Raw genomic sequence first — 56907 nt, 5'->3', positions numbered from 1 at the left:
CAGGAAGGCGAGCGCCAGCATCTTGGTGGTCGGATGGTTTGCCACGAAACGCGCGACGGGTCCCGAGGACACGTACATGATGACGACCGCGATGATGACGGCGGCGATCATGATCTCGAGATCCTGGGCCATGCCGATCGCGGTGATGATCGAGTCCAGCGAGAACACGAGATCGATGACGATGATCTGCAGAATCACCCAGAAGAACTTGTTGGCGCCGCCGCCCTGCGACCCCTCCTCCCCCTCACGCGCCTCGACCTCGGCATGGATCTCGTGCGTGGCCTTGGCGATCAGGAACAGGCCGCCGGCGATCAGGATGATGTCGCGCCAGGAGAAGCCGAGGCCACCGATCGTAAACACCGGCTGCGTCAGCCCGATCAGCCAGACCAGCACGCTGAGCAGCAGGATGCGGAAGATCAAGGCCAACGCCAGCCCGATCTGGCGGGCGCGTGTCGCCTGCGGCTGCGGGATGCGCGAGGTGATCACCGACAGGAAGATGACGTTGTCGATGCCGAGAACGATCTCGAGGGCGGTCAGGGTGAGCAGCGCGGCCCACGCTTCGGGACTGGTCAGAAGGTCGATCATGCTTTCAAGGATCTCAACAGGCGGATCGCGGAGTCGCTCGCGACGATGTAGAGGGCGATCGCGCACAACAGCGTCGTTACGATCGGGCCCACGGCGAAGTTGTTTCCCAGCACGTCGATGACCAGGACGCCCCAGAGCGCGACCAGCGGCAGCGTCAGCCAGCGCAGCCGCTCGACGCGCACCGGGTGGATGACATGGAACGGGACGAAGGTCAGCGCGATCAGGACCGCGAGACCCAAGGTCGCCAACGATGGCGAGGGATGCAGCAGGAACAGGTAGAATGCCGCGATGTTCCAGAGTCCCGGAAACCCGCGAAAATGATTGTCGTCGCTCTTCATGCGGCGATCGGCGAAATACAGTGCGCCGGTGACGGCGATGCCGACGCCGATGACCGGCGCGGCGAGCGGCAGCAGCATCCCGCTGGCGGTGATGGCGTAGGCCGGCACGAACACATAGGTCGTGAAATCCACCACGAGATCGAGCACGTCGCCCGACCAGTCCGGCTGTACATGGACGACGTCGAGCCGGCGCGCCAGCGGCCCGTCGACGCCGTCGATGATGAGCGCGACGCCGAGCCACCAGAACATCGCAGTCCAATGCTCGCGCACGGCCTCGAGCATCGCGAGCAGCGCGACACCGGCACCGAGCGCGGTGAAGACGTGCACCGAGAACGCCGCGGCACGATGCGCGGGCGTTGCGGCCACCCTGCTCTCTGGTCTCAACTGATCCATGCGGCGCCAGTGCTATCAGGAATCTGAGCCAATTGCATATCCGCCGTTGCGGCCATGCGCCGCGCAGGCTCACGCAATACTCTTGAAAAAGCCCTGCAGGAACGTCAAATGTTCCCGGATGAGCAACACAGACGCCAGCTTTGATGTCATCGTCGTCGGCGGCGGACCCGCCGGGCTCGCCGCCGCGATTGCATTGTCGCAGACCGGGGCGCGGACGGCGCTCGTGGCCCGCAAGGCTCCATATGCCGACAACCGCACCACCGCCCTGCTCGGCGGCTCGGTCGATTTCCTCGACGAGATCGGCGTCTGGTCATCGTGTCGTGACCGCGCCGCCGGCCTGAAGGCGATGCGGCTGGTCGACGATACCGGCCGGCTGATCCGAGCCCCGGAGGTGCGCTTCGTCGCCGACGAGATCGGTCTCGACGTGTTCGGCTACAACATCGCCAATGCCGTCCTGGTCGAGGCGCTGGAACAACGCGCCGGCGAGATCGACGGCCTGGTGCGGATCGCCGAGGATGCGGACAGCGTGCGCAGCGATGCCGATGCGGTGACCGTCACCAGCGCATCGGGCCGCGTGCTGACGGCGCGGCTCGTGGTCGGCGCCGATGGCCGGCATTCGCTGTGCCGCGAGGCCGCCGGCATCGGCGTGAGCCGGCGCACGCTGCAGCAGTCGGCGCTGACCTTCAACATCACCCATGCGCGGCCGCATCACAACGTGTCGACGGAATTCCACACGCCGCAGGGACCCTGCGTGTTCGTGCCGCTGCCGGGCGACCGCTCCAGCGTCGTCTGGGTCGCAGCCCCGAAGGAGGCCGACCGGCTGTTCGCGCTCGACGACGATGCCCTGTCCGCCGCCGCCGAGCGGCAGTCGCATTCGATCTTCGGACGCGTTCGCGTCGAGCCGGGCCGCCATGTGTTTCCGCTCGCGATCGAGCGGCCCCTGCGCTACGCGCAAAACCGCATCGCCCTGGTCGGCGAGGCCGCGCATGTGGTGCCGCCGATCGGTGCGCAGGGACTGAACCTCGGCCTGCGCGACGGCATCGACATCGCCGATGTCGTGCGCAAGGCCAATGCGGCCGGCGAGGATATCGGTGCGCCGCAGGTGCTCGCGCGCTACGGTGCGGCGCGCCGCGCCGACATCCTGAGCCGCACCTTCGCCATCGACGTCGCCAACCGCTCGCTGCTCAGCGATCTCCTGCCGATGCAGTCGCTGCGCGCCGTCGGCATGCACCTGATGAGTGGCATCGGTCCGCTGCGGCGGCTCGCGATGCGCGAGGGTCTGGCGCCGTCATGGAGAGCCACGCGCAGGGCCGGTTGACCACCGTCAGGGAAACACCAGCCGGCCAGTCTGGATCAGCCACATCACGCTGGTCAGGGTGATCACCGAGGCGAAGGTGCCGATCAGCACCGCCGATGAGGCCGGCTCGATCCAGCTGTCATTCTGGCGCGCGATCACGAACACATTGAGCGCCGGCGGCAGCGCCGCCATCAGCACCGCAGTCGCCGCCCAAGGCTGTGCGAACGGCCCGAACAGCAGCATCAGCCCGAACGACAGCAGCGGGTGAACGACGAGCTTCACCACGGTCAGGATCGGCACCTCCCAGGGCAGCCGCTCGAACGGGCGCAGCGCCACGGTCACGCCGAGCGCGAACAGCGCCGTCGGCGCAGCGGCGTTCTGCAGGAACTGCAGGGTGCGGTCGAGCACGGTCGGCGGATGCAGCTGAAACGCCGCCGCCAGGATGCCGGCTGCCGTCGCCATGATCAGCGGGTTCTGCAGGATCTGGCGCAGCACCGTGCGCAGCGCGTGCGCCACCGAGGCGTGATCGCGCTCGGTCAGCTCGACGAGCAGCGGCACGATCGAGAACAGGAAGATGCTGTCGCAGCAGAAGATCAGCGCGGTCGGCGCCGCCGCCTTGGTCCCGAGCACGGCCAGCGCCAGCCCAGGCCCCATATAGCCGATGTTGCCGTAGCCGCCCGCGAGCCCGGCCATGGTCGCCTCGCGTAGCGACAGCCGCCCGATGGCCTTGCCGAGCACGAGCGCCAGGGCGAAGGTGAGCATGGTGGCGAGCGTCGTTGCAACCAGGAAGGGAGGGTTGCTCAGCTCCGTGAACGGCGTGCGCGCGATGAGGTTGAACATCAAAGCGGGCAGCGAGACGTAGAGCAGGAAGAAGTTCATCCAGGCGAGCCCGGCTTCGGGCAGCCTCCTCCACTTACCGCAGGCGAAGCCTATGAAAACGACGCCGAAATAAGGCAGGGCCAGATTGAGAATGTCGAACATGGGCTCGGAAGATGACCCCCTGAGGGGGCCTGGGAAGGGCCTGGAATGCGGGGGCGTCGCGGCTTGACGCGAATCGGATTGGTCTAGATCAAATCCGCCCGCGGGGCACTAGCATCGCTCCCCATCCTGGTCTATTCGACTGGGATGATCAAAGCGCGAACTGCCAAGTTTCAGATCGGCCAGATCGTCCGGCATCGGGTGTTCTCGTTCCGGGGCGTGATTTTTGACATCGATCCGGAGTTCAACAACACCGAGGAATGGTGGTTGTCGATTCCCGAGGAGGTCCGTCCGCACAAGGACCAGCCATTCTATCACCTGCTGGCCGAGAACGCGGAATCCGAATACGTCGCCTATGTCTCCGAGCAGAACCTGGTTCCCGACGAGTCCGGCGAGCCGATCCGCCATTCCCAGGTTGCGGAGATCTTCATCAAGGACAAGTCGGGCGGCTATCGTCCGCGCAATTCGCTGATGAACTGACCTATCGACCGGAGGGTTTCAACCCAGCGCTGGTTCCGGCGCGCAAGTTCCCCTCACATCATCAGTTCGCAGAACGAAAAAGGCGCTCCGAATGGAGCGCCCTTGATTTTGCGGTATGGACCCGACCGGCGTTACTGCTTCGCCTGCGGCTGGCCTGGCTGGGTCTGCTCGAGCTTCTTGCGCTGCTCCTCGGCGCGCTTCTGCAGCTCTTCCTGCAGCTTCTTCTGGGTCTCCTCGAACTGCTTCGGGTCGGTCGGCGGGCCATCATAGGCTTTGGCGAAGCTGCTGTTGCCTTCCTGCAGCGGCAGCGGCAGCGTCAGCGCGGTGCCGTTCGAGTTGATCGCCTGGACAAACAGGGTCTGGCCCTTCTTCAGGTTGTTCACGAACTCAGGCGTGGCTTCGTAGTCCGACATGCAGCCGTTCTGGAAGCAGATGACGTATTTGCCTTCCATGAACTGGTTGTTGTCGATGACGATGCGGGTTCCGGGCTGGAGCTGCATGCCGAGCGGCAGGGTCACACGCAGGATCTTCTTCGGCTCGCCTTCGGGCTCGATGATGACGGCTGCAACCACAGGCTGACCGGATTCGATGCGGCCGTCCTTGCCGATGAAGCAGACCTGCTTGGCGTTGGCATCCTGCCCCTTCAGGCAGAACTTGGTCCACGGCGCATAGATCAGCTGCGGCATCTCCTGCTGAGCCTGGGCCTGAGGCTGGCCGCCGGCGGGAGGAGTGGCAGGGGCCTGGGCGGCCGGAGCGGGAGCCTTGGGAGCGGCAGCCGGAGCCTTCGCCTTCGGCGCTTGAGCCTGCGCAACCGAAGGAGCGAAGGAAACGGCCAGCGCGGTGACCGCGAGCAGCGCGACAAGCCGCCCACGCGGCCCAACCGACGAGGCCAAGTCACGGAAATTCATTGCGGAAAACCCTTTCTGAACGGCAGCGCCCGAGACCGCCAAAGGCGCCACACCAAGCCGTTGAAGCGGCTGTCTCCTCAGGAAATGAGGCGGTTAAGTGACAGGCGTTGCCGCCTTCACTCAATCGCCCGCCTTCTTAACGCGGTGCGCGGAAGAATCAATGCCGCGAGACCATGTCGAAGCCGCGGTCTAGCGCTGGCGAGCGTGTGGTAAAAGCCCCTTGTGACCTGTTCCGAATCAAATGCTTGCGCCCCGATCCTGATGCTGCAGCGCATGTTCAGCGCGGCCGTGCGATGTGTCGCCGTCATCCTGGCATTGTTGCCCGAGGTCTACACTCCCATGGCGAAAGCGGCAGAAACTGCGGCGATCGCCATGCATGGTCACCCGGCCTTGCCCGCCGACTTCGACCACATGGCGTACGCGAATCCCGACGCGCCCAAGGGCGGTCGTCTGGTCTGGGGACTGCTCGGCACCTTCGATAGCCTGAACCCGTTCATCGTCCGCGGCATCGCAGTGCAGCAAATCCGCAGCTATGTGGTCGAGAGCCTGCTCACCCGCGGCAATGACGAGCCGTTCACGCTGTATGGCCTGCTGGCGAAAACCGTCGAGACCGACGAGAACAGGACCTATGTCACCTTCCGGATCGACCCGCGCGCCCGTTTCTCCGACGGCAGCCGGGTGCGCGCCGAGGACGTGGCGTTCTCCTTTGCGCTGCTGCGTGATCACGGCCGCCCCAACCACCGGCAATACTACGGCAAGGTCGCCAGGGTCGACGTGCTTGATCCGCTGACCATCCGGTTCGATTTCGGCGGCGCCGAGGACCGCGAGTTGCCGCTGATCCTCGGCCTGATGCCGATTTTGGCGAAGCACGCGACCGACCTGGCGAGCTTCGAGGACACGACGATGACCGCGCCGCTCGGGTCGGGCCCGTATCGTGTCACCGCGGTGCAGCCGGGATCCAGTGTCACCCTCACCCGCAATCCGGACTATTGGGGACGCGACCTGCCGGTCAACCGCGGATTGTGGAACTTCGACGAGGTCCGGCTCGATTACTACCGCGAGTCCAATGGACAGTTCGAAGCCTTCAAGCGCGGGCTGTACGACTTCCGCGTCGAGACCGAACCGCTGCGCTGGCACGACGGCTACGACTTCCCGGCCGCGCGCAATGGCGAGGTCATCCGCGACAGCTTCACCTCGGGGATGCCGCAGCCCTCGCAGTTCCTGGTGTTCAACACGCGGCGGCCGGTGTTCGCCGACGTGAAGGTGCGCCGTGCGCTGACGCTGCTGTTCGATTTCGAATGGATCAACCGCAACTACTTCTTCGGGCTGTACCGCCGCAGCGGTGGCTATTTCGCCGGATCCGAGCTTTCGGCCTATGGACGTCCAGCCGATGCGGCCGAGCTCGATCTGTTGAAGCCGTACGCCGCGCAGATCCCCCCCGATATCATGGACGGCAGCTACCGCCTGCCGATCACCGACGGGTCCGGCCGCGACCGCGCAACGCTGAAGGCGGCGCTCGATCTGCTTGGCGAGGCCGGCTATGGCTTCGACGGGACGGTCTTGCGGTATCGGACGACGCGGGCCCCCCTCGCCTTCGAGATCCTGGTCACGACGCGCGACCAGGAGCGTATTGCGCTGGCTTACGCCGGCAGTCTCAAGCGGGCCGGCATCAATGCGTCCGTCAGGGTCGTCGATCCCGTGCAGTTCGACCAGCGCCGCCTGAGCTTCGAGTTCGACATGATCCAGAACCGCTGGGACCAGTCGCTGTCTCCCGGCAACGAGCAGGCGTTCTATTGGGGCAGCGAGGCCGCCGACCGCACCGGAACCCGCAACTACATGGGCGCCAAGGACCCGGCGATCGACGCCATGATCGCGGCGCTGTTGCGCGCCCGCGACAGGCCGGAATTTATCTCGACGGTTCGCGCATTGGACCGTACCCTGATGGCGGGGTTCTACGCTATTCCAGTGCTCAATGCCGCCGAGGAATGGATCGCGCGGTGGAATCGTATAGAACGGCCAGAGAGGACGGCTTTGACGGGAGCGCTCCCGGAGAGCTGGTGGCAGCGGCCGGAGCCGGCACGGAAGTGACCAATCGGGGCAATTGGTCGTGGCCGGGTCCGTGAAAGTACGGGGCAACAGGTGAATCAGGCCAATACGTCGCCGACGCTCGACGCGTTGTTTCAACGCATCCTGGCGCGCAAGCCGGATACGGTTGCGCTGGTCGATCCGATCAACAAGCAGCGCGTCACCGGGCGACCGCCGATGCGCCTGACCTATGCCGAAGCCGATCGCGTGATCTCGGCGTTGGCCGCGCACTTCGTCGACGCCGGCCTGCCGGCTCATTCGGTGATCGCGGTCCAACTGCCCAACACGATCGAGTTCGTGCTGACGGTACTGGCCGCGCATCGTGCCGGCCTCGTGGTCGCCGTGTTCCCGCTGCTGTGGCGTCAGTCGGAGCTCGTGGCGGCGCTGAACCGCACCAGCGCGCGCGCCATCGTCACGATGTCGAAGATCGACGGCGTGATTCACTCCGATCTCGCGATGAATGCGGCGGCGGAGGCGTTCTCGATCCGCCACGTCTGCGGCTTCGGCTCCGACCTGCCCGAGGGGATGTATTCGCTGGACCAGTCGATCGCAAAACCCTCGCGCTCGACGCGCGGGCTCATGCCGGACGGCCGCAAGGCCGCGATCGTCTCCTTCGACGTGACCGCCGACGGCTTCCGCGCCGTGCCGCGCACCCATTTGAGCCTGATCGCCGGTGGGCTCGCCGTCTCGCTCGAGAGCGATCTGCCGCAGGGCGTGAACATGATGTCGGCCTTCCTGCCGTCGTCATTCGCCGGCCTCGCCGCCTCGGTCGTGACATGGCTGTTGTCCGGCGGCACCCTTGCGCTGCACCACCCGTTCGACGCCGACGCGCTGGAACAGCAGCTCGCGGAGCTGGCCTGCGATACGCTGGTCGCCCCGGCTCAACTCGCCTTGCGTCTCGACGAGGGCAATCTGGCCGCGCGGCTGCCGAACCTGCGCTATGTGCTCGGCCTGTGGCGCGCGCCCGAGCAGGTGGCGTCGAGCGCATCGTGGAAGACGCGCGACATCGAGATGACCGACGTCTATCTGTTCGGCGAAGCCGGACTGTTCGCCGTGCGCCGCACCGCGGCCGATGGCAGTCCCGGGCCGGTCAAGCCGGGCCGCCAGGGCGCGCCGCGCGAACAGCCGGGCTCGTCGATCGCCGGCGAGATCCTGGTGACGCCGAAGGGCACGCTCGGGCTGCGTGGGCCCATGGTCGTGTTGGCCGCCTACGCGCCGCCGCAACCGCCGAGCGACTCGCTGATGCCGGCAGCGCCGCGCGACTACGTCGACACCGAATACGCCGTGCGCCTCGACCGCGCCCAGGACACGATCTCGATCACGGCGCCGCCGGCCGGCGTGATGGCCGTTGGCGGCTACCGCTTCCTCGCCCAGGATCTGCACGAATGGTCGAGGCGGCTGGGCCAGGGCGCGCTGCTGACCGCTCTGCCCGACCGTCTCAGCGGTCACCGCCTCGCGGGCCGCGCGATGGACAATGCGCGCGCGCGGGAAGCGCTTGCCGAGCTGGGACTCAATCCGCTGATGGTCGAGGCCTTCCGCGACCGCGCCGGCTCGGGCGGCTGATCCTGCCGTCCGGACAGCTACGGAACCGTCATGTTTGGAACAGTGTTGACGCTGCGTTAACGGGAGGGACCCTAGGATCGCGATGTAACGTCAGCGTATCCTGAGTTCCCTGGATGTCCCCACAAGGCCCGCTTCTCATCGTCTCCTCGTCCACGCGGCCTTCGCTGAGTGCGGCCCTCGCGGTGGCGCAAATTCTCCCCTCCGTCGAGACGCGCTGGGCTGATGCGATCAGCATGATGTCCAAGGTTCAGCCGGCCGCGGTCGTTGCCGTCGTCGAGGATGCTGATGCAACCGAGCTTGCGGCGTTCTCGCGTCATGTCGGCGCGCGCAAGCCGTACGTGCCGCTGATCGCCATCGCACCCGGTGGCGCTGTCCTGCCCGACCACGCCATTCCCTTGCATGGCAGCGACAATCACGAGCGGCTGCTGGCGCGGCTGCGCGCGGCGTTGCGCGTCCGCACGCTGCACACCACCGTGCTGCGCCGTCTCAATGAGAAGAAAGCACCCGACGCCACATTGCCGGAAACAGATCCGCTCGATGACGCGACCGTGCTGCTGCTCGGCCGCGGCAGCTCCCTGCCCGGCCTGTCGGTCGCGCTCGGCGAACGCATGGCGGTCGTCGGCGCGCTGAGCATCGAAGCCGCCGCCAAACATCTGTCGAGCCGCGACATCGACGGCATCGTGCTCGGCGAAGGGTTTTCGCCGCGCGTGGTCGATGCGTTCCTCGCGGTGCTCGCCGAGGACACCCGCTTCCGCAACCTTGCCGTCGTCGTCACTGCCAACCAGCCGGCGCCGCTGCAGGAACTCGCCAATCTCGAGATCATCGCCGGCGCTCCCGCGCACATCGCGGCCAGCGCGCTGCCCTTGATCCGCCAGCACGCCTTCGAAGCGCGCCTCAACCGCACGCTGCGCGCCATCGAAGCCGGCGGCATGCTCGACCCGCAGACCGGCCTGCTCACCCGTAACGCTTTTGCGCGCGACTTTGCCACCGCCGTCAGTCAGACCCAGAAGAGCGGCGGCAGCCTGGCGGTGGCCCGCTTCGCCTTCGATCCGGTCAATCCGCGCGCCCAGTATGACGGCGCCCGCATCATCAGCCGCCTGATGCGGCGGATGGATTTCGGCACCCACGAGGACAACGGCTCCGTCGTCGTCGTGTTCGCCGAGACGGATCTGCGCTCGGCCCACGCCATCGCCCGCCGCCTCTCCAGTGTGATGCGCCACACCTCGCACGGCAAACGCGACACGCGCACGGAGCCTTCGGTCACCGTCGCCGCGCTGCAGCCGGGCGACACCGCGCGCACCTTGCTGGCCCGCGTCTACGGCGAGGCGCAACGCGCGGCTTCATAGAACGATGTTGCCTGCGTCACGGGCGTCATTGCGAGTGACCTGCCACCGAAGTTTCATCCAGGAGCATTTAGAGTCCTGTTGGGTTTTACGCCGAGTGGCGCGGGTGCAGCAACGGGCGATTGGCGGAGCTGGTGGGGGTTGCGCATCCGATCGCCCGTTGCGGTGAGGTTGGCCGCATAGGCCGCAAACTCCTAGGGGCAGGTCACTACAACAAAGCATATAACGTCAGATCTGAGCCCTTCGTCTGGACCAAGAAAAAGGCCCGGCAACGCCGCTTCAAAGACCGCCGTATCACCGAGCTATGATTCCGGGTACCAGGTCCGCTTGCGCACGCCAGTTGAAACGGTCTCGTGTGCACGCACATGGGTGCAGATCGTGATAACGAGCGCAAGCCGGCTGCACTGCCAGTCAGCGCCGAGCGCGGAGCTAGTGGGTGACGTCACGTTGACCGACAATAATGCCGCTACGCTGGCAAACATCACGCACGCCGCGATCAGCACCGCTCCCTTGTGGGTCCTTGGGTGGGAAATCATGGCCTTGGCTCCTGTACGATGGCCGGAAGAAGAAAGGGCAGGCTCCACAGTCCTTGTGAACTAATTCACGACCTGACCCACAGTTTTCGCTGGTGGCCCGAAGGCGTGCGCGATTGCTGGCGCTGGATCAGCGCCGCAGCCGGACTCGCGCACCGGAGCAAACAGCATCTTTGTTCGGCCACCTCGTCGGCCCGAGGCGGGCGGCGTGGACGGAATGTCAACGCCGAGCGCCTTGGCTGTCTTGAGATTGACGACCAGCTCAAACCTGGTTGTCTGCTCGACGGGCTTCGCGTCCGGCTGCTGCCTCGGCTTGATCTTGATCAAGTTCAGCAGCGTCGCCGCCACGATCATCACCAGGACGCCGCCAACACTGAGCGCGATCTGCATCGTCAGCCCCTCCGAGATGCCGAGCAGCGCCAGGCGGCTGGCGAACGTCAGCAGAACGCCGAGGCAGTAGATTGGCAGCGAGTTCTGGCCACAGAGAACGGCGCCGCGCATCACCGCCGTCGTCAGCCCTCGCCAATTGCGAGGCACTAACCATACCACCAAAACCGCAAGGGCCAAGAAATGCAGCAGTCGCAATGGATCGAGATTAGATTTGTCCATCGGGTAAAGCAGCGTCAGCAGCGCCTGCGGGACCAGCGCTTCCAGCGGTTTGATGCTCCAGCTCAATGCGATGATGAGGCTGAACACCAGATAGAGAGCGGCAGCCACAAGCGCGGTGCGTGAGGTCACCCATGGCCGGGCTCTCTTGTCTTCGATCATCCACCACACGCCAAGCACGACCAGCAGCTGCCAAGCCAGCGGATTGAAGGCCCAGTGGCCGTTCGGCCATGCCGGGATGGTCCATCCGAAGACGTGCACCAGTGCGTAAAGCAACAGCGACGCGCCGAGCGTTGCGTTCGGCGCTCGCAGCAGCAGCCACAGCAGCGGCGCGAACAAAAGGTGATAAAGCACGAAGAGCGGCAAGACGTCGGTGTTGACGGGGCAGTATTGCAGGATCGCCGCGTGCGCGAGCGTCACGCCCGGCTGTTCCAACAGAATGCGCGTATTGCTCTCGTCGGCAAGATGGCCGCCGCCTGCGAGGTGAACCATGATGGCGCAGGCGAGCGTGAGCAGCAGAAATGCGACATAAATATCCCAGCTTCGCCACAGCGTCCGGCCGATCACGCCGGTCCACCCCCCGCAGCGCCATGCCTTGCCGTAGGCCAACGCGCAGGTTACGCCCGACACGAACATGAACACTTCCGCGGCATCGCTGAAGCCGTAGTTCCGCAGTGTCAGCCAGCTCCCGATGTTGTTGGGGACATGATCAAGAAAGATGCACCAGAGCGCGATGCCGCGGCAGGCATCAATGCGCAAATCGCGGCCGTAGCCTTTCAGCTCCGGCAACGCGCCTACCGATGGCTTCAGGTCGGCAGTTCGATCATGCATCTGATTGCCCCGTCCGGCGTACGAGCACGCTTCAAGAGGGACCGAATTTGACAGAAAGTCACCGCCGCGCTGCCGGATCGTGACAACGCCGCAATCTAGATTTGCTTCACGCCGACCCCGGCCACCAAAGCTATTACGATAATGATCATATGGCGGCTGGCGGCGCTTGGTAGAACCTGCTGGCGCGTGAGGCTGTCCGTTTGACGATCATCGTTCAAACGGCAGAGCGCGTAAATCAGCCGGAGGTCCACAGAGAGAGGTTCCTAGGTCCTATGATCAAGGTACCGTACAGATCTCGGCATCAATCACCTTTGCCTACAGGCGAAGGAGACCCTGAGTCCCACGACTTTCGTGGTCCGTACTCGCGCTCCTACCGTGCGGTGACTACAATTACACCACACAACGGCATTCGGCTCCTACCTTGAGTGCCCGGCGGCGAACCGCTGGTTGGGCCAAGGATGATGGTGGATAGACGGTATCGAGAGCCAGTCTTCCGCCAGCTTCTTCCTCGCCAAAGACCCGAAGGTGGGTGTATGTTTTTTGAGTTGGATCTCCGTGCAATGGGATGACGGAGAGCTTTTATGAAAGTTCTTATTGTCGACGACCATGCATTAATCCGCGAGGCGTTGCACGCTGTCGTGAAACAACTGAAGCGAGACTCCGTCATTTTTGAAGCTTCGAACGGCCGTGAGGCAGTGCACATAGTCGAGGAACATCCTGACATCAGCCTCATTTTGCTTGATATCAATTTGCCTGATCGAGATGGCTTCTCTGTCCTCCGCGAACTGCGTGACCGCTATGCGACCATTGCTATCGTCATTCTCTCGTCCTCGGATGATCAAGATACAGTCAAGCGTGCCTTCAAACTTGGCGCTCTGGGTTTCATCCCGAAAACTACCGAACGTGAGGTCATGCTCAACGCCATCAAGTTAGTGTTCTCTGGCGGCATTTACATTCCCTCGGAGATACTTGAGGAACCAACGTCTCCGCGGCCTGCAAATAAGCTAGCGACGCGGGACTCTCCCAAGGGTCTCGGGTTGACCGATCGGCAGATTGAAGTGCTTGCGCTCCTGATGAAGGGAAAAAGCAACAAGATCATTGCCAAGACCCTCGATATGGCCGTGCCGACCGTGAAGAACCACATCACGGTCGTTCTCAAGGCACTCAATGTAACGAGTCGCACCGAGGCAGTAATAGAAGTAGGAAAAATGGGCTGGGACTTGTCGCCGAAATCTGATTCATAACGCCGCCCCGGTGTCTCTCCTATCGCCTTGATCCCTCAAGAACTCGTGCATGACAGCGCGGAGCCGCATTGGGTCGACAGGTTTGTGCAGCAAAATGTACCCTCTGTCCTTAGCGTCACGTAATGGTTCGGGTGCCGTATCGCCGCTGGTGAGGATAGCTGGAATTGACGAGCCAAACGCCGCACTAATTTGTTCAATTGCTCGGATACCGGTCTTTCCGCTGGCAAGATGATAGTCCGAGATTATAAGATCGAGGCGTTGTTGGCGCTCAGCCAGTCGGATGAGCGCAGCTTCGTCGGATCCGGCGGTAAGGACGGAGTATCCCCATTTGCCAAGCAATCCGCCCGTCTCCTCTCGCACAATTGGAGCATCGGCAATAACAAGAATTACCTTACCTTCGACCGCTGCGGGGCGAGGTGAGTCGACGGGCTCAGTGGACCTGACGCATTTATCGGCCATCGGAATCAGGATTGAGAATCGCGAACCTCGGCCCACAGTCGAAGCTAAGTCGACTTGATGGTTGAGAAGTACGCGAAGCCTGTCGACAATAGCCAGGCCGAGCCCCAGGCCGCCGTACCGGTTCCGTTCTGGGCCGGGTAGTTGAAAAAACTCGCCAAAGATATTCTGCTTCTGATCCTCAGGAATGCCGGGACCGCTATCCCATACTTCGATACGCAACATTTCACCGCGCCGACGACATCCGACGATGATCCCGCCCCGTGACGTATAGCGCACAGCATTGGATACCAGATTGAGCAGTATGCGTTCGAGCAGCATGGCGTCGCTCCGCACCCAGGCGTCACTTCGCCGAACGCGTAGACGCAAGCCTTTTTCTCGCGTTGCCTGATCAAACGTAGTCTCAATTGTTTGCAACAGGCGCGCGATCGGGAATTCGGTAATTTTGGGTGTAAGGATTCCAGCATCGAGCCTGGAAATATCCAGGAGCGAGTTGAACATTTCATCCATTTCTTTGCGCGTTGCATCGATCCGCTCGATCGTCTTTGTCCTTTCCCCCGATTTGAGCGGCGTGCGCAGCTGTGCAACGAACAGGCCTAGTGCATGTAATGGCTGCCGCAAATCATGGCTTGCCATGGCAAGAAAGCGCGATTTGGCTGCATTGGCGAGCTCCAGCTCTTGCGTACGCTCAGCGACCTTCCGTTCGAGTTCCATCTGCGCGTGGCGCAGACTTTCCTCCGCTTTCTTGCGCACCTCGACGTCGGCGCTCAGTAGCAAGCTTGGAACGGCAATACTGATCAAAAACATCAATACCAGCAGGAATGAAACGTTGAGATCCACGGTCGTGAAGGGGCCGCCGCCCGTGAGCGTCCCCCAAATCGTGATCCCCGCAAGCACCAGCGCAACCGTTGCGGTGTCACGTGGACCGCAGCGCAGCGCCGCCCACAACATTGGCAGGATCGCGAGAAAACCCAGTGGATTTCGGCTCGGCGTTTGCTCGATCAGGGGGCTGAAAGCAATGAGTCCAACAGCCGCCGCTGTTGCGAGGACGCCGACCGTCTCCAAGAATTCCTTGCGGTTGAAAGCATGGTAGGGGCTTGATGCCCAAAGCACGATAACGGGGGCAATGACCAGCGCGCCGGTCACATCTCCCAGCCACCATGTGACCCAGGCGTTTGCGAAATTCGTCCGTTCGATGTACCCGGCGGTTGCCAGGCTGGACAGTCCAATGCTGGCGCTGATCGGTGTCGCGATCACGAGGCAAATCAGGGTAAACTTCGCGACAGAATATGGCGTCGAAAACGTATTACATCCGCTCGACCATCGATTGATTAGGTAAGCGCCAACAACCGCTTCAAGAGAGTTACCGGTCGCAATCGCAATCGCGGTGGCAACCGAGCCGGCGGTCGTCGCATTGGCGATCACCGCCGCCGTGAAAATTGCGGGCCAAGTCCGATATCCCCACAACAGCACCGCCGCCAGCGCGACACCTGTCGGTGGCCAAATTGGCGTTGCACTGGGATGAATAGAGGCGAGAGCAAGGCCACCTTTTGCCAGGGCGAAATAGATCAGTCCAATTGCGACCAGACCGCCGGCATAGCTAATGCCTCGGCGGAAATTTATCTCCGGCGATAGTGATCGTGGATCGGACATCGTCGATGCCTGAACTAGGCAGTTGGATCGCCCCCCACAACTGACCTTTGATCTTCTTGAAGATCTGCGAAACTGATCTCGTTGATAAAAATCTGTGAAACATTAATCCTCTTTAGGGACTCGTGCGACCATCTCAAGGTTGCACACGCGTTCGAGCCGGACTTAGCTAGCGCTCGCATGATGCCGATACCGGCGAGCATCGCAGGCCCGCCCTGTTCTGCAACTGACCTGCCACCGAAGTTTCATCCGGTAGGATTTAGAGTCCTGTTTGACGCCGAGTGGCGCGGGTGCAGCAACGGGCGATTGGCGGAGCTGGTCGGGGTTGCGCCGCCGATCGCCCGTTGCGGGGAGGTTGGCGGCTGAAGAATGGCGGCGGCCTTGCCGTCGCGCGCTTCGCCTTCGATCACTTCGACCCCCGCGCCCAATATGACGGCGGGCGCATCATCAGCCGGCTGATGCGCCGGATGGATTTCGGGACCCACGAGGACAACGGCTCGGTCGTGGTCGTGTTCGCCGAGACCGATCTGCGTTCGGCCATGCGATCGTGCGGCGGCTGTCGAGCCGTGATGCGCCATACCTCGCATGGCAAGCGCAACGCGCGCATGGAGACGGCGGTGACCGTCGCCGCGCTGTAGCAGGGCGACACCGCACGCACGCTGCTGGCCCGGGTCTATGGCGAGCCGCAGCGCGCGGCGTCGTGAAGCCCACTAGTAAGCCTGCCTCAGGCAAGCACTTCAATTCCGATGAGCCGCCCATCCGCATCGAGATCCAGGATTATGTCGGCGCCAACGTATGAAAGAAGGTCAGACAATGGTACTTGCCTGGCAGAGCACCCCTTCGTTCCTGACCCGGGATGCTCAGGCAACATCAGATACGCCACGTTCGGATCGTCTGCACTAACGCGAAGTGCGATGTTACGTTGCGTCATCGACATCTCCCAAGCAGGCGCATCAATGTCCGTAAGGTGGGTACACGCGCATGCACGATCTCGCCATATGTGAGCGCAAGACGGCGCCGTGCCCGCGATCCCAAGAAATTAGCCGAGCGTACCATAAATTGTAAGGGATCGCTTCCAGCAAGTCCAAGACACGGCGTGTGCGCGTGGCTCGCATATCCTGACTTCGGTCGTCAGATCTCATCGGCTTGGCCACGATCTCAACCGAACACTGGCATCTTCAGATCGCGCATTTGCCCCACTCGTCTGATGCTATCACCCTTCGTTCGGGGGCGTCTGACGAAGCGAAGGATGGCGCGATGCAGAACAGACAATCTCGCGATCAGACCGACTGGATCAGCGTGATCGCGATCGTCTCAGTCTTCACGATCGCCAGCCTTGCGTTGCATTTCGGCTGGATGCTTCGCTAACGCTCCATTCCGCTACGCCGCCTTCTTCTTCTCCGCGAGCTCCGCCAGCTCCTTCAGAATATCCGTGGTCCCGGCCAGCCGCTCTTCCGGAGTCTCCCAGACCTGCAGGAACACGACCTTCATGTCCGGGCGCACCTTGGCGGCCTGGCCGTGGCGCTTGATGAAGGCGACGAGGCGCTCCGGATAGGCAAAACTGTTGTCGCGGAAGGCGATGACGGCGCCCTTCGGGCCGGCATCGACCTTCTCGACATTGGCGCGGCGGCAGTAGTTCTTGATCGCGGCGACCTTGAACAGATAGCGCGTCTCGTCCGGCAGCTTGCCGAAGCGGTCGCGCAGCTCGGCGGCGAAATTCTCGATCTCCTCGTCGGTCTCGAGATCGGCGAGCCGGCGGTACAGCGACAGCCGCACGGAGAGGTCGGAGACGTAGTCCTCGGGGATCAGCACGGGCATGCCGATCGTGATCTGCGGCGACCAGCGGTCGACCGTCGGCTCGGTGATGCCGGCCTTGAGGTTCTCGATCGCCTCCTCCAGCATCGACTGATAGAGCTCGAAGCCGACCTCCCTGATGTGGCCGGACTGTTCGTCGCCCAGCAGATTGCCGGCGCCGCGGATGTCGAGGTCGTGGCTGGCGAGCTGGAAGCCGGCCCCCAGCGTCTCCAGCGACTGCAGCACGCCCAGGCGCTTTTCGGCCAGTGGGCTGATCTTGTGCGTCGACGGCAGGGTGAACAGCGCATAAGCGCGCAGCTTGGAGCGGCCGACGCGGCCGCGCAGCTGATAGAGCTGGGCAAGGCCGAACATGTCGGCACGGTGTACGATCAGCGTGTTGGCGCGGGGAATGTCGAGGCCGGATTCGACGATCGTGGTCGACAGCAGGATGTCGAACTTGCCGTCGTAGAACGCCCCGATGATGTCCTCGATCACGGTCGGCGCCATCTGGCCGTGCGCGACGGCGACCTTCATCTCCGGCACGGTCTTGTCGAGGAACTCCTTGACCTCGGCGAGATCGTCGATGCGCGGCACCACGTAGAACGCCTGGCCACCGCGATAGCGCTCGCGTAAGAGCGCCTCGCGGATCATCACGGGATCATGCGGCGCGACGAAGGTGCGAACGGCGAGACGATCGACTGGCGGCGAGGCGATGATCGACAACTCGCGCACACCGGTGAGTGCGAGCTGCAAGGTGCGCGGGATCGGCGTTGCCGACAGGGTCAGCACATGCACCTCGGCGCGCAGCTGCTTGAGCCGCTCCTTGTGGCTGACGCCGAAATGCTGCTCCTCGTCGACGATGACGAGGCCGAGATCGCGGAACTTGATCGCCTTGCCGAGCAGCGCGTGGGTGCCGACGACGATGTCGACCGAGCCGTCGGCGAGGCCCTTCTTGACCTGATTGAGCTCCTTGGTGCTGACCAGCCGCGACGCCTGTGCGACGTTGACCGGAAAGCCCTTGAAGCGCTCAGCGAAAGTCTTTGCATGCTGGCGCGCGAGCAGCGTGGTCGGCACGACGACTGCGACCTGCTTGCCGTCGAGCGCGACCGCGAACGCGGCCCGCAACGCCACCTCGGTCTTGCCGAAACCGACGTCGCCGCAGACCAGCCGGTCCATCGGCCGTCCCGCTTCGAGATCGGCGAGCGTCGCCTGGATCGCGGCGAGCTGGTCCTCGGTCTCGTCATAGGGGAAGCGCGCGCAGAACTCGTCATAGAGGCCGGCCTGCACCGGCAGCTTCGGCGCCTCGTGCAGCATGCGTTCGGCGGCGATCTTGATCAGCTCGCCGGCCATCTCGCGGATTCGGTTCTTGAGCTTGGCCTTGCGTGTTTGCCAGCCGGAGCCGCCGAGCTTGTCGAGCTCGACATTGGTCTGGTCGGAACCGTAGCGCGACAACAGCTCGATGTTCTCGACCGGCAGATACAGCTTCGTTTCGCCGGCGTAGCGCAGCTCGAGACAGTCATGCGGCGCGCCGGCGACCTCGAGCGTCTGCAGCCCGACGAAGCGGCCGATGCCGTGATCGACATGAACGACGATGTCGCCGATCGCGAGGCTCGTCACCTCCGAGATGAAATTGTCGAGCTTGCGGCTCGCCCGGCGCGGCCGCACCAGGCGGTCGCCGAGAATGTCCTGCTCGGAGATGACCGCGATCTGATCGGTCTCGAAGCCGGTCTCGAGACCGAGCACCGCGAGCGTGGTCTCGTTGCGCGGCGTCGCCTGCACCACGCGCCAGGTGTTGACGCTGGTGACATGGATCAGCTTGTGATCCTTCAGCATGCTCGCCATGCGGTCGCGCGAGCCTTCGCTCCACAGCGCGATCACGACCTTCTTGCGCACCGATTGCAGCGCTTGCACGTGCGCCACCACGGCCTCGAATACGTTGACGGCGGAATCGTTGCGCTCGGGCGCGAAGTTGCGGCCCTGTCGCGCGCCGATGTCGACGACGTTGGCGCTCTCCGGCACCGCGAACGGAGTGACACGCGCCAGCGGGACGGCGGCGAGCCGCTCGGCCCATTCGGAGGACGTCAGATAGAGGCGGTCGACCGTCAGCGGCTTGTAGATCGCCCCGCCGCCGGGATGCTCCATCGCCTCGCGGCGCGCGTCGTAATAATCGATGATCTGCTTGAAGCGCTCGCGCGCGGCATCCTCGCCCTGCGGCTCGATCACGATGGGTGTGTTCGGCAGATAGTCGAACAAGGTCTCCATCTTGTCGTGGAACAGCGGCAGCCAGTGCTCCATGCCCGGATAGCGGCGGCCTTCGCTGACGGCCTCGTACAGCGCATCGTCGCGCTCCGGCGCGCCGAACTCGGCGACATAGCCCATGCGGAAGCGGCGGATGGTGTCGGTGACGAGCTGGAATTCGGAAACGGGCACGAGGTCGAGCGAGCGCATGTCGAGCAGGGTGCGCTGGGTCTCGGCGTCGAAGGTGCGGATCGATTCCAGGCTATCGCCGAAAAAGTCGAAGCGCACGGGCTGGTCGAGGCCGGCCGGGAACAGGTCGAGGATGCCGCCACGCACGGCATATTCGCCGCTTTCGCGGACGGTCGACGAGCGGTGGTAGCCATTGTGCTCGAGCCAGGCGATCACCGAATCCATCGGCACGACATGGCCCGGAGCGACCGACAGCGCCTGCCCCGCCATGGTGTCGCGCGAGGGGACGCGCTGCACGATGGCGTTGACGGTGGTCAGCACGATCAGCGGCTTGTCGCTGCCGGCGAGGCGCGACAGCCGTGCCAGCGTGGTCACGCGCTGGGCGAGGATGCCGCCATGTGGCGAGACGCGGTCATAGGGCTGGCAGTCCCAGGCCGGGAACTGCATCACCGGCAGATCCGGCGCGAAGAAGTCGAGCGCTCGCGCCAGCTGCTGCATCCGGTTGCCGTCGCGGCAGACCACGGCGAGGCTCACCGCCGGCGGCTTCGGCTTGGCCGCGGTGGCGCGCGCGAGGTCGGAGACGACGAGGCCTTCGGCGCCCTCCGCGACGTTGGCGAGCGTGAGCGCGCGCCCCGGCGCGAGGTGCTCGGCGGGCGACTTGACCGGGCTCTTCATCAATCGGCGCCCACCGCGCGGAACGCCTTGATGCGCTCGAACAGCGCCGGAGTCTGCTCCGGCGGCAGCGGCCGGGCGCCGGTGACCGCGGCATAGAAGTCCGGGTCGGGGACTTCGAGCAGTTGCTCGAGCTCGGCCAGCTCGCCTTCGCTGAGGGCGCCGATCTCGGCGTCGGCAAAGCGGCCGAGGATCAGATCCATCTCGCGGGTGCCGCGATGCCAGCAGCGGAACAGGAGCCGCTTGCGGCGGTCGTCAAGGCCTTGGCTCGATCGGGTCGTTCCGGTCATCGCGACATCCTGCTGTTCAACGCCAAAAGCCCGGACGGTGCCGGGCGCGGTTGATATAGCGGTGCACAGCGCCCCTGTCAGCCCCTCCCGGGCTGCAGAACCGGCATGCCCGGCACCTCGAACCTGAGAAAAAGACGTGGATGTCTCGGCATTCGCGGCTATTCCGGCTCCCAAACCGCTTTAAGTGTTCGCTCCATGCGCCCCAGCATCCTCAATCCTCTGTTTGCGCCGGTCACGACCCTGTCGGGGGTCGGACCGAAGCAGGACAAGCTGCTGCGCTACCTGCTCGGCTGCACCGAGACGCCGCGGCTGGTCGACCTGCTGCTGCATCTGCCGGCCAGCGTGATCGACCGCCGCAACCGGCCGAAGGTCCGCGACGTCGAGGTCGGAACCGTGGTGACGCTCGAAGTCACGGTCGACCGCCACCGTCCCTCGCGCAACGCGCGCGCGCCATACCTCGTTTACGCCAGCGACGAGACCGGTGACGTCGTGCTGACGTTCTTCCGGCCCAAGGGCGACTACATCGAGAAGATGCTTCCGGTCGGCGCCAAGCGCTACGTCTCCGGCACCGTGCAGATGTATGACGGCGTGCCGCAGATCGTGCATCCCGACCGCATCCTGGACGAGGCCGGCTTCGCCAAGCTCTCGGGCATCGATCCGGTCTATCCGCTGACCGAAGGCTTGGCGCTCGGCTCGCTGCGGCGGGCGATCGCTGTGGCGCTGACCAAGCTGCCTGAGCTGCCGGAATGGATCAGTCCGGAGGTGCTCCGACGCTGCAACTTCCCCTCGCTGAAGGAGGCGCTGACGCGGGTGCACGTCCCGCAGGAGCTGACCGACATCCTGCCTGAGAACCCGTTCTGGTCCCGCCTGGCCTTCGACGAGCTGCTCGCCGGCCAATTGGCACTGGCCCTGGTGCGGGCGCAGCTGCGCCGGCCCGCGGGCAACCGCCATGCCGGCGACGGCCGGCTGCGCCGCAAGATCATCGACGCCCTGCCCTATGCGCTGACGAACTCGCAAGCCGAGGCGATGGCCGCGATTGCCGCCGATCTCGAAAAGCCGGTGCGGATGCTGCGGCTGCTGCAGGGCGACGTCGGCTCCGGCAAGACGGTGGTAGCGCTGCTGGCGGCGGCCGCCGTCGCCGAGGCCGGCAAGCAGGCGGCCCTGATGGCGCCGACCGAGATTCTGGCGCGCCAGCATGCCAAGACCATCGCGCCGCTCGCCGTTCGCGCCGGCATGAACGTGGTCATCCTGACCGGACGCGAGAAGGGCAAGGAACGCCGCGACATCCTCGCCCGGCTCGAAGCCGGTGAGATCGACATCCTTATCGGCACGCACGCGCTGATCCAGGACGACGTGGTCTTCAAGTCGCTGGCGCTCGCCATCGTCGACGAGCAGCATCGCTTCGGTGTGCGCGAGCGGCTGGCGCTGACCTCGAAGGGCGAGGCCGTCGACGTGCTGGTTCTGTCGGCGACGCCGATCCCGCGCACCCTCGTGCTGACCTATTTCGGCGACATGGACATTTCCGAGCTGCGCGAGAAGCCGGCCGGTCGGCAGCCGATCGACACCCGCGCGGTGGCCGACACCAGGCTCGGCGAGGTCGTCGACGCCGTCGGCCGCGCGCTCGATGCCGGCAAGCTGGTGTACTGGATCTGCCCGCTGGTCGAGGAATCCGAGGCCGAGGGCATCGATCATCTCACCAACGCGACGGATCGCTTCGAGAGCCTGCGCGAGCGCTTCGGCGACAAGGTCGGCCTCGTCCACGGCAAGATGAAGGGCAGCGAGAAGGACGACGTCATGGGGCGGTTCGCGGCCCATGAGCTGCGCCTGCTGGTTGCGACCACCGTGGTCGAGGTCGGCGTCGACGTGCCGGCGGCCAGCATCATGGTGATCGAGAACGCCGAGCGCTTCGGCCTGGCGCAGTTGCACCAGCTGCGCGGCAGGATCGGCCGCGGCTCGGAAGCCTCGACCTGCATCCTGCTCTATCACGAACCGCTCGGGCCGATGTCGAAGGCCCGCCTCGCCGTGATCCGAGAGACCACAGACGGGTTCCGCATCGCCGAGGAGGATCTCAAGCTGCGTGGCGAAGGCGACGTGCTCGGTATCCGCCAGAGCGGCCTGCCCGGCTACCGCATCGCGCGGCCCGAGGTGCATGCCCAACTGATCACCCAGGCGCGCGACGAGGCGCTGCGGATACTCAAGGAAGACCCGAAGCTGAAGGGCCCGCGCAGCGATGCGCTGCGCTGCCTGCTGTATCTCTACGAACGCGACGAGGCGATCCCGCTGCTGACGGCGGGTTGATCAGCAGAAGGTGCATCAACAAACTCCCCTGTCGTCCCGGCCTTGAGCCTGGACCCATACCCCCAGCGAGCAGTTTGAGGCAGGATGGCGATTGGCTTTTTCGCACCTCACAACCGCCGCGGAGTATGGGTCCGGGTCTGCGCCACGATGGGCTATCGCGCGTCGTGGCTCGCACGGGACGACGAGCTGAAATCGTCTACTTCGTTTTGCAACTCTCGGCGAACGCCACCAGCTGCGCGGCCTCGATGCCCTCGCCCTGCACGTCCGCCGCAATGTGCTCGAACAGCCGCGCAAACCCTTCGTAGATCAGCGCGGCCGGATGGCCATCACCCAGGAAGCCCGCGATCTCGCGCATTTCGGCGACCCAGCGATAGGCCTTCGGCAACATGTCCGGCAGTGCGTTGGCGAGACGGGCCTGGACGTGCGGCAGGCTCAGCGCCAGCTCGTCGCGCAGCGCGTCGGCTGCGCCGGCGCGGGTGGCGGCCAGCACCATCGCGGCGCCGAGCCCCGTCAGTCCCTTGTTGATGCCGGCATAGGACATCTTCAGCGCCGAAGCCGCGCCGATCGGCCCTTCGATCCGGCGCAGATCGAGCCCGAGTTCGCCCAGCGCGGCGACATCGGCCGCCGCCTCGCCGCTCACATAGAAGGCCGGTCCCTTCGTGCCGGGCTTCGGCGGCAGACCGATGATGGCGGCGTCGACCAGGCGCGCGCCCGACGACAGCACGATGTCCTCGATGGTCCGGATGGTCTCGACGTTGACGGCGTTGCAGTCGACGATGATGGGCTTCTTCGAATTCCGGTTGATGACCGTCGCGAGCTGCTCCGCCAGCGCCACAGCCTCGCCCGGCGGCACGATCGACAGGATGATGTCGGCATTGGCGATCTCGGCGTCGCTGGCGCCGACCATGCCGGATGCGGCCGCCCTCGCCCGCGTCGCCGCGCTGCGCTCCTCGAGCGACGTCAGGACCTTGCAGCCGTGCTCCACGAGACGGGCGGCGATGGCGCTGCCCATGGCGCCGGGCGCGATGACGGCAATGCTGGGAGGCATGATGACGCTCCGATTCCAACGATGGTCTCGAAGACTATGCGCACCCCATGACAAAATTGAAGGCACGAAAACGAAGGGCAGCCCTTCCGGGCTGCCCTCGCCTTGGCCGCAACGTCAACGCTCCCCTCAGAGCCCCCGAGAACGCTGACCGCCGCGGCAGACCTCAGAACGCGATCTTCAAGCCTCCGCTGCCGAAGAAATCGTCGCCACCCGTGCGTCCGATCGTGCGCGACACGTTCACCGTCAGCGCCACATGGCTCCAGAACGGCGCCACGACGCCGGCGCTCACCCGGCCGTAGACGTTATGCGACGTGCCGTTCGGAACCGTCCAGTTGTTGACGATGACGGGCGCCGAGGTCGCGTTGTACTGAATCAGGCGGCCGTTGCCGATGATGTCGTCATCGAGCGTCAGGTTCAGGTACGGATTGATGACGTTGCCCTGCACCTGGAACGGGGTGCGCAGCTGCACGCCGACGCTGCCGATCAGGGTCTCGGCGGTCTGCGAGCCGACCGCGAGCGTGAGCGCAGGATCGCCGGTCTCAGTGAAGCCGTCGACGCGGGCGCGGGCATAGGTCAGCCCGCCGATCGGGCCGAGCTTCGCCGTGCCTGCATCGAACAGGTAACCGGCTTTGCCGGCCGCGACGAAGGTGGTGCCGCCGGGATTGGAGGTGATGGTGTCGACCACGCCCGGCCGCGTGTTGCGATAGTCCTGATGGCCGATCGTCGCCAGGCCCTCGGCAAACAGGCTGCTGCTGGCCCAGGCGCCGTAGAGGCCGAACTGATAGGAGTTGGCATCCGTGGTGCCGGCGTTGTTGAACAGCCTCGCCTTTGGATTGGAATAGTCGAAGGCGGTACCGATCATGCTGTTCGCCGACAGCCGGTACTCGACGCCAACGGTGCCGCCGATGCTGTCGAGATTGAAGCCGTTCGAGGCGGCGCTGCCCTGGCGGTCGCTGACGCCACCATTGCCCTGCATGTAGAATGACCATGGACTGACCGGCGCGAGCGGCGGCGCCTTGGTGTAGGGCGGGCGGCCCATTGCCCCATAGGCGTTCATCGTCGACGGAGCAAAGCCCGCGGTCTCGCGGAACATGTCGAGCTTGCCGAACAGGGTCGAGGCGAAGCCCATCGCGGTGATCGACCCCACCTCGCCTTGCGGCGCGAAGGTCAGCGGCGCGTTGAGGCGGTTGACGATGTACTGCCCCAGCACCTCGAAGCCGTGTGACGTCAGGTGCACGCCATCGACGTAGAACAGATACTGGTTCTGCAGCGCAGGATTGCCGATGCAGGCGATCGGACAGGCGCCGACATTGGTGAAGCCATAGCGCGACGGATTGGCCTGGATCAGCGTGCCGATCAGTCCGGTGTCGACGTACTCGACACGCACGCCCGAGCGCGCGACGCCAGCGAGCGACTGCTGCATGAGGCTGTTGTAGGTCGTGCTGTAGGCCTTGCCGGCCGGGGCATTGGCGTTGCCAACGGCCTCCGGCAAGGTGCTGACATCGCCGGCCGTGAAAACGATACTGCGCGCGCCGTCCCCGACCAGCGCGTTGATGCCGGCCATGGCCTGCTGGGCCGTGACGGCCGCGGCCGTCGGCGCGCCAGCGAGCGAGCCGCCGGCGCGGTAATAGGCCCGCGCATCGTTGCCGCCGACCGAGATCTCGACCAGGTCTGTCGACGAGATCCTGCCGGAGAAGCCCGTCAGTCCGCTCCATTCCTGGAAGAAGCCGGGAATGCCCGGCGCCACCACGTTGGTATCGCCCGCCATGGCGCCGCCGATCGCGTAGTTGAGCTGGGGAATGCCGAGCAGCGCCGAGGTCGTGTCGACGAAATTCGTGCCGCCGCTGAAGCGACCGGTGGGATAGAGCGGCAGCTTGCCGGCGCCGCCGGTGAAGGTCCAGAGATTGCCCGTGTCGGCGTAGCTGTCGCCAAAAGCCTGAATGCGCGTATAGGTGGTCTGGGCTGCTGCCGGCGCGGTCAGTTGCAGGGACGCCGCGGACAGCGCGACCGCGCACAACAATGTCGTCCTACTCACAGGCATCCTACGCGCCTCCCCAACGCCCTACTTTTGTTTGCCCGATGTTTCCATGGTGACCATTCGAAACACCACCGCCCATTGGTTGTAGGAACGACGACATCCGTGGCTGTGCTTTCCCCGCATCATCATGCAGTGCAAAGCGCCGCGATGCGCACGTTTGCCCGCTGGGCGGACCGGACCGCCACCGATCATGTTCACGAAGGCTGCTGACAGAATCTGGCAGAGGGCTCGGCTAGTCGTGTGGCTGAAGCGCCGCAGCCGGCGCCGCCACCGGAGAGACGACGATGCCCGACTTCAATTTCCTGATCCTCTATGTCGACAACCCGCCGAGGAGCGCGGCCTTCTATGCGGATCTGCTCGGCCGGCCCGCGATCGAACAATCGCCGACGTTTGCCATGCTGCCGCTGCGCGAGGGCGTCATGCTGGGCTTGTGGTCGCGGCACACGGTCGAGCCGCCAGCGACGGGCGCCGCAGGCTTCGGCGAGGTCGCGTTCGCGGTCGGCGATGCCGGCGAGGTCCAGCGGCTGCACGACGACTGGAAGGCGCGCGGACTTTCGATCGCGCAGGCGCCGACACGGATGGATTTCGGAACCACGTTCGTCACGCTCGATCCGGACGGGCATCGCCTGCGCGTGTTCGTTCCGCAGGATGCGGCCTAGCTCTTCCGCAGTGGCTGGCCTTTCGCGCCAGTCGGCCTTTCAGCCTAGTCCGCCTTGGCCGGCTCGGGCTCGCGGTGCGGCGCTGGCTGCGCGGGTGTGTTGGCGAGGCGCGCGGCGTTGGCCATGTTGGCCAGCGCCGCGACTTTTTTCTGCTGGTCCGATCCCGGCTGCACCACGCCGCAGGACATGATCAGCGTCGCCGCGTCCTCGGCGCTCATGTCGACCTCGATGATCTTGCTCCGCGGCAGATAGAAGAAGAAGCCGGTGGTGGGGTTCGGTGCGCACGGCAAGAACACCGAGATCTGCTCGTCGTCACCGGGCAGCCGGCTCGAAATCTCCGCGCTCGGCGGCTGCGAGATCAGGACGATCGACCACATGCCGGGCGAGGGAAACTCGACCAGGCCGACACGGCGCAGGCTCGAGCCCTTGCCCGAGAACAGCGTCTCGAACACCTGCTTGAGGCCGCGATAGATCGCCCGCACCGCCGGGATGCGGCCGAGCAGCCGCTCGCCGAGGTCGACCAGGGTGCGGCCGATCAGGTTGGCCGTCAGGAAGCCGAGCAGCGTCAGCCCGATCACGGCTACGATCAGGCCGGAGCCGGGCACGCCGAACGGCAGATAGGTCTCCGGACGATACACCAGCGGCACGAACGGCCGGACCAGCCCGTCCACCCAGGTCACGAACCACCAGGTGATGTAGAGCGTGATGGCGACGGGACCGGCGACGACGAGGCCGGTCAGGAAATAGTTGCGAAACCGGAACATCAGCCCATGATGGGGCGTCTCGGCCGGAGCATCGGCCAAGGGATCGGTCTCAGGCGGCAGGTCGTCGCGGGAACTCATGCGAACTTCCGGGTCGGATCAAATCTCACCTAGGGGTCTTAGCAGATTTTTGAAGGGCGAAGGCCCTCTTTCCGACACATGCGCGCTTTGCCGCTGACCTGTGGCCCGGCAGCCGGGCACCAAGTCAACGCGCAAGGCGTCGATTTCAATCCCTACTGCGGCGAGGAGCCACTCAAAAGGGCAAACGCGCTGCCCTAGGCGCTACGCAGCGGCAGGGCCAGGCCGACCGCCACGAAGATGCCGCCGCAGACCTGGTTGAAGCGCCGCCCGACCCGGGCGAGCCATGGACGAACCTGGGCCGCCGCGCTGGCGATGGCGACCTCGGTCAGGAACTCGGTCGCCGTATAGGTGACGGCCACGATGCCGAACTGTACCACAAGGCTGCGCTCGGGGTCGATGAACTGCGGCAACAGGGCGCTGAAGAACAGCAGGCATTTGGGATTGGTGGCCGCGGTCAGGAAACCCTGGCGAAACAGCACCTGCCCGCTCGCAACGGCGGGCTCACTGCCGGCATCGACCGCCACCGGCGGCGATCGCCACAGCTTGATGCCGAGCCAGGCGAGATACAGCCCGCCCACCCACTTCAGGACGACCAGCCAGGCGATGGAGGATTGCACCAGCGCGCCGATGCCGAACATGCAGAGCGCGATGATGAGGACGAAGCCGATCAGGCCGCCGGCGATCGTGAACAGCGTCCTGCGCCCGCCATGCAGCGCCCCATGGGTGAGAGCCAGCAGGCCGCTCGGGCCGGGCGTGAGCGAGATACCGATGCTCATGAGCAGGAACAGCAGCCAAGTGTCGAAAGCCATCGTGATCCCCGTGATGGAGCGGACCGCCGAGCTCCGTCGGGGACATCGCCTGAAACTGATGTCGGATTGCGGATCAGATGGCAAGCACGGCCGAGTTTGCACGCTCGTGCCCCCCGTAAGGTGTGGGCGCGAAAAAAAACGGTGTCGTCCCGGACAAGCCCGGCAACGCGATAGCGTTGGCGGGCGCAGATCCGGCAACTGTTATGTTGATGGAGTGATCGCATAAGGTTTTCGGTCGCGCATCATGGCATTCAGGATGGTTAGAAGCTTCCTGGCGACGGCGATGAGGGCGAGCTTGGCGGGTTTACCGGCTTGGCGCAGACGGTTGTAAAAGATCTTGAAGCGATCGGCGCGGCGGACGGCGTTGAGGGCGGCCATGTAGAGGGCGTCGCGGACACGCTTCCGGCCGCCGCCGATCTTGCGCTTGCCACGATACGCCCCGCTATCGCGATTGAAGGGAGCCAGGCCCGCAAGAGCGGCTACCTCCTTTGGCCCGAGATGGCCGAGTTCCGGCATCTGGGTGATGAGTTGCATGCAGGCGACGGGTCCCACACCGGGCACGGAGCGCATCAGCTGTGCCTGCTCCGCAAGCACCGGCTCGGCTTTGATGAGCGCGTTGATCTCGGCCTCGATCTCGACGATCTCGTCATTGAGGACCTCGATCAGGCGGCTGATGCGTTCGGCCATGGCGCGGTCCTCGGCCTCGCTGCGGCGGTTCTTTTCCTGGGCGCGCATGGCAACCAGTTGATCCCGCCGTTTTGCAAGCCTGGCGAGGGCGCTTTGGGCAGGCGTCATGGCCTGCTCGGTGGCTGGCTGCATGGCGCGCCCAAAGGCTGCCAGCGTTCGCGCGTCGATCGGATCGGTCTTGGCGAGTTGGCCGCTGGCGCGGGCGAAATCGCGAGCTCGAGCCGGGTTGATCCGCGCAAAGCGGATGCCCGCCCGACGCAGGGCCTCGCGCAGTTCGAGGTCGTAGACACCCGTGGCCTCAAAGACCACCAGAACATCGCATCCCCAACGCGCCACCAGCTGTGTGATGGCCTGTGGCCCGTTGGCGATGCGCTCCGGCGCCCCCACGGCTTCATCAAAAATATCGAGATAGGGTTTGCAAACGTCGATTCCGACGCAACGAAAAGGTACGATCACGGTGCCTGTCCCTGTGATGCGAGGTCTGTTGGCGCAGCCTCGTGCAACTGTTCAGGTTGATAAATGGAACGGGCGGGAGACCGAGCCGGCTCACGGCGTCTAGCGCCAAGGACCCAACGGCTTCCCGCCCACCATCATCATGGCAGACTTTCCAGACACAGGGACCCATAATCCCGAGAGGTCGTTTGAGACAGGCTGGAGCCGCCGGCGCTGCGAACCATTAAGCACTGTGGCTATGGATCCCGGCGTTCGCCGGGATGACAGCGAATGTGAAGATGCCGCGTCGCAACTTACGCCGAACTGGTTCTCAAGGCGATGCGAGAGCATCAGCCAAGAGAAACCCGCTGCTACTCCACCGTGACCGACTTGGCGAGATTGCGCGGCTGGTCGACGTCCGTCCCCATCACCACGGCGGTGTGATAGGCCAGGAGCTGGACCGGGATGGCGTAGACGATCGGCGTGAACGTCGCGGCCATGTCCGGCATGATGATCGTGACCAGCGAGTCCACGGTCGCCTCCTCGGCGCCCTTGGCATCGGTCATCAGGATGATCTTGCCGCCGCGCGCGGCGACCTCCTGCATGTTCGACACCGTCTTCTCGAACACGCGATCATAGGGCGCAATGACGACGACCGGCATGGTCTCGTCGATCAGCGCGATCGGGCCATGCTTGAGCTCACCGGCGGCATAGCCCTCGGCATGGATGTAGGAGATCTCCTTCAGCTTCAGCGCGCCTTCCAGCGCCAGCGGATAGGAGGTGCCGCGGCCGAGATACAGCACGTCCTTCGACTTGGCGATCTCGCGCGCGAGCTTCTCGATCTGCGGCTCGACCGTCAGCGCCGCCGCAATCAGCCGCGGCACCTCGACGAGGCCGTGCACCAGCTTGGCCTCGTCGGCCTCAGAGAGCTCGCCGCGGCCGCGGCCGGCGGCAATCGCCAGCGCCGCCAGCACCATCAGCTGGCAGGTGAAGGCCTTGGTCGAGGCGACGCCGATCTCGGGGCCCGCAAGCGTCGGCATCACGATCTCGCTCTCGCGCGCGATCGTCGAGGTCGGGACGTTGACGACGGAGAGCGTATGGACGCCCTGCGACTTGGCGTAGCGCAGCGCCGCCAGGGTGTCGGCGGTCTCGCCGGATTGCGAGATGAAGATGGCAAGATCGCCCTTGCGCAGCGGCGCCTCGCGGTAGCGGAACTCGGAGGCGACGTCGAGCTCGACCGGCACCCGCGCGAAGCGCTCGAACCAGTATTTGGCGACGAAGCCGGCGTAGCTTGCGGTGCCGCAGGCGGTGATCGAGATGCGCTGGATATCTTTGAAGTCGAACGGCAGCCGCGCCGGCAGCATCACGCGCTCGGTGCCCATGTCGACGTAGCGTGCCAAGGTGTGGCCGACGACCTCCGGCTGCTCGTGGATTTCCTTGGCCATGAAATGGCGATAGTTGGCCTTGTCGACCAGGAACGACGACGCGCCGGATTTCAGCACCTCGCGCTTCACCACCGCGCCCGTTGCATCGTGGATGATGCCGGCGTCGCGGGTGATCTCGACCCAGTCGCCGTCATCGAGATAGCTGATCGTATCGGTGAACGGCGCCAGCGCGATCGCGTCCGAGCCCAGGAACATCTCGCCGTCGCCATAGCCCATCGCCAGCGGCGAGCCCTTGCGGGCGCCGATCAGGAGATTGCCGTGGCCCTTGAACAGGAAGGCCAGCGCGAATGCGCCCTTCAACTGCGGCAGCGACGCAGCCACGGCCTGTTGCGGCGTGTGGCCCTTCAGCAGATAGGAATTGACCAGATGGACGACGGTCTCGGTGTCGGTCTCGGATGCGAACTTGGCGCCCTGCTTTTCGAGCTCGGCCCGTAGTTCGCGAAAATTCTCGATGATGCCGTTATGCACCACGGCAACGTTGTCAGTCGCATGCGGATGCGCGTTGCTCTCGGTCGGTTTGCCGTGGGTGGCCCAGCGGGTGTGACCGATGCCGGCGTGTCCCTTCAGCGGCTGCTGCTCGAGCCGCTTCTCGAGGTTCTTCAGCTTGCCCTCGGCGCGCCGCCGGTCCAGATGATCGCCCTCGAGCGTGGCGACGCCCGCGGAATCGTAGCCGCGATATTCGAGACGTTTCAGGGAATCGACGAGATGCGCAGCAACCGGCCCGCGTCCCAGGATCCCGATGATTCCGCACATCAGCGCCAGTCCCCAAATCGTCGAGAGAGATTCAAAAGCGTGGCATTGTCTTAACGAAAACGGCGCGCTTTCAGGATTCAATAATTATTGCGGATTGCGACAGGGTTAAGTGAGAGCCCTAACCGAGGGCCTGCAGGCAACTCCGGTTCGATGCGGAGGTCCAGTTCGGAGCGCACTTAACGCCAGGTCAACGCTTTTGCGCAGAGACTGTCGCGTCGGAGAGGACGCCATGACCTATAGCCGCCGCCCAACTGATCCCAAGGGCACCAGCCCGCTGAGCCTGTCGCATCCGACGTCCGGGAGCCATCTGGCGCACTGGCCGCCGCCGACCTTGAGCAACGAGCTCAAGCCGATGCCTATCAAGCACCGTACGAACGAGCCGGTCAAGCACGCCACCCGCCGCGGCTGGCGTTTGACACGTGCGATGTTCGCCGAGTTCCAGGACGACGAAAGCTGATGTTTCAGCTCACTTCTTGTGGCGTTGCTTGGCATTCCGAAAGCGCGCCGCGGCGCCTTCGCGCGTCGTCTGAGGACTGCGCTCCAGCGCCAGCGCATCGTCGGGCACGTCGCGCGTGATCACCGAGCCTGAGCCGATATAGGCGCGGGCGCCGATGTTGATCGGCGCCACCAGCGAGGTGTTGGTGCCGATGAAGGCGCCCTCGCCGATGTTCGTCTTGTGCTTGTTGAAGCCGTCATAGTTGCAGGTGATGGTGCCGGCACCGATGTTGGAATTGGCGCCGACATGGGCGTCGCCGATATAGGACAGGTGATTGACCTTCACGCCCGCCTCCAGCACTGCGGCCTTGGCCTCGACGAAATTGCCGATCTTGGCGCCTTCGCCGAGCGACGTACCGGGCCGCAGCCGCGCGAACGGCCCGAGCAGGCTGTTGCGGCCGAGCTTGGATTGCACGATGTGCGAGAACGAATGCACCACCGCGCCGTCGCCGATCGACACGCCGGGGCCGATCACGACGAACGGCTCGATGGTCACGTCCTTGCCGAACGTCGTATCCGCGGCGAGATAGACGGTCTCCGGCGCGATCAGCGTCACGCCCGCATCCATCGCCGCGCGGCGCAACCGGGTCTGCATCACGGCCTCGGCCTCGGCGAGCTGCGCCTTGGTGTTGATGCCGCGCACTTCGTCTTCAGACGTCTCGATCACGACCGCGTCGAGCCCCTGCTCGCGCGCGATCGCCACCGCGTCAACGAGATAATACTCGCCCTTGCTGTTGGCGTTGCCGATCCGGTCGAGGATCGCGAGCGCGCAACGGCCGTCCATCGCCATCACCCCGGCATTGCACAGCGTGATCGCCCGCTCCGCTTCGCTCGCATCGGCCTGTTCGCGGATCGCGACCAGCTTCGATCCGTCGAGCAGCAGGCGACCGTAGCCGGTCGGATCGGCGGCGCGAAAGCCGAGCACGGCGAGCGCTGCGCCCTGCGCCAGCGCCGCCCGCAGCCGCGCGAACGTCTCGGCCGTGATCAGCGGCGTGTCGCCGAATGCGACCAGCAGATCGTCTGCGCCGCGCGCGATCGCCTGCCGCGCCGCCAGCACCGCATGCGCCGTCCCCAGCCGGTCGTGCTGGACGAAGATATCCGCATCCGCGCGCAGGCGCCTGGCTTCCTTCTCGACCGCGTCGTGCCCCGGCCCCACCACCACCGCGATGCTGGCGCCATCCCCGTGCGGCGCCGCCGCCAGGACGTGCGCGAGCAGTGATTCGCCGGCGATGGGATGCAACACCTTGGGCACGCTCGTGCGCATCCGGGTGCCCTCGCCTGCCGCAAGCACGATGGTCAGACTGGATCGAGCGGTCATGAAACACCTGGGATGAAGGGAGCGCATAGGTCGCGCTGTCATAATGCGTTTTCTGCGCGGGGCAAGCCGCACCGGCTCAAGCCCCTGGTGGTTTTCCTGTTAATGTTCGCTTCGTGATTCGATTAAGGCAGGTTCATGGCTAGGGACTCCCGCAAATCCGCCGGCACGAATGGAGCTGAGAAGACGGGCGCAACTCTGTCCGGACTGTTTGCTGACGAGAACGAGTTCGATCGCCGCGCGCTGTGGCGGCTCGGCTGGTGGGGGGCTGGCGCCGTCGGCGCCGTCGGCCTGGCCGTTTTCACCAATCAGGCTGCACAGGGATGGCGGCAGGACCGTGTTTCCGCGGCCGATCTGTCGCGCCAGGCGCAACTGCTGCAGTCGCTGGCCCGTGAGACCCAGGGCGAGGCGCGCCAGCTCGGCGCGGCCATCGAGACGCTCAACACCGATCGCGACCGGCTGTACGCGCGCGTGACGGTGCTCGAGCAGGGATTGGACTCGGTGACCGGCGCGCTGGCCAAGCAGAGCGCCCAGGCGACCGCGAATCCCGCCCCCGGCAGCAAGGCGCCCCCCGCGCCACAGATCGCTGCCGTCGAGTCCCAGGCCCCGGTGGCGGCCCCGTCGGGTTCCCCGCCACCCGGCCCCTTGCCCGCATATGCGAACGCGTCGCCGTTCATGCCGGTTCCCAACGGGGCGGCCGGAACCAGTCCGGCTCAGCCGAGTACCCCGCCGGCTGCCGCGAGCGCCGACAAGACGAAACAGGAGCAGGCCAAGCCGATGTCGGCCGGGCTATCGGGGGCTTCGTCACCGCCCGTCTCTTCCGCCCCTTCGCCGACACCGTCAGCCTCGTCCGCATCGCCGGCTGCGACCGGTTCCAAGCCGACTGGTGGTGCCTCGGACCCGGCCGGCAAGCCGGCCGAGACCGACAAGCTCGCAAGAGCCGAACCCGCAGAGGCCGCCGGCGCCAAGGGCAGTGACAGCACCGACGCCGCGGTCACGGCGGTCCAGAAGACCGAATTCGCCGTCGATCTCGGCGGAGCCAACTCGCTCGGCGGCCTGCGGGCGCTGTGGCGGGATCTCGTGAAGACCCATGCCGACCTCGCCCTGCTCAGGCCGATCATCATCCTGAAGGAAGGCCGGGGCGGTCCAGGTATGCAACTGCGGCTCGGCGCCGGCCCATTGGGCGACGCGGCGACGGCGGCGAAGATCTGCGCGGTCCTCGCCGAGAGCCAGCGCGCTTGCGAGACCACCGTCTATGACGGCCAACGCCTCGCGGTCCGCGAGGAGCCGGAGGCGGCCAAGCCGGCCGCGCCCGCGGCTGCCGCCCAGAAGCCGGTGCAGCGCCGGCGCACGTATCAGCCACAGGCCCAGCAGCAGCGTCACGGCAAGCGCGAGGAGCCGCCGGCCGCGGCCGCGCCGGCACCGCCGCCGGCAGAGGCGCCCAAGCCCGAACAGCCGTCGGCGCTGTCGTCGTTCTTCCGCCGCTCCTGAGGCTCGAATCGACGTGCGGCCAAAGCCGGTTGGGACGGATTGTGAAAGCAGTCCGCGAACCGGCTTTGCGGCTTGTCCGCACGTCCTTTCCGCAGCATAGTCCCGCGCATGAAAAAGACCCCGTTCCGCCTCTCGCCCTATCAGGTGCAATGGCTCCTGATCATAGGCTTCGTCACCGTCGGCTATGCCCTCTATCTGCGCTATCTGGCGATCGAGCTGTCGAGCGTCGCGCTCGCCTGCGACGCCGGCCTGCAGACGCTGGCCTGCAAGAGCCGGGCGGTTGCGACCACGCTGTTCAAGAATTCGGTGTTCGGCGCCACGGCGCTGGTGATCGCAGTGCTGCACGTGATGCGGCCGTCGATCGTGCTGCTGACCGGCGGGCTGATCGCCGCCGGCCTCGGCATCGTGCTCTACAACATCGTGCTGTCGGGGCTGGCGATCGGCCTGCTCATCCTCGGCTTTGCGCGGCCCGCGCCCGCCACAGCGTGAACGCCAGCAGCAGATACATCGCGCAGGTCCACATCGCCTGCCAGTTGTCGCGGCCCTCGTTGTAGATCACGTAGACCGAGGAGATCGCGAGCAGGCCGGCGAAGCTGGCCTCGGCGATCGGCCGGGGACCCTGCGCCGGACGATTGCCGAGCAGCATCGCGAACGGCACCACCGCCATGGTCAGGCTGGCGAACGGGAAATCGCGGTAGCGCGGGTCGAACACGAAGCCGAGCGCCGTCTCGGCCGCAATCAGCACCGTCACGACGAGGACCAGGCCCAGCAGGTAGGTGATCTTCAACTGCTTGCGGCCGTCATTCGGTCCGAGCAGGTCGAGGAAGGTCGGCAACGGCCGCCCGGCCATCGTCGCATTGGCGCTGAGGATCGGCGCCAGGACGCCGGCCGCGAGCAGCGCCCCCCAATGCAGCCAGCCGCCAACACCGAGGCTCTCATAGAACATCTTGTCCGCGGCCATGCCGAACAGCACGCCCGCTGTCGTCGCGGAGAACCCGACCCCGATCCAGGCCGAGACGTGCGGCGGCCAGGGCCGGCGCCGCACCGTCAGCCACCCGGCCAGGAACACCACGAACGACAGGATCATGCCGCCGCCCATCTGCAGCTTCCACAGCGGATAGTTGCTGACGGGCTCGCCCGGCGGATATTTCAGCGCCCGCGTATCGTCGCTGATCAGGCCCCAATAGCCGCCGACCGTGCCTTCGAGCTTGCGCTTCCACGGCTGGTCATAGGCCTCGATCAGGTTGACGCGGAAGTTCTCGCGCTTGGCGAGGCTGAGGATCTCCGACACCACGCGGGCCTGGTTGGCCCGCGACGGCAGCGCGCCCTCGCGCATGCGCCCCTCGCTCGGCCAGCCGGTCTCGCCGATCAGGATCTCCTTCCCCGGAAAGGCGACGCCGACCTGCTGGCGGATGGCGTCGACATGGGAGGCGGCGAATTTCGCGCGCACCGGGATGTCCTCCCAGTACGGCAGGATATGAACTGTGACGAAGTCGACGATGTCGTAGAGCTCGCGGTTGCGCAGCCAGAACTCCCAGACGTCCGCATAGGTCACGGGAACCGTGACCTGCGCCTTGACGCCGCGGATGGTCGCGGCCAGATCGGCTGATGTCATCTCGCCGCGCAGCAGCACCTCGTTGCCGACCACGACGGCCGTGATCACCTTTGGATAGCGCTTGATCAGGTCGACCGCGATGCCGATCTGCTGCTGGTTCTTCAGCTTGTTGGAGCCGAGCCAGATGCCCTGGATCACCTTGATGCCGACGCGGGCGGCGATTCCCGGCACCTGGTCGAGACCGTTCTCGATCGAATAGGTGCGCACGCATTCGGAGATCTTGGCGAGCTGCACCAGGTCCTGCTCGATCTGCTCGGCGTCGATATGGGTGGTCGGATCCAGCGGGCTCTGCTGGCCGCGGAACGGCGCATAGGACACGCACTGCAGCTTCGAAGCTGGCTCGATCGGCGCGCGCGCGAGCATGATCGGCTGGGCCAGCCACCACCACGCGGCGGCGATGACACCCAAGGATATGAGCAGAAGCGCCAGCGGCGTAGGAAGGGATTTCAGTTCCGTGTCTCCAGGCAGGGTGGTGTCGATTACCCGGTCGGCGGCGATCTGCCAAGTAGGCGATCGGGCCCTCCGGCGCTCCCGGCGTACCCGCTCCACATCGCCCTTTTACGATGACGCGAGAAAGTTGGTACGTTGCTGGACAAAATCCGAGATTCCGGTCATTGGGAATCCCGGTTGGCCCCGGCCGTCGCAACGTCGCAACCCAGATTGGGCCCCTGCGCAAGCGCCCGTTAGGAACGCTCTGCGACAGTCGGAATCAATCTCCCGCCGCAATCGGGGCTGATTTGATCGGCATCAACACTGCGTCCGTCAGGGGACGGCACGAAGGCAACAATCGGGGAATTTATGGGTCGACGCGTGCTCCACTCCAAGTTTTCGGTTTCGCGCCTGTCGGCGGCTCTGGGCCTCGTGCTCCTCATCGGCGCGCCCGGCGCGCTCGCCCAGAGCGGCAGCGACCATCCCCAGGACCAAAAGCCGCAGGCGGCCAATCCGGCCGACGTGTCGAAGGAGAACCAGCGCAAGGCCGACGAATTCACCGAAGCGTCCCAGGCGCTCAGTGGCGGCCCGGCCGGCAATCCCGAATGCGTCTGGCTCGGCCGCCGCGTCGTCCAGTTGATGTACAACGACGACCTCGATACCGCCTTCCGCCACCTTGATCTCTATGACCGGTTCGGCTGCCCCGGCGGCCACGTTCAGGCCGCCTTCCGCTGCCTGACGCGTTTCATCCCGCAGATCGATCCGAAGGTGCCGAACTCGCTGAACAACCACGTCCACGGCTGCTGGATCAATCCGGACGCCAAGCCGCAGGTGGCTGCGGCGCCTGCGCCAGGCCCGGCCTCGACCCCGGCCGCGCAGGCTTCGCCAGCACCGACGCAGCAGCCCGCTCCCCAGGCATCGCCCTCGCCCGCGCAGCCTCCGGCGAAGTGACCGGCGCCTGAAGGCAGGCGGGACGCACGATCCCGACGACCAGGCGCCATGCGCGGCTGCGGCATGACAGCGCTCCGATCACGTGGCAGGATACGGCCGAGATACGATCGAGGTCCTCGACGCGCGCCTGAGCCTCGCCCCGGTTCAGGCACCGTTCAGCAGGATTGGGCTCTGTTGGGATGACATATGATGTCGCGGCCTTCGGCTGTGACGGCGTGAGAATGATCGCCTTCGCCGCTCGTCGTCGGACGTCGCCCGCGAACGTGATCCCGGTAGCATCGGATACCCGAGATGGAACGGCGATCGACCGCTCCGCTTCACCGCTGACTTGATCCTAGGAATGGTTGCCCCTCCAATGCGTGCCGTTGTCGCCGTCCTGCTCCTCGTCACCGCTGTGCACGCCGCCCTCTGGGGACTGCTGCAGGACAAACAGGAGGCCCCCAGTTTTACCGGCCTGCTGCAGAGCGTCTCCTACGATCCGCATGAAGGAACCGGGGCTCCCGGCGCCAACACCGTGGCCTCGCCGGAACGCATCCGCGCCGACATGAAGAAGCTCGCCACGATGACGCGGGCCATCCGGCTCTACTCGTCTACCGGCGGCCTCGAGATCGTGCCGCCGCTGGCGGCGGAGGCGGGGCTGAAGGTGATGCTCGGCGCCTGGATCGACAAGGATCCGGACCGCAACGAGCGCGAGATCCAGTCGGCCATCACCCTCGCCCGCCGCAACAGCAACGTCATCGGCATCGTGGTCGGCAACGAGACCATCCTCACGGCGACCCAGAAGGTCGATGAGCTGATCGAGAAGATCAAGCGCGTGAAGAAGTCGGTCAACGTGCCCGTCACCACCGGCGACGTCTGGAACACCTGGCGCGACAACCCCGAGCTCGCGGCCAATGTCGACTTCATCGCCGCGCACGTCCTGCCCTATTGGGAATTCTTCACCGACGACCAGGCCGTCGATCAGGCGGTGGATCGCTATCAGCTTCTGAAGAAGCAGTTCCCCGGCAAGCGCATCATGATCGCCGAGTTCGGCTGGCCGAGTCAGGGCTACAGCCGCAGCGGCGACAACCGCGGTCCCGCCGTGCCCGGCCCGCTCCGGCAGGCGAAGGTGTTGCGGAATTTCCTGGCCCAGGCCGCCTCGATCGGCATGGAGTACAACATCGTCGAGGCGATCGATCAGCCCTGGAAATATTTCGAAGGCGGCGTAGGCCCCTACTGGGGCGTCCTCAACGCCGCGCGCGAGGCGAAATTCGCCTGGACCGGCCCGATCGTGAATCCCGACTATTGGCAGCTCGCGGCCATCGCGCTGCTGGTCGGCGTGCTCTTGTCGCTGCCGATCGTGCGGCTGCGCCAGCCGACCGTGCTGCAGGCCATGATGCTCGCCATCACGGCACATGGCGTCGGTGCCTGGGTCTCCAACGTCTTCGCCTATTGGAACGTGCACTATTTCGTCTGGGGCTCGACCTTTGCGCTGACGCTCGGGCTGATCCTCCTGGTTCCCCTGATCCTCATCGCGATGGCCCGCATCGAGGAGATCGCCGCGATCGCCTTCGGCCGCGAGCCGCGGCGCCTCTTGACCCGCGACAAGGCCGCGCGTGACCGCGCCGCCGCGCCGGACTACTGCCCCAAGGTGTCGATCCACGTGCCGGCCTATTTCGAGCCGGTCGACATGATGAAGCAGACGCTCGATGCGCTGGCCCGCCTCGACTACCCGAACTACGAGGTCGTGTGCATCATCAACAACACGCCCGACCCGGCGTTCTGGCAGCCGATCCAGGATCACTGCCGCATGCTCGGCGAGCGCTTCAAGTTCATCAACGCCGAGAAGGTCAAGGGCTTCAAGGCCGGCGCGCTGCGCATCGCGATGGAGCGCACCGCTGTCGATGCCGAGATCATCGGCATCATCGACGCCGACTATGTCGTGACGCCGGACTGGCTCTCCGACCTCGTGCCCGCCTTCGCCGACCCCGCCGTGGGCCTGGTGCAGGCGCCGCAGGAGCATCGCGACGAGCATCTGTCGCTGATGCACTACATCATGAACGGCGAGTACGCCGGGTTCTTCGACATCGGCATGGTCCAGCGCAACGAGGAGAACGCGATCATCGTGCACGGCACGATGTGCCTGATCCGGCGCGCGGCGATGGACATGGCCGGCGGCTGGTCGAGCGACACGATCTGCGAGGACACCGATCTCGGCCTCGCGATCCAGGAGCTCGGCTGGCAGACCCATTACACCGCCACCCGCTACGGCTCGGGGCTGCTGCCCGACACCTACGAGGCGTTCAAGAAGCAGCGCCATCGCTGGGCCTATGGCGGCTTCCAGATCGTCAAGAAGCACTGGCGCCGCTTCCTGCCCGGCCACAGCCGGCTGACCTCGGACCAGAAGCGCGAGTTCTCGCTCGGCTGGCTCAACTGGCTCGGCGCCGAGAGCCTCGGCGTCGTGGTGGCGATCCTCAACCTGATCTGGACGCCGATCGTTGCCTTCGCCGGCATCGCCATTCCCGACAAGATCCTGACCATCCCGATCCTCGCCGCCTTCGTGGTCTCGCTCGCCCACTTCCTGATTCTCTACCGGCTGCGGGTGGCGGTGAAGCCGTGGCAGATGCTGGGCGCGATGGTTGCGGCGATGAGCGTGCAGTGGACGGTCAGCCGCGCCGTGGCGCAGGGCCTGATCACGGAGCACCTGGCCTTCGCCCGCACGTCCAAGGGCGGTCTCTCCAGGATGTCGATCGAGTTCCAGGCGTTCTGGGAGGCCGTGATCGGCGCCCTGCTCCTGATCGGCGCCACCATCCTGATCGTGACCAACACGTTGCAGATCACCGAGCTCTACATCTTCGCCGCCGTCCTGATCCTGGAGAGCCTGCCGTTCCTCTCAGCGGTCGCCATCGCGCTGCTGGAGATGTCCCGCATCAACTCCTTCGAGTTCTGGCGCCACGCCACCGTCCGCACCGCCGAGCTGATCGGCCTGCGCCCGGTCTGGGTGCCCGAGCTGGCCGGGCCCGGAATGCAACCGGCGCCGCTGAGCGCGGCGGCAACGAAGGCGGCGGACAAGGTGTAACGCCGAGCGAAGCGTAGCCCGGATGAGCGGACGCATGGGCTCTAAGGGCGCCGGCGGCAGCGTCACCCGGGGTCATTGCGACGGCCCGTGAGCCCCCGCAGGTCGCCTCCGCCGCCGCTCTGTCGAGCGCCGACGGCGGCTCATGATGGCGGCTCATGGCGGGCTACGGCACCGTCATCGCCGCGCCCGAAACGATCGTCGATCTCCCGTGGTTTCCCCCGCCCGCCCTATTGACCGGAACGGACCCACCCCCTACACAGCGCCCACGACAGCATGCGGCCCAAGGTCGGGGTTTTTTGCCGCCCCGATCTCATGCCGCAGTGAACCACGGCCACGCCTAAAGCGTTCCGATGGGGACCTGCCGACGATCCGGACCGTGACGGCGCTGCCGTCGCACCGCTTCTTGGAAGCGAGCGCGTAGCTCAGCCGGTAGAGCACGTGACTTTTAATCATGGGGTCCCGGGTTCGAGTCCCGGCGCGCTCACCAAGATCCCGAACGATCGAATAGTCAGCCTGGTAGACGCCTCCCTTGGCCACGTCGGCACATCGGTAAGACGATGCGTGGCCTGGATCGCCCGTAAGCGGCAGCCTGAATGCGTCTCGATCGGAACTCGATTTCATACTCGATGAGTCGAACGCCCTCGATCCTCACGCGGCTTTGGATCCTCAGTCATTCCCTTGGCTACGATGCTCGTGCGAAGCTGGCGGGACGTCTCCATGATCTCTTCCACCAAGGCGATGTCACGAAGAAGCTGCCCGATCACCGCGCGTCAGCTCGATCATGTCGGCACCTCCACGTCTGCCGGAATTGCAGTCTGCGCAACCAGGGTGCTAAGGTCGACAACCAAAGGTATCGCAAGTCATTTTCATCGAATTCCAGTAAGGCCTTTTTGGCTAGGCGTTCGCGCCAGTGGAGCCAGCATGTCTGCAAGCTATGGCGCCGTGATCAACCGGCTGCTCAACGGCGTCGGCTTCCAACTCATTCGCCAATCGACGCTCCATCAGCTGGTCTCGTCGGCCCGCAATGGATATGCAAGCGAGCAGGACGACGAAGGTGAGGATCAAGTCCCAACGGATTCGCAAGCCAGCGAACCGACGGAGACGGTATCGGCCAGCTATCTCCAGAACCTGCAGCGCGAGAGTTTGGCGCTTCGTGAGATGTCGACCGAGCTCATCAAGCTCAAGCTGCAGCTGGCCGGAGCGAACGACGGCACCAACTCGAGCGAGCCCTCGACTCCGGACGTTGCCAGCCCGCGGCTCTACACGCCCGTATACGACTACGCGGGACTGCGGACCGATCCCGCGATCGTGCACAACCATGACTTCATGCGGGATCCCCGCTTTGTCGCCGCCTACGAACGTGGCGTCGCCGCCGAGGGCTATGAGCCTCGCTATTTCTGGCGGACGCATGTTGCACTGTGGTGCGCCAGCATCGGCGTCAGCCTTGGCGGCGATTTCGTCGAATGCGGCGTCTGTCGCGGCATGCTCAGCTCTTCGATCATGCACTATCTCGACTGGAACAACCTCCAACGTCGATTTTTTCTGTTTGATACGTTTACCGGTGTCGACGAGCGCCTCGTCACCGATGAGGAGGCCGCAAGCGGCAACCTCGGCTACTTCAGAGAGATGTACAAGACCGACATCTATGAGGATACCGTTCGCAACTTCGCCGAATACAACAACGTCGAAATCATTCGTGGCAGCGTTCCATCGAGCCTGTCGACCGTCGACATCAATGCCGTCGCTTATCTGTCGATCGACATGAACAATGTCACGCCCGAGCTCGCGGCCATCGACCACTTCTGGAGCAAGCTCCAGCCCGGCGCCCCGGTCCTGCTCGACGATTATGGTTTCGTTCGCTACGAGGCCCAGAAGCGTGCGTTCGACACCTGGGCCTCTCAGCATGGCGTCGCTATTCTCGCGCTTCCCACAGGACAAGGCCTGATCATCAAGCCGCCACCGGCGTCGGGGGCTGTACGCCGGAAGCGGCGCTTCATAGCTCCATTTTTGTGCACCGCCACCGTGAAGCGGTTTTTTGGGATGACGACGGCGTAAGGTTGTCCACATGCCGACTGGCTAGTTCGGCCAATCCAAGGCACAATCGAGCGTTGCAGTCTTTGATTTATTGCCGGGGCGTTTCGATGAATTGGGTAGGAACGGTCGTCGCGATTCCATTGGCTGCCATTGCCTTGTCGGGCTGCATCACGACATCGATGCAGGGATATGCCGACCGACAATTGCCGGCGAAGCCGATCGGCCGCATGGTCGCTTACGTCTCTGGACCCGGTCCGCTCGTCACGAGCATTCAGACCAACATCGCCGAGGAGGCGCGGAAACGCGGCGTCGTCGCTGACGACGCGCTGATGCTGTTCCCACCGACACGGACCTACACCAATGCCGAGGTTCAGCAGGGACTCGCGCGTGACGCGATTGAAGGCGTCCTCGTCATCAGCGTGGGCGATAGCGGTGTGCAGCAACAATACGCCGGGACGATCTTGTCGGGCCAATACACCGGAACATCGAGCTCGATCGGTACCGTCAACACCTTCGGCAACACGTCGACCATATCCATGAATGGGACGTCCTCAGGCATGGTGGTTGCCACCGCGACGCCGACCTACCGCTACAAGCGTCAGACCACGTTCACGGCGCGGCTTCTTGAGGCAAGCACCGGACGAAACCTCTGGGTTGGAAATGGTCAGGTCAACGCCGGCGGCCTTCTGTTCGTCGGTGACGGCGCAAACGCGTCAAGTTCCGTCGCGGCCATTTTTGACGACTTGCAGCGCAAGGGAATCATCGGGTCGTCAAGTTGATCAGGAGCGGCTTCATGAGTCTCCCCCTAACCCACCCCATCAGAATTATTAAGTGCACTGTCACCACAATCACCGAGATTGTTATATGAGGCTCTTAATCAATTTCACGAACCACCTTAAAGCACGAGAGCTAGTGGGTCTAATGATAATGGCCTACGGCGAATTCGAGTTCGAAGTTGCCGGAATCATGAGCTACGCAATTGACGGCGGGCCAGATACCGCGGCGCGCATTTTCTTTCGTGTGAATGGCGAGGCCGCCAGACTAGATGTGGCGGATGCAATCCTGAGACCGTTCTTCGACAAACTAACCTTGGGTGGCCGATGGGGCAATGCGCTAGGCGCTCTAAGGTTCTGCAAGAATGTTCGCAATCAATACGCCCATTGCCAATGGCACCCGGACGCACATAACTTGTATTTTTTTAACCTGGATCGAGACGGTCGAGACTCACTGGAAGGGGAACTAATCGTAAATCCCTACCCAACCAATCTCGAGCTGCTCCAAAAACAGTACGAATACTTTGAGCATACCCTCGATTGGTTGTATTATCTGAGCTGCGAATGTCGCGGGCATAAGGGCGAAGAATCCGCCCGTCCACCAGTTCCGAAATCAATTCCACAGCCGCAGCTTCATATTCGGCCAAAGAAGCCTCTTCAATCGCCAGAAACCGAAACGAATTACGGTGACAGCGCACAATATTAGCCGTCGCCTTCACCCAGTTAGTTAAGAGCGCGTACTCATAAAGCTCGATCAGGTCCACTTTGGAGGTAAGGCCAGACGCGATAGTATTTCGAAGCTGAAGGGCCTCGTGGTATCAAGAGCTGGCCGACTTCGCAGTGGTCATTGCGTTGCCGGCCTACATGTTTTGCGCGTCTAGGATCGGACATCTGATGAAATTTCTGGCCCTGCTGCTGGCCCTTCTCGCAGCGCCAAACGGTGCTTGCGCACAAGGAGCAGTCTTTAGGGTCGGTGTAACCAAGCGTGATTTTGTTCCTGCTGAGCCTTACGATTGGCGCGGCGCCCAGACACATGCGCTCCGCGCAACGATATGGTATCCGGCCGCAGCGGATGCGCCCGAGAGACCGCAATGGATCGGGCCGCGCATCATCCCGTTCTTTAGCGCCGGCAGCGCTGCGCCCGATGCGGAGCCGGCATCAGGACCCCGGCGTGCGTTCGTCGTCCTGTCCCACGGTAACGGCGGCGCAGCGCTCCAAATCGCCTGGCTCGGCACAGCACTGGCGGGGGCTGGCTTTATCGTCGTCGCAGTCAATCATCCCGGCAATAGCGCTCTCGAGGACTATACCGTCGAGGGTATGTCATTGTGGTGGCTGCGAGCTGTGGATGTTAGCGCCGTCATCGATGCGATGCTCGTCGACAAGACATTTGGCAGCCGAGTCGATCCCGCGCGCATCGGTGCCGCCGGTCATTCGCTCGGTGGCTACACTGTCCTCGCGGCCGCTGGTGGCATCAGCAATCCGGAACTGCTGCAGGTGTTTTGCCGCTCGCCTGCGGCCGACGCGTCATGCAAACCGCCGCCGCCCGCTGCCGTCATGCGCCGGGAGACCCTAGCACGTCTGAGCGTCGATCCCGATTTCCGGCAACGCTACAGCGAGGCCGGCAAGTCCTATCGGGACGAACGCATCCGCGCGGCCTTCGCCATGGCGCCCGGGCCAGGCCCGATCTTCGCACCGAACAGCCTTGAGAAAATCTCGATTCCCGTTGCGATTGTCGCCGGAAGCGCCGACGAAATTGTCCCGACACCCGCCGCTGCCGAGACATTCGCTAGGTTGATCCCGCATTCGACTCTGAAGATATTTCCGAAGGCCGGCCACTTCGTATTTCTGGACACGTGCACTCTGGTCGGAAGCGTATTCTTTCGGAGCACGTGCCGCGATCCCGATGGCGCCGACCGTGAGGCAGTTCATGCCGAGACGATCAGACTTGCGGTCGATTTCTTCACCACATATCTGCGCTGAGCGCTTTCATCGTTGGTCTTCTCGACTGCAATTTACCTGCCGGTTTGTGTTTAGTCCTAATAGCGATCCGTTGTCGTGCTAGGCTGTGGCGCTACGCGCCGACTAGGAGGTTACGGTGACAGTGCACTAAACTTCCATCGACCTCAGGTAACGCGGCCGCACTGCCTTAGCCCTTCACCCGCTCACTGCAAACCCAAGCACCAGCTGCTTCGGGCTCTGCTTGAATTCCTTGATCACCGCGGCCCGGACCTTCTCCGACAGCTCCGGCAGCGGTTTGGCGGTGTAGAGCTTGGGGAAGGTCACCATGACTGACGTCAGCGTGCCGTTGTTCCAGTTGAAGCCGACTGCGGGCCGCACGCCGGTTTCGGCGAGGAGGTCGGCTTCGACAGCCCGGCTGTAGGCAAGTCCGTTTTGAACGGCGTCGACCATCCCGCAGCCGGCGAGGCATGCGATCAGGGGGATCAGCGCGAGGGCTCTCATGGTCGTCCACTCCAGGGTTCAGCGTCCGGCGACGCGCCGTCGCCACGCATGGCGCCTGCCGAGGCTGCAGCGGCCGGCCAGCATGAATGCTGGCCACGGCCGGATCATGGCGCGACGGCGCAAGGTTTTCCAGCTTGACGCGCCGGGACAGGTTAGACTGGCGTGAGCCATCCATGAAGGCGGACAATCGTCAGGCATTGGCGTGCATGGTGCTGATCGCTGTCCTGATGGTCGCGCTCCTGTCGGCCAAGTATCAAGTATGACGACTGCCGGTGGCGCGGACAGTCCGAGACCGAGTGCTTGCGGCAGGCCCGGGACTGCCTCCGGTCGGGCGGCCTTGAGCGAGAATTCCGGTGCGCTAAATTGACCTCGCTACTTGGCGCGGCAGTTTCATGCACTGTCACCGCAACCGTAACCGCCAATGACGAAAGATCCGTCCCTTACCCGCCGGGGGCATCGGCCTCCAGCACGACCTTCGCCACGGGATAACGCCAGTCGTTCTTCGTGTTGTCGGCGGCGGCATCGATGCCTGCCACGATGACCGCACCGAGGATCCCGCCGTTGACGCCGCTGGCCAGACGCGCCTGGCGCGTCGCATCGAAGGGCGCGACCGTGATCATCCGCTTTTGATAGCCGGGCTTTTGGCAGGTCACGGCAAGCGTGCTCGACTGTCCGCGATAGAGCGGCACGCGCACCTTCGCGGGGCTCGTCATGGTTGCGCTGAAACCGGAGGCTTCCAGTGAGCAGGAGGCCCCGGCCATCTCGACCTCGCCTCCTCCGCCGGGATTGTGAAACGTCCGCACTTCCACGAGCTGGTCACCCGCGAACTCGGGCACGCTTGCGTCGGTTCGGCGCTTCGGCTCGTAGACGTCGATTCCTCGGCTGCCCGTGCTCGACCTGATGTCGGTCACGTTGTTCACTGCGAGCGGCGCAGCACACCCGCCAAGACACGCCCCTCCAAGGATGGCCAGCCAGGTGGCCATCCAACGCAAATAGTCCATTTGAGCCCCCCACAGCACCCCTACTGTTGTTGACTAGCGGTAGCAGGGGCCGATCTGGGGAACAATAGCCGCAACCTCAGGGGGAATAGAAACAACTAACAAAAAGCCGGCTTCGTTGCGGGGCGGCCACATTCGCTGTCGTCCCGGCACGCAATGCTCGCATCAGTTGCAGTGGTCGTTGGGCCTTCATGGCAGCTTCTTGGGACAGACACCGGATCATGGCGCGACGGCGCTGCGCTTTACAGCAGAGTTGCCGTGAGGATGCGCGGAAAAACTCATTTCATCAGGTCTCTCAAGGCGATCACCCCTGTCCAGTCCCCCCGCCAAAAATATTCGACTTCACTTTTTCCGAATTCCATGATTGACTGTCCCCATCCCGTGCTCCTCGAGAGGGGCGGATCGCGATCGTCACGGACGTTGGGCGCGGGATGCGGTGGCCGCAGGCGGGTCGCAGCGTGCTTGAGGCGCGCGGACGAACGACTCCGTGCGGACGCGAAATCGCGTGGTCCTGGCGCCCCGAAGCTGGCGCCAAGTCCTGGGGGATGATGACCCCCACGGGCGACGGTGGCTAACAAGCCGGACACCGGGGAGATCGCGTATAAGCGTGAAGACCATCGCGCGGGGAATGCCGGGTTGATCCGGCTGAACCTGTGGTGACTGCCGCCTGCTTTTTCTTCTGCAGGCGGGCCATGGGTTGCGGCCAGCAGCCCGGCATTCCCCGCGCCCTCTGTTTGCTGGAGGGCGAGACCACCGGCACAGCTCGGGCGCGCAAGGCGTCGCGATGACGGTCGAACGCGTCCCCTGCCCCCCCCCCTTCTGCATCGTGATGAGGTTCAGATGATCATGCCGATCGATCGTCCTACGACGGGACTGAGCGCCGTCGCCCGTTGCGTCCCCGCGGTGCAGACGCACGCGGCTTGCAATCACCGGCTGCCGGGAGTGCGCGCACGAACAGCAACAAGATCTTACATGGCGACATCCGACCTGCGCAAAAGCGCCGCGTCCGCGGCGTGTGTTCGCATCTGTGGCCGCACGCGATCGAACCGATGGCGATCGTCGCGGTGCAGCCGCGATCGCGTCAACCGTATCGTGAGGAAGTCCCGATGTCGTCACCCACGCCAACAGAACGGCGGGCCATGCTCGTCCTGCTCGTCGTTCTCCTTCTCGGCAACATCGCCGCCATCATCGCCTGGCCGTCGCATTGCGGCACGAGCCCACGGCTCACGATCGGCGGGGTCATGCTCGCCGGCTGCGGCGAGGCCGACGCAGCCGGTCCTCACCTCGAGGCGATGCAGCGGCCGCATCGGGCGCCCGGGTCGGTTGAAATGGCGAGGGCGCCCTGACATCGTGGCCGTCACCCGTGGTCCGCGATCAGCAGCCCGCCGAGATCGAGCGCAGCGACGCGTTGGCTGCGGCCGCGCCTTGCGGGCTGATGCGCCTCGTCTCGCCCAAGGAGCTTTCCCGATGTCCACCGCCTTCCTCTTGACCTCGCTGATCGTGGTGGCCTCGCCCGGCACCGGCGTGCTCTACACGCTCGCGGTGGCGCTGACGAAGGGGTCGCGGATGAGCGTCGCCGCGGCGTTCGGCTGCACGCTCGGCATCATCCCGGCGATGCTCGCCGCCATCGTCGGCCTCGCGGCGGTGCTGCACACCAGCGCGCTGGCCTTCGCCGCGCTGAAATGGTGTGGCGTTGCGTATCTCTTGTACATGGCCTGGCAGACGCTCGGTGAGCGTGGCGCGCTCTCGGTGGAGGCCAAGGATGACGCGAAGGACGCGGCGCGCTCGGCCGGGCGCGTGGTACTGACCGGCTTTCTGATCAACATCCTCAATCCCAAGCTGTCGATCTTCTTCCTCGCCTTCCTGCCGCAGTTCATCGCCGCGGACGAGGCGCATCCGCTCGCCGCGATGCTGGAGCTGTCGGGCACGTTCATGGCGATGACGTTCGCGGTGTTCGTGGTTTACGGGCTGTTCGCGGCAGCCGTGCGCGATCGCGTTGTCAGCCGCCCCAAGGTGATGGCGTGGCTGCGCCGGGCGTTCGCCGGCGGCTTCGCCCTGCTCGGCGCGCGGCTGGCGCTGAGCGAGCGCTGAGGTGGTCGCGCTGGGGCGGAGCGGTCGCGGATGACGAGACAATCCTCAGCCACACGAAGTTGGTCAATTTGTTACTCGTCATGCCCGGACTTGTCCCGCCTGCGCGGCCGAAGCCGCTTCGGCGCGGCGAAGGCCCGGGCATCCATGTCGTTCCAAGGACGCCGATCGACGTGGATGGCCGGGACAAGCCCGGCCATGACGGTGTGGAGCGAGTGCGCCACAAACCTTAAGCCGCGTACGCGACCGCACTCCGCCGTTAGGCGTACCATCAAAAAGCGAAACCCGCCTGAAGCCATTGGCTCCAGACGGGTCTCATCAGTTCAGCAGTTCACCCGGCAGAGATCAGCCGAACTGGTTCATCGTGTTGTGCGCGCCGCCAGCCTTCAGGGCCTTCTCGCCAGCGAAGTACTCCTTGTGGTCGTCGCCGATGTCGGAGCCGGCCATGTTCTGGTGCTTGACGCAGGCGATGCCCTGGCGGATCTCGGCGCGCTGGACGTTCTTGACGTAGCCCAGCATGCCCTGCTCGCCGAAGTACTCGCGGGCGAGGTTGTCGGTCGAGAGCGCGGCCGTGTGGTAGGTCGGCAGCGTGATCAGGTGGTGGAAGATGCCGGCGCGCTTGGCCGAATCCGCCTGGAAGGTGCGGATGCGCTCGTCGGCTTCCTTCGCCAGCGGGGTGTCGTCGTACTCCGCCTTCATCAGCTCGGCGCGGTTGTACTTGCTGACGTCCTGGCCCGCCTCCTTCATCGCGTCATAGACCTGCCAACGGAAGTTGAGGGTCCAGTTGAACGACGGCGAGTTATTGTAGGCGAGCTTGGCGTTCGGGATCACCTTGCGGATGCGGTCGACCATCTTGGCGATCTGCTCGATATGCGGCTTCTCGGTCTCGATCCACAACAGGTCGGCGCCGTTCTGCAGCGAGGTGATGCAGTCGAGCACGCAGCGGTCCTCACCGGTGCCGGGACGGAACTGGTAGAGGTTGGAGGGCAGCCGCTTCGGACGCAGCATCTTGCCGTCGCGGTTGATGATGACGTCACCGTTGCGGGCGTTCTCGGGCGTGACCTCCTCGCAGTCGAGGAAGCTGTTGTACTGGTCGCCGAGATCGCCGGGCTGGCTCGAGAAGGCGATCTGCTGCGTCAGGCCGGCGCCGAGCGAGTCGGTGCGGGTGACGATGATGCCGTCCTCGACGCCGAGCTCCAGGAAGGCGTGGCGGCAGGCGCGGATCTTGGCCAGGAAGACGTCATGCGGCACGGTGACCTTGCCGTCCTGATGGCCGCACTGCTTCTCGTCCGAGACCTGGTTCTCGATCTGCAGCGCGCAGGCGCCCGCCTCGATCATCTTCTTGGCGAGCAGATAGGTCGCCTCGGCATTGCCGAAGCCGGCATCGATGTCGGCGATCACAGGGACGACGTGGGTCTGGAAGCCGTCGATCTTGGCGATGATCTCGGTCTCCTTCGCCTTGTCGCCGGCCTTGCGGGCCGCGTCGAGGCTGCGGAACAGGTCATTGAGCTCGCGCGAGTCGGCCTGGCGCAGGAAGGTGTAGAGCTCCTCGATCAGCGCGGGCACCGAGGTCTTCTCGTGCATCGACTGGTCCGGCAGCGGGCCGAACTCGGAGCGCAGCGCGGCGATCATCCAGCCGGAGAGATAGAGGTAGCGGCGGTCGGTCTTGCCGAAATGCTTCTTGATCGAGATCAGCTTCTGCTGCGCGATGAAGCCATGCCAGCAGCCCAGCGACTGGGTGTACTTGGTGCTATCATTGTCATAGGCGGCCATGTCGGCGCGCATCACGGCCGCGGTGTAGCGGGCGACGTCGAGGCCGGTCCTGAAGCGGTTCTGCAGGCGCATGCGCGCCACGGCTTCGGCGGTGACGCCGTTCCAGGTCGGGTTGGTCTCGAGCAGCGCACGCGCCGCCTCGACCTCGGCCTGGTAGGACGAGGGGCCCTGGAGAGCCTGGTCGTTCAGTCCACGCGGTTGAAAGTTCATGTCCGTGATCCCTTGGTTAAGGACAACCTGGGACCTGTTGTAAGCACCCGGCGCCGGCGGACCAGACATTGCGCGGAAAACTTGTCACACTTTACAAACTTCTCGTGTATAGCTGTAAGGAGATTACAAGACCGGGATTTGGCCATGACCACCGCCACGGCACGATCGATCTTCATGGGCCCGCGCCTGCGCCGGCTCCGGCGCGAGCTCGGCCTGACCCAGGCCGACATGGCCGCGGACCTCGAAATCTCAGCGCCTTACGTGGCGCTCTTGGAGCGGAACCAGAGGCCGGTGACGGCCGACATGCTGCTGCGGCTGGCGCGGACCTACAAGATCGACCTCGCCGATCTCGCCGGCGACGGCGGGGCCGACCACACCGCGCGGATGCAGTCGGTCCTCAAGGACCCGATGTTCTCCGACATCGACATCCCCGCGCTGGAGATCTCCGATCTCGCCGTCAGCTATCCCGGCATGACCGAGGCGTTCCTGCGCCTCTACACGGCGTATCGCGAGGAGCAGCTCGCGCTGGCCGAGCAGCGCGCTCCGGTGCCGGCCGGCAGCGCGCCCCGCGTTGGCAATGACGGCTTCGACGCCAACGATCCCGTCGCCGATGTCCGCCGCTTCCTCGCCGCCCGCCGTAACAACTTTGCCCAGCTCGACGATGCCGCCGAGCGGCTGGCGCAGGCCATCTTCCAGGGGGCGCCGACGGGGGCTCCGCAGGTCTCCGCCGGGCCGGCCGGCTTCATCGAGCGCTTTCGCGCCCGGCATAATCTCCAGGTCCGCTACATGCCGCCGAACGTGATGCTCGGCTCGCTCAGGCGGCTCGACCTGCACCGCCGTCAGTTGCTGATCGAGGACTCGCTGGACAGCGCGAGCCTGAAATTCGAGCTCGCCCGGCAGCTCGCTTATCTCGAGCTCGACACCGAAATCGGCGCGGCACTCGAGGATGGCAAGTTCGCCAGCAAGACCGCCGAGCTGCTGGCGCGCCGCGCGCTCGCGGCCTACGCGGCGGCTGCGATCATCATGCCCTATTCGATCTTCGCCAAAGCCGTCGATGCCAGGGCCTACGATCTCGAGGCGCTGGCGCGGCAGTTCGGCACCAGCTTCGAGCAGACGGCGCATCGCGTCACCACCCTGCAGAAGCCGGGCGCGGAGCGGATCCCGTTCTTCCTGATCCGCGTCGATCCCGCCGGCAACGTGTCGAAGCTGCTGGACGGCGCCGGCTTCCCGTTCGCCCGCCATGGCGGCGCCTGCCCGCTGTGGTCGGTGCACGGCATCTTCAAGACGCCGCGCCAGATCGTGACGCAATGGCTGGAGCTGCCCGACGGCCGCCGGTTCTTCTCGATCGCCCGCACCGTGACCGCCGGCGGCGGCTCCTATGGCGCCGTCCGCGTCGAGCGGGCGATTGCGGTCGGCTGCGCCGCCGAGCATGCTGGCCAGCTGATCTATACCCGGGACGGCCACGGGCCTGACGCCGACGCGCCGACCCCGATCGGCGTCGCCTGCCGGGTCTGCCACCGGCCGAAATGCGCGGCACGCTCCGCGCCGCCGATCGGGCGCGAGATCCTGCCGGACGATTTCCGGACGTCGTCGGTTCCGTTCGGGTTTTCGGCGGATTGAGCAGGGGATGGTCGTGGAACCAGGAACTGGTCCGCATCCCTGGCGCGAGCGAGAATCCGCCGGATCGGGCTGCAAATCGGCCCGGGACGCCATGCCCCTTGACGGAACAGCCATAAACCGGACAAAGATTGCGCCAAAATGTCGCGGCGGAGGTTGGCCATGAGATACGTCGACGGCGTTGTGATGTTCCTCAGCCTGTGGCTGCTGGCATCGATGGTTCTGGACGCCGTGACGCCGCCCGAGCTGAACTTCTACATGATCGGCCCGATCATTGCGCCGGCCGCGATCATCACCGGCTTCCTGTACTGGCTCCGCATCCCCTCCCGCGACTTCGTGCTGGCGTCCGCAGCCATCTGGATGGTCTGCGAGATGACGATGGAGATGGTCACCCCCAAGCCGCTGTCGCCGCTGCTGGCGGTGGCCGCCGTCGCGCCGCTGCTGGTGGCCGGCATCCTCCTGCACGTCCAGCACTGGCGCCAATCGCGCGGCCGCTTGCCACCGCCCGCTTCGACGCCGACGACCAATCTGCCAGGCTCCTCCAACGCGATGTCGAGCCGGCGGCCGTTCTGAGCCGCGCGACGCCGCGGCAATGGCGGATAGCGTGCAGATTTTCCGTTGTTCTACGGGATCGAATGTTTACGAGGAAATCAGAAACCCCCTCTTAAGTTCCGCGGGTCCATCTGTAGCCGACACACCAGCCGCGCGGGGACCATGCTGAACGAACTTCTCGTGATCGAAGATGCCGACGTTCATCTGTCGATCCTGCGCAAGATCGCCGTGCAGGCAGGCTTTGCGACGACCGGCGTGAACTCGGTCGACGGCGCGATGAGCGTGCTGCGCCGGCGCAATTTCGAATGCATCACGCTCGACCTGAATCTCGGCGAGCGCTCCGGCACCGAGGTGTTGCAGCTGTTGGCGGACATCAAATCCCGCACCCCGGTGCTGATCATCAGCGGCTCCGACGATCAGACCCGCGACGTCACGGTCCGCGCCGGCAAGATCCTCGGCCTGAACGTCTATCCGCCGTTCTCCAAGCCGGTCGACCTCGCTTTGCTCCGACAGACGCTGCGCCAGATCGCCGCCGACACCGACCGGCAGCGCCTCGTCAAAGCCAGCATCCGCTAGCCCGAACGCACGCTCGTTTTCCCGCTTGATCCAGATCAAGGCGCCATACCTCTGCCGCTTGTTGGCTGCAGAGGGGCGAGCGGAAATGAGATGCGATGACGGCAGCGAATTCGGCCAGCGAAGCAGAAGCAGTTGTGAACGAGGCGACGCCCTATGAGCTCGTCGGCGGCGAAGCCGGCGTGCGCCGTCTGGCGGAGCGCTTTTACACCATCATGGACCAGGAGCCCGGCGCCAGCCGCATCCGCGCGATGCACGACGCCGATCTCGGTCCGATCAAGCAGTTGCTGTTCGAATTTCTCAGTGGATGGCTGGGCGGGCCAGCGCTTTATTTCGAGCGGGCCGAACATCGCTGCATCATGTCCGCGCACCGTCCGTATCCGATCGGCGACGCCGAGCGCGACGAGTGGATGACATGCATGCGCCGCGCGATGTTCGATTGCGACATCACCGGCGACATGTATGCGTTGCTGGATCAAGCGTTCCTGCGGATGGCGAACGCGTTCCGGAGCCGCAAGGCGAGCTGACAGGAACACCCGTCAGCCCGACTTGGTGGCGGCCTCCCGCGCCAGACGCTCGGCCCTGAGCCGCTCGCGGTTGGCGTAAAAGGCCCGCTGGGCCGCCTCGTGATCGCGCATGGCCTGCTCGGCATCAGCCCTGCGGGTGGCGTCACGCGCCCGACGCTCTTCCGGCGTGAGGACGCGAGGCTGTCTGTCTGTGCTATCGTAAGGCATGGGCAGATAACGCCCAAGCGGCCGGGATGTTCCCAGCATACGATGGTTCAGTCCGACTTTCGTGGAAACAGCTGGTCGCGGATGTAGCGCGACGTCGGCGTCAGGCTGAGTCCGTAGGGCTTTTGCCACACCGCGCGGTCGATCTCCTTCTTGTCTCCGATCTCCAGGCGCCCTTTGGCATGCTTGGCGATGAAGATGGCGTCGCTCATCTTGCGACCCGAGCGCTTGTTTTTGGCGGTGACTTCCTTCCATAGCCGCAGCCGGCCGAGCTTGAGCTTGGGAAGCTCCTCCTTGATTTCGCGCTTCAGGCAGTCCTTCGCCGTCTCCTGCGCGCGTTTGCGGCCACCCGGAAACATCCAGCGCCCGTCGGCCCGGCGCCGGACCAGGAGAACCCTTCCGCCCTTGGCGGCAACCAGCTTGGACGCCTTGGTCATGGCCCCGGAGCTCTCACCTCTCGAACAGTGACGAACAATGAAGTGGAGTCTATCAAGATTCGCTCCAACTCCCGCTCCGGAGCTTTGCGGAGATTCGGCCAGAGCTCCGCAGCGGCCAACCAAGCTCACTGCAGCGCTCCGACCGTCGGCAGCGCTCAGTAGCAGGAGCGCGGATCGACCGCCACATACTCTCCCGACGGATATCGATAGTAGCAATTGCCCTGCGACAGATAGTAGCCTGGTCGCGCCGCAGCCGTAGCGCCGGCGATCGCGCCGGTGGCACCACCAAGCACGGCGCCCGCCGCGGCACCGCCCGCCTTGCCGGTGAGGATACCGCCGAGCACCCCGCCGATGATCGCGCCCCCGAGCGCGCTAGCGCCCGGATCGACTTCGGCCGGAGGCGGCGCCGGCTCGTAGGCAACCGGCGGGGGCGCCTCGTAGGCCGCCGACGGCGCATAGACCACATCGTCAGCATAGTCCTCCGACACGTAGGTCGGCGGCCCTTCCATGGGCTCGGGATAATAGTACCAGACGCCGCCGACGTCCCACCACCAGCCTGGGCGGCCGTTGTGAACCTCGTGCCGCCATCGGCCACCCTCCCAGCCGACGCGGCCGCGATAAGACTGCCCACCATAGTCGCGCACCGCGACCCGGCCGTGCGCATAACGCGCATCCGGTCCCCGCCCGGCCATCGCCGGACCAGGGCCCGGGCCGTGGCCCGCTGCGTAGCCCTGACCGGCTCCCGGCGGACGTCCCTGAGGCCCAACGGCAGCCCGCGGCGGTGCGCCCGGCTGTGCTCCCTGCGGCTGGCCGGCCATGGGGCCGGCTTGCCGCGGGATCTGGACATGGGGCTGGCCGGCCGGTTGCCCTCCCTGGGTCGGCGCTTGGCGAATGACACCCGGCGGGCGGGCCTGGGGCGAATGCCCGGGGCCAGGACCAGCCTGGTCCGGGGTTTGCGCCCAGGCTTGGGCGGGGATCACGACCGCGGTCAGGATCACGATCGCGGACAGCCACCGTGTGCTCTGGTTGGACAACGTCATTCTCCCCTACCCTTGATCGCCCGCCGTCTGCGCTGGTTGCCGCGCACGCGGGGTGTGATGCGGATTGATGATCCCGGATCGCCGGCTTCGGCGTGGATGGTCCGGACACACCATAGTTTGCGCGACAAACGGGTAAAATCCCGACGATTTTGCGGCCAAGTCAACCTGCTGCCGTCAACCTGCTGCCGTCAGGTTAACCGAGACGCCGGCTGATTCGCCGCTCCGATCATGCAAACTCGCCGGCGCGGCCTTGCCGATCCGGTACGGGCAGATCGGCGGTCACCGGTCGGGCACGATCACATTGCAGTTGGTTCGTCCCGACATCAGGCAGTCCTGCATCCGGCTTGCGGAGGTCAGGCTGCGGGCCAGCCACAAGCCGAAGGCCACGACGAGCGCCGCGAACACGAGTGCCGCCACGGCGCCACGTCTATCCGGCCCCTGCGTACTCATCGCCGGTGCGCCTAGGCGGCACGCAGGCCAGCGGCCTCACCGTGCGGTTGCTGCTGCTGGCGCGATGCCGGCGAGATCGATTCGATCCGGGTACAGCTCGTCACCCAGAACAGCTGCCCGCATTCCCATTCGGAACCCAGCACACCGGCCGAAACGGGCCTCGGGCGGGCGAGGACCGCCGTCATCACGCATGCGCTGACCACGAGAGCGACGAGCGCGAGGCCGAGCGCCATGCGCCCGCGGCGAACAGAGGTCATGCCGGTCAACTCCGTTGGATGTCGCACCCGGGCGGTGCGCTGGTGCCCGCGAGGCGTGAAGCGACTCACGGCCGGC

The 56907-nt window shown here is 65.0% G+C and carries 50 protein-coding genes, 1 tRNA gene and 1 pseudogene (1 of these 52 running past the window's edge); 26 read left to right on the top strand and 26 right to left on the bottom strand.

Annotation, left to right across the window (positions count from 1 at the left end; genetic code table 11):
- Positions 1-585, bottom strand: partial view of a TerC family protein gene (locus QW887_RS03760; RefSeq protein WP_315828489.1) — the 5' portion only. 144 nt of this gene lie to the left of the window's left edge; 585 of the gene's 729 nt are visible here — the first part of the coding sequence; it begins with the start codon at positions 583-585; the stop codon falls past the left edge of the window.
- The gene (pcsA, locus tag QW887_RS03755; protein WP_316167936.1) at positions 582-1316 is read right to left on the bottom strand and encodes a phosphatidylcholine synthase; all 735 of its coding nucleotides are present in this window, start codon (positions 1314-1316) and stop codon (positions 582-584) included. Before pcsA ends, QW887_RS03760 begins: the two co-directional genes overlap by 4 nt.
- A 118-nt stretch (positions 1317-1434) precedes the next feature.
- Here pcsA and QW887_RS03750 point away from each other — a divergent pair, with 118 nt between their 5' ends.
- Entirely contained in the window at positions 1435-2634 is a 1200-nt protein-coding gene (locus QW887_RS03750) for a UbiH/UbiF family hydroxylase (protein ID WP_316185048.1), read from the top strand.
- 6 nt (positions 2635-2640) lie between these two features.
- Here QW887_RS03750 and QW887_RS03745 read toward each other — a convergent pair whose 3' ends face one another.
- A complete protein-coding gene (locus tag QW887_RS03745; RefSeq protein ID WP_316185047.1) occupies positions 2641-3594 on the bottom strand; it encodes an AEC family transporter in 954 nt (317 codons plus the stop codon).
- 144 nt (positions 3595-3738) lie between these two features.
- On the opposite strand from QW887_RS03745, the gene hspQ reads away from it, so the two are divergent.
- Complete coding sequence (gene hspQ, locus QW887_RS03740) at positions 3739-4071, top strand: heat shock protein HspQ (protein WP_316185045.1); 333 nt, start codon at positions 3739-3741, stop codon at positions 4069-4071.
- Positions 4072-4202: 131 nt separating this feature from the next.
- Here hspQ and QW887_RS03735 read toward each other — a convergent pair whose 3' ends face one another.
- Entirely contained in the window at positions 4203-4979 is a 777-nt protein-coding gene (locus QW887_RS03735; protein WP_315757443.1) for an invasion associated locus B family protein, read from the bottom strand.
- 261 nt (positions 4980-5240) lie between these two features.
- Between QW887_RS03735 and QW887_RS03730 the strand changes: the two genes are divergently transcribed.
- The 3 genes from QW887_RS03730 (at position 5241) to QW887_RS03720 (ending at position 9973) form a co-directional block, all read left to right on the top strand.
- On the top strand, positions 5241-7067 hold the full coding sequence (locus QW887_RS03730) for an extracellular solute-binding protein (protein WP_316185043.1): 1827 nt from the start codon (positions 5241-5243) through the stop codon (positions 7065-7067).
- 51 nt (positions 7068-7118) lie between these two features.
- The gene (locus QW887_RS03725) at positions 7119-8627 is read left to right on the top strand and encodes a class I adenylate-forming enzyme family protein (RefSeq protein WP_316185042.1); all 1509 of its coding nucleotides are present in this window, start codon (positions 7119-7121) and stop codon (positions 8625-8627) included.
- Between the two features lie 113 nt (positions 8628-8740).
- Positions 8741-9973, top strand: coding sequence for a GGDEF domain-containing protein (locus tag QW887_RS03720; protein WP_316194188.1), 1233 nt, complete (start codon positions 8741-8743; stop codon positions 9971-9973).
- Positions 9974-10026: 53 nt separating this feature from the next.
- Here QW887_RS03720 and QW887_RS03715 read toward each other — a convergent pair.
- Positions 10027-10158, bottom strand: a pseudogene (locus QW887_RS03715) (IS3 family transposase); the annotation flags it as partial.
- Positions 10159-10566: 408 nt separating this feature from the next.
- Positions 10567-11940, bottom strand: a complete 1374-nt coding sequence (gene opgC, locus QW887_RS03710; RefSeq protein ID WP_315751596.1) for an OpgC domain-containing protein — start codon at positions 11938-11940, stop codon at positions 10567-10569.
- Positions 11941-12521: 581 nt separating this feature from the next.
- Between opgC and QW887_RS03705 the strand changes: the two genes are divergently transcribed.
- Positions 12522-13184 (top strand): response regulator transcription factor, encoded by a 663-nt coding sequence (locus tag QW887_RS03705; RefSeq protein WP_315751597.1) that lies wholly within the window; start codon positions 12522-12524, stop codon positions 13182-13184.
- On the opposite strand, the gene QW887_RS03700 is transcribed toward QW887_RS03705, so the two are convergent.
- Positions 13179-15293, bottom strand: coding sequence for an MASE1 domain-containing protein (locus QW887_RS03700; RefSeq protein ID WP_315751598.1), 2115 nt, complete (start codon positions 15291-15293; stop codon positions 13179-13181). The two genes, QW887_RS03705 and QW887_RS03700, sit on opposite strands and share 6 nt — an antisense overlap.
- A gap of 341 nt (positions 15294-15634) precedes the next feature.
- On the opposite strand from QW887_RS03700, the gene QW887_RS03695 reads away from it, so the two are divergent.
- Positions 15635-15928: a hypothetical protein gene (locus tag QW887_RS03695; protein WP_315751599.1), complete on the top strand. Its 294-nt coding sequence runs from the start codon at positions 15635-15637 to the stop codon at positions 15926-15928.
- 86 nt (positions 15929-16014) lie between these two features.
- On the opposite strand, the gene QW887_RS34865 is transcribed toward QW887_RS03695, so the two are convergent.
- Positions 16015-16161 carry a DUF2283 domain-containing protein gene (locus tag QW887_RS34865; RefSeq protein WP_410051202.1) on the bottom strand — a complete coding sequence of 49 codons (147 nt, stop codon included), beginning with the start codon at positions 16159-16161 and terminating at the stop codon, positions 16015-16017.
- A 275-nt stretch (positions 16162-16436) separates the two neighbouring features.
- Between QW887_RS34865 and QW887_RS03690 the strand changes: the two genes are divergently transcribed.
- A complete protein-coding gene (locus tag QW887_RS03690) occupies positions 16437-16658 on the top strand; it encodes a hypothetical protein (protein ID WP_315751600.1) in 222 nt (73 codons plus the stop codon).
- 12 nt (positions 16659-16670) lie between these two features.
- On the opposite strand, the gene mfd is transcribed toward QW887_RS03690, so the two are convergent.
- Both mfd and QW887_RS03680 read right to left on the bottom strand, forming a co-directional pair.
- Positions 16671-20186 (bottom strand): transcription-repair coupling factor, encoded by a 3516-nt coding sequence (mfd, locus tag QW887_RS03685; protein ID WP_316194187.1) that lies wholly within the window; start codon positions 20184-20186, stop codon positions 16671-16673.
- Positions 20186-20473 carry a succinate dehydrogenase assembly factor 2 gene (locus tag QW887_RS03680; protein WP_315751602.1) on the bottom strand — a complete coding sequence of 96 codons (288 nt, stop codon included), beginning with the start codon at positions 20471-20473 and terminating at the stop codon, positions 20186-20188. The genes mfd and QW887_RS03680 overlap by 1 nt, the downstream gene beginning before the upstream one ends.
- 195 nt (positions 20474-20668) lie before the next feature.
- On the opposite strand from QW887_RS03680, the gene recG reads away from it, so the two are divergent.
- Positions 20669-22771, top strand: coding sequence for an ATP-dependent DNA helicase RecG (gene recG, locus QW887_RS03675; RefSeq protein WP_316194186.1), 2103 nt, complete (start codon positions 20669-20671; stop codon positions 22769-22771).
- Between the two features lie 196 nt (positions 22772-22967).
- Here the strand turns inward: recG and QW887_RS03670 are convergent, their stop codons facing one another.
- Positions 22968-23819 (bottom strand): NAD(P)-dependent oxidoreductase, encoded by an 852-nt coding sequence (locus tag QW887_RS03670; RefSeq protein ID WP_316194185.1) that lies wholly within the window; start codon positions 23817-23819, stop codon positions 22968-22970.
- 163 nt (positions 23820-23982) lie between these two features.
- On the bottom strand, positions 23983-25860 hold the full coding sequence (locus QW887_RS03665; RefSeq protein ID WP_316194184.1) for an autotransporter domain-containing protein: 1878 nt from the start codon (positions 25858-25860) through the stop codon (positions 23983-23985).
- A 281-nt stretch (positions 25861-26141) separates the two neighbouring features.
- Here QW887_RS03665 and QW887_RS03660 point away from each other — a divergent pair, with 281 nt between their 5' ends.
- Complete coding sequence (locus tag QW887_RS03660; protein WP_316194183.1) at positions 26142-26516, top strand: VOC family protein; 375 nt, start codon at positions 26142-26144, stop codon at positions 26514-26516.
- A gap of 44 nt (positions 26517-26560) precedes the next feature.
- Here QW887_RS03660 and QW887_RS03655 read toward each other — a convergent pair whose 3' ends face one another.
- The 4 genes from QW887_RS03655 to glmS all read right to left on the bottom strand — a co-directional run bounded on the left by QW887_RS03655 (position 26561) and on the right by glmS (position 31484).
- Positions 26561-27358 carry a DUF502 domain-containing protein gene (locus tag QW887_RS03655; protein ID WP_315751607.1) on the bottom strand — a complete coding sequence of 266 codons (798 nt, stop codon included), beginning with the start codon at positions 27356-27358 and terminating at the stop codon, positions 26561-26563.
- Between the two features lie 194 nt (positions 27359-27552).
- Positions 27553-28167 carry a LysE family translocator gene (locus tag QW887_RS03650; protein ID WP_316185034.1) on the bottom strand — a complete coding sequence of 205 codons (615 nt, stop codon included), beginning with the start codon at positions 28165-28167 and terminating at the stop codon, positions 27553-27555.
- Positions 28168-28368: 201 nt separating this feature from the next.
- The gene (locus tag QW887_RS03645) at positions 28369-29310 is read right to left on the bottom strand and encodes a transposase (protein WP_315751903.1); all 942 of its coding nucleotides are present in this window, start codon (positions 29308-29310) and stop codon (positions 28369-28371) included.
- A gap of 347 nt (positions 29311-29657) precedes the next feature.
- A complete protein-coding gene (gene glmS / locus QW887_RS03640) occupies positions 29658-31484 on the bottom strand; it encodes a glutamine--fructose-6-phosphate transaminase (isomerizing) (protein ID WP_315751609.1) in 1827 nt (608 codons plus the stop codon).
- A 229-nt stretch (positions 31485-31713) separates the two neighbouring features.
- Here glmS and QW887_RS03635 point away from each other — a divergent pair, with 229 nt between their 5' ends.
- Entirely contained in the window at positions 31714-31941 is a 228-nt protein-coding gene (locus tag QW887_RS03635; protein WP_315712023.1) for a hypothetical protein, read from the top strand.
- Between the two features lie 9 nt (positions 31942-31950).
- Here the strand turns inward: QW887_RS03635 and glmU are convergent, their stop codons facing one another.
- Positions 31951-33297 carry a bifunctional UDP-N-acetylglucosamine diphosphorylase/glucosamine-1-phosphate N-acetyltransferase GlmU gene (gene glmU, locus QW887_RS03630; protein WP_316185033.1) on the bottom strand — a complete coding sequence of 449 codons (1347 nt, stop codon included), beginning with the start codon at positions 33295-33297 and terminating at the stop codon, positions 31951-31953.
- A 135-nt stretch (positions 33298-33432) separates the two neighbouring features.
- Between glmU and QW887_RS03625 the strand changes: the two genes are divergently transcribed.
- Both QW887_RS03625 and QW887_RS03620 read left to right on the top strand, forming a co-directional pair.
- Positions 33433-34785: a hypothetical protein gene (locus QW887_RS03625; RefSeq protein ID WP_316185031.1), complete on the top strand. Its 1353-nt coding sequence runs from the start codon at positions 33433-33435 to the stop codon at positions 34783-34785.
- 108 nt (positions 34786-34893) lie between these two features.
- Positions 34894-35274: a hypothetical protein gene (locus QW887_RS03620; protein ID WP_284416120.1), complete on the top strand. Its 381-nt coding sequence runs from the start codon at positions 34894-34896 to the stop codon at positions 35272-35274.
- Here the strand turns inward: QW887_RS03620 and QW887_RS03615 are convergent.
- A complete protein-coding gene (locus QW887_RS03615) occupies positions 35234-36763 on the bottom strand; it encodes a beta-(1-6) glucans synthase (protein WP_316185097.1) in 1530 nt (509 codons plus the stop codon). The two genes, QW887_RS03620 and QW887_RS03615, sit on opposite strands and share 41 nt — an antisense overlap.
- Positions 36764-37198: 435 nt before the next feature.
- On the opposite strand from QW887_RS03615, the gene QW887_RS03610 reads away from it, so the two are divergent.
- The 7 genes from QW887_RS03610 to QW887_RS03580 all read left to right on the top strand — a co-directional run bounded on the left by QW887_RS03610 (position 37199) and on the right by QW887_RS03580 (position 45625).
- Positions 37199-37780, top strand: a complete 582-nt coding sequence (locus QW887_RS03610; RefSeq protein ID WP_315712028.1) for a beta-1-3, beta-1-6-glucan biosynthesis protein — start codon at positions 37199-37201, stop codon at positions 37778-37780.
- A gap of 355 nt (positions 37781-38135) precedes the next feature.
- Complete coding sequence (locus tag QW887_RS03605; protein WP_316194182.1) at positions 38136-40838, top strand: glycosyltransferase; 2703 nt, start codon at positions 38136-38138, stop codon at positions 40836-40838.
- A gap of 411 nt (positions 40839-41249) precedes the next feature.
- Positions 41250-41325, top strand: a tRNA-Lys gene (locus QW887_RS03600).
- 434 nt (positions 41326-41759) lie between these two features.
- Positions 41760-42893 carry a TylF/MycF/NovP-related O-methyltransferase gene (locus tag QW887_RS03595; RefSeq protein WP_316194181.1) on the top strand — a complete coding sequence of 378 codons (1134 nt, stop codon included), beginning with the start codon at positions 41760-41762 and terminating at the stop codon, positions 42891-42893.
- Between the two features lie 86 nt (positions 42894-42979).
- A complete protein-coding gene (locus QW887_RS03590) occupies positions 42980-43651 on the top strand; it encodes a hypothetical protein (RefSeq protein WP_316194180.1) in 672 nt (223 codons plus the stop codon).
- Positions 43652-43799: 148 nt separating this feature from the next.
- A complete protein-coding gene (locus QW887_RS03585; protein ID WP_316194179.1) occupies positions 43800-44351 on the top strand; it encodes a hypothetical protein in 552 nt (183 codons plus the stop codon).
- A 188-nt stretch (positions 44352-44539) separates the two neighbouring features.
- Positions 44540-45625, top strand: a complete 1086-nt coding sequence (locus tag QW887_RS03580) for an alpha/beta hydrolase family protein (protein ID WP_315729330.1) — start codon at positions 44540-44542, stop codon at positions 45623-45625.
- A 174-nt stretch (positions 45626-45799) separates the two neighbouring features.
- On the opposite strand, the gene QW887_RS03575 is transcribed toward QW887_RS03580, so the two are convergent.
- Positions 45800-46105, bottom strand: coding sequence for a hypothetical protein (locus QW887_RS03575; protein ID WP_315712035.1), 306 nt, complete (start codon positions 46103-46105; stop codon positions 45800-45802).
- 440 nt (positions 46106-46545) lie between these two features.
- Positions 46546-47106, bottom strand: a complete 561-nt coding sequence (locus tag QW887_RS03570; RefSeq protein ID WP_316164807.1) for a hypothetical protein — start codon at positions 47104-47106, stop codon at positions 46546-46548.
- A 1046-nt stretch (positions 47107-48152) separates the two neighbouring features.
- Here QW887_RS03570 and QW887_RS03565 point away from each other — a divergent pair.
- Together QW887_RS03565 and QW887_RS03560 are read left to right on the top strand one after the other, a co-directional pair.
- Positions 48153-48449: a hypothetical protein gene (locus tag QW887_RS03565; protein ID WP_316194178.1), complete on the top strand. Its 297-nt coding sequence runs from the start codon at positions 48153-48155 to the stop codon at positions 48447-48449.
- 121 nt (positions 48450-48570) lie between these two features.
- Complete coding sequence (locus tag QW887_RS03560; RefSeq protein WP_316194177.1) at positions 48571-49194, top strand: LysE family translocator; 624 nt, start codon at positions 48571-48573, stop codon at positions 49192-49194.
- 342 nt (positions 49195-49536) lie between these two features.
- Here QW887_RS03560 and QW887_RS03555 read toward each other — a convergent pair whose 3' ends face one another.
- Positions 49537-51174, bottom strand: a complete 1638-nt coding sequence (locus QW887_RS03555; protein ID WP_315751623.1) for an isocitrate lyase — start codon at positions 51172-51174, stop codon at positions 49537-49539.
- Positions 51175-51318: 144 nt separating this feature from the next.
- On the opposite strand from QW887_RS03555, the gene QW887_RS03550 reads away from it, so the two are divergent.
- The 4 genes from QW887_RS03550 (at position 51319) to QW887_RS03535 (ending at position 54443) form a co-directional block, all read left to right on the top strand.
- Positions 51319-52794, top strand: a complete 1476-nt coding sequence (locus QW887_RS03550) for a short-chain fatty acyl-CoA regulator family protein (protein WP_315826916.1) — start codon at positions 51319-51321, stop codon at positions 52792-52794.
- A 159-nt stretch (positions 52795-52953) separates the two neighbouring features.
- Complete coding sequence (locus tag QW887_RS03545; RefSeq protein WP_315712044.1) at positions 52954-53364, top strand: hypothetical protein; 411 nt, start codon at positions 52954-52956, stop codon at positions 53362-53364.
- A 141-nt stretch (positions 53365-53505) separates the two neighbouring features.
- Positions 53506-53919: a response regulator gene (locus QW887_RS03540; protein WP_315712626.1), complete on the top strand. Its 414-nt coding sequence runs from the start codon at positions 53506-53508 to the stop codon at positions 53917-53919.
- Positions 53920-54014: 95 nt separating this feature from the next.
- The gene (locus tag QW887_RS03535; RefSeq protein WP_315712045.1) at positions 54015-54443 is read left to right on the top strand and encodes a group II truncated hemoglobin; all 429 of its coding nucleotides are present in this window, start codon (positions 54015-54017) and stop codon (positions 54441-54443) included.
- Positions 54444-54455: 12 nt separating this feature from the next.
- Here QW887_RS03535 and QW887_RS03530 read toward each other — a convergent pair whose 3' ends face one another.
- From QW887_RS03530 to QW887_RS03510, 5 genes are all read right to left on the bottom strand, one after another.
- Positions 54456-54650 carry a hypothetical protein gene (locus QW887_RS03530; RefSeq protein ID WP_315712046.1) on the bottom strand — a complete coding sequence of 65 codons (195 nt, stop codon included), beginning with the start codon at positions 54648-54650 and terminating at the stop codon, positions 54456-54458.
- 47 nt (positions 54651-54697) lie between these two features.
- Positions 54698-55084 carry an NUDIX hydrolase gene (locus QW887_RS03525; RefSeq protein ID WP_315712048.1) on the bottom strand — a complete coding sequence of 129 codons (387 nt, stop codon included), beginning with the start codon at positions 55082-55084 and terminating at the stop codon, positions 54698-54700.
- A gap of 155 nt (positions 55085-55239) precedes the next feature.
- Positions 55240-56124, bottom strand: a complete 885-nt coding sequence (locus QW887_RS03520; RefSeq protein WP_410052599.1) for a hypothetical protein — start codon at positions 56122-56124, stop codon at positions 55240-55242.
- Positions 56125-56403: 279 nt separating this feature from the next.
- Complete coding sequence (locus QW887_RS03515) at positions 56404-56574, bottom strand: hypothetical protein (protein ID WP_315751625.1); 171 nt, start codon at positions 56572-56574, stop codon at positions 56404-56406.
- 11 nt (positions 56575-56585) lie between these two features.
- Positions 56586-56831, bottom strand: coding sequence for a hypothetical protein (locus tag QW887_RS03510; RefSeq protein WP_315712050.1), 246 nt, complete (start codon positions 56829-56831; stop codon positions 56586-56588).
- Between the last annotated feature and the right edge of the window lie 76 nt (positions 56832-56907).

Source organism: Bradyrhizobium sp. SZCCHNRI3052 (genome assembly GCF_032484895.1).
In the GTDB taxonomy this organism is placed as follows: Bacteria; Pseudomonadota; Alphaproteobacteria; order Rhizobiales; family Xanthobacteraceae; genus Bradyrhizobium.
The sequence above is the reverse complement of the archived record's forward strand: the minus strand, read 5'-3'. Positions and strand labels throughout refer to the sequence as shown.

Excerpts from the sequence above, each read along its gene's own strand:
- pcsA (WP_316167936.1), bottom strand. The coding sequence starts at position 1,316 with ATGGATCAGTTGAGACCAGAGAGCAGGGTGGCCGCAACGCCCGCGCAT.
- QW887_RS03750 (WP_316185048.1), top strand. The coding sequence starts at position 1,435 with ATGAGCAACACAGACGCCAGCTTTGATGTCATCGTCGTCGGCGGCGGA.
- QW887_RS03745 (WP_316185047.1), bottom strand. The coding sequence starts at position 3,594 with ATGTTCGACATTCTCAATCTGGCCCTGCCTTATTTCGGCGTCGTTTTC.
- hspQ (WP_316185045.1), top strand. The coding sequence starts at position 3,739 with ATGATCAAAGCGCGAACTGCCAAGTTTCAGATCGGCCAGATCGTCCGG.
- QW887_RS03735 (WP_315757443.1), bottom strand. The coding sequence starts at position 4,979 with ATGAATTTCCGTGACTTGGCCTCGTCGGTTGGGCCGCGTGGGCGGCTT.
- QW887_RS03730 (WP_316185043.1), top strand. The coding sequence starts at position 5,241 with ATGCTGCAGCGCATGTTCAGCGCGGCCGTGCGATGTGTCGCCGTCATC.
- QW887_RS03720 (WP_316194188.1), top strand. The coding sequence starts at position 8,741 with ATGTCCCCACAAGGCCCGCTTCTCATCGTCTCCTCGTCCACGCGGCCT.
- opgC (WP_315751596.1), bottom strand. The coding sequence starts at position 11,940 with ATGCATGATCGAACTGCCGACCTGAAGCCATCGGTAGGCGCGTTGCCG.
- QW887_RS03705 (WP_315751597.1), top strand. The coding sequence starts at position 12,522 with ATGAAAGTTCTTATTGTCGACGACCATGCATTAATCCGCGAGGCGTTG.
- QW887_RS03700 (WP_315751598.1), bottom strand. The coding sequence starts at position 15,293 with ATGTCCGATCCACGATCACTATCGCCGGAGATAAATTTCCGCCGAGGC.
- QW887_RS34865 (WP_410051202.1), bottom strand. The coding sequence starts at position 16,161 with ATGTTGCCTGAGCATCCCGGGTCAGGAACGAAGGGGTGCTCTGCCAGG.
- mfd (WP_316194187.1), bottom strand. The coding sequence starts at position 20,186 with ATGAAGAGCCCGGTCAAGTCGCCCGCCGAGCACCTCGCGCCGGGGCGC.
- QW887_RS03680 (WP_315751602.1), bottom strand. The coding sequence starts at position 20,473 with ATGACCGGAACGACCCGATCGAGCCAAGGCCTTGACGACCGCCGCAAG.
- recG (WP_316194186.1), top strand. The coding sequence starts at position 20,669 with ATGCGCCCCAGCATCCTCAATCCTCTGTTTGCGCCGGTCACGACCCTG.
- QW887_RS03670 (WP_316194185.1), bottom strand. The coding sequence starts at position 23,819 with ATGCCTCCCAGCATTGCCGTCATCGCGCCCGGCGCCATGGGCAGCGCC.
- QW887_RS03665 (WP_316194184.1), bottom strand. The coding sequence starts at position 25,860 with ATGCCTGTGAGTAGGACGACATTGTTGTGCGCGGTCGCGCTGTCCGCG.
- QW887_RS03660 (WP_316194183.1), top strand. The coding sequence starts at position 26,142 with ATGCCCGACTTCAATTTCCTGATCCTCTATGTCGACAACCCGCCGAGG.
- QW887_RS03655 (WP_315751607.1), bottom strand. The coding sequence starts at position 27,358 with ATGAGTTCCCGCGACGACCTGCCGCCTGAGACCGATCCCTTGGCCGAT.
- QW887_RS03650 (WP_316185034.1), bottom strand. The coding sequence starts at position 28,167 with ATGGCTTTCGACACTTGGCTGCTGTTCCTGCTCATGAGCATCGGTATC.
- glmS (WP_315751609.1), bottom strand. The coding sequence starts at position 31,484 with ATGTGCGGAATCATCGGGATCCTGGGACGCGGGCCGGTTGCTGCGCAT.
- QW887_RS03635 (WP_315712023.1), top strand. The coding sequence starts at position 31,714 with ATGACCTATAGCCGCCGCCCAACTGATCCCAAGGGCACCAGCCCGCTG.
- glmU (WP_316185033.1), bottom strand. The coding sequence starts at position 33,297 with ATGACCGCTCGATCCAGTCTGACCATCGTGCTTGCGGCAGGCGAGGGC.
- QW887_RS03625 (WP_316185031.1), top strand. The coding sequence starts at position 33,433 with ATGGCTAGGGACTCCCGCAAATCCGCCGGCACGAATGGAGCTGAGAAG.
- QW887_RS03620 (WP_284416120.1), top strand. The coding sequence starts at position 34,894 with ATGAAAAAGACCCCGTTCCGCCTCTCGCCCTATCAGGTGCAATGGCTC.
- QW887_RS03615 (WP_316185097.1), bottom strand. The coding sequence starts at position 36,763 with ATGCTCGCGCGCGCGCCGATCGAGCCAGCTTCGAAGCTGCAGTGCGTG.
- QW887_RS03610 (WP_315712028.1), top strand. The coding sequence starts at position 37,199 with ATGGGTCGACGCGTGCTCCACTCCAAGTTTTCGGTTTCGCGCCTGTCG.
- QW887_RS03605 (WP_316194182.1), top strand. The coding sequence starts at position 38,136 with ATGCGTGCCGTTGTCGCCGTCCTGCTCCTCGTCACCGCTGTGCACGCC.
- QW887_RS03595 (WP_316194181.1), top strand. The coding sequence starts at position 41,760 with ATGTCTGCAAGCTATGGCGCCGTGATCAACCGGCTGCTCAACGGCGTC.
- QW887_RS03590 (WP_316194180.1), top strand. The coding sequence starts at position 42,980 with ATGAATTGGGTAGGAACGGTCGTCGCGATTCCATTGGCTGCCATTGCC.
- QW887_RS03585 (WP_316194179.1), top strand. The coding sequence starts at position 43,800 with ATGGCCTACGGCGAATTCGAGTTCGAAGTTGCCGGAATCATGAGCTAC.
- QW887_RS03580 (WP_315729330.1), top strand. The coding sequence starts at position 44,540 with ATGAAATTTCTGGCCCTGCTGCTGGCCCTTCTCGCAGCGCCAAACGGT.
- QW887_RS03575 (WP_315712035.1), bottom strand. The coding sequence starts at position 46,105 with ATGAGAGCCCTCGCGCTGATCCCCCTGATCGCATGCCTCGCCGGCTGC.
- QW887_RS03570 (WP_316164807.1), bottom strand. The coding sequence starts at position 47,106 with ATGGACTATTTGCGTTGGATGGCCACCTGGCTGGCCATCCTTGGAGGG.
- QW887_RS03565 (WP_316194178.1), top strand. The coding sequence starts at position 48,153 with ATGGCGATCGTCGCGGTGCAGCCGCGATCGCGTCAACCGTATCGTGAG.
- QW887_RS03560 (WP_316194177.1), top strand. The coding sequence starts at position 48,571 with ATGTCCACCGCCTTCCTCTTGACCTCGCTGATCGTGGTGGCCTCGCCC.
- QW887_RS03555 (WP_315751623.1), bottom strand. The coding sequence starts at position 51,174 with ATGAACTTTCAACCGCGTGGACTGAACGACCAGGCTCTCCAGGGCCCC.
- QW887_RS03550 (WP_315826916.1), top strand. The coding sequence starts at position 51,319 with ATGACCACCGCCACGGCACGATCGATCTTCATGGGCCCGCGCCTGCGC.
- QW887_RS03545 (WP_315712044.1), top strand. The coding sequence starts at position 52,954 with ATGAGATACGTCGACGGCGTTGTGATGTTCCTCAGCCTGTGGCTGCTG.
- QW887_RS03540 (WP_315712626.1), top strand. The coding sequence starts at position 53,506 with ATGCTGAACGAACTTCTCGTGATCGAAGATGCCGACGTTCATCTGTCG.
- QW887_RS03535 (WP_315712045.1), top strand. The coding sequence starts at position 54,015 with ATGACGGCAGCGAATTCGGCCAGCGAAGCAGAAGCAGTTGTGAACGAG.
- QW887_RS03530 (WP_315712046.1), bottom strand. The coding sequence starts at position 54,650 with ATGCCTTACGATAGCACAGACAGACAGCCTCGCGTCCTCACGCCGGAA.
- QW887_RS03525 (WP_315712048.1), bottom strand. The coding sequence starts at position 55,084 with ATGACCAAGGCGTCCAAGCTGGTTGCCGCCAAGGGCGGAAGGGTTCTC.
- QW887_RS03520 (WP_410052599.1), bottom strand. The coding sequence starts at position 56,124 with ATGACGTTGTCCAACCAGAGCACACGGTGGCTGTCCGCGATCGTGATC.
- QW887_RS03515 (WP_315751625.1), bottom strand. The coding sequence starts at position 56,574 with ATGAGTACGCAGGGGCCGGATAGACGTGGCGCCGTGGCGGCACTCGTG.
- QW887_RS03510 (WP_315712050.1), bottom strand. The coding sequence starts at position 56,831 with ATGACCTCTGTTCGCCGCGGGCGCATGGCGCTCGGCCTCGCGCTCGTC.